This window comes from Methylobacterium frigidaeris (assembly GCF_022179185.1).
In the GTDB taxonomy this organism is placed as follows: domain Bacteria; phylum Pseudomonadota; class Alphaproteobacteria; order Rhizobiales; family Beijerinckiaceae; genus Methylobacterium; species Methylobacterium frigidaeris.
In genome coordinates this window covers 1-57,412 of the sequence record NZ_BPQJ01000021.1, presented here as the reverse complement: position 1 = coordinate 57,412, position 57,412 = coordinate 1, and the positions used below count along the sequence as shown (strand labels likewise).

The following is a 57,412-nucleotide window of genomic DNA, read 5'->3' as shown; positions in this document are numbered from 1 at the left end:
GCTTCCTCGACGAGGTCGCGCAGGCCGGCGGGCACGACCCGTTCGAACTCCGCATGACGCTCCTGAAGGACAAGCCGCGCTCCTTACGGCTCCTGCGCGAGGTCGCGGATCTGTCCGGCGGCTGGCAGCGCGGCCCCTACGCGGCAGGGGACGGGAAGCGGGCCCGCGGCGTCTCGCTCGCCTCGCCCTTCGGGTCGGAGACCGCGACGATCGCGGAAGTCTCGGTTGAGGGGGGCGAGGCGCGGGTGCACAATCTCTGGATCGCCTTCGATCCTGGCTCGGTCGTCAACCCGGCGATCGTGACGGCGCAGGTCGAGTCGGCGGCGGCGCTCGGGACCTCCTCGGTGCTGTTCGAGCAGATCGTCTACCGCGACGGACTGCGGCAGTCGCAGAACTTCGACACCTACCCGATCCTGCGCCGCGAGCACATGCCGGCGGTCCATGTCCGCATCGTCGAGAGCGGCGCCCCGATGGGCGGCGTCGGCGAGCCGGGCCTGCCGGGCGTGCCCCCGGCGATCCTCAACGCCATCGCGGCGCTGACCGGGCAGCGGATCCGGTCGCTGCCGGTCGCCAACACCAAGCTCGCCGGCGCGTGAGCGGCAGCAGGGCCCGACAATTGAGCGATGCGCCGACGGGAGGGATCCCTGTCGTCGGCGTCGCTGTCGATGCTCTCGCGCCGACCATGGCGTGAAGGCGCGGTCCCCCGACCTGCGAGCGCCCGTGAGGCGCGAGAAGCCGTGCAGCGCACCCTCTCACAACGTCTCACGACGCCTCTCACGACCGGAGCCGCCGGACCGCTTAGCCCTGAAGTCACGGACGGGCCGCCGGCTCCGCTTCGGGAGGACAGCGACATGCACATGATGGATTGGAACCTCTACCGCCAGCAGGTCACCGCTGGCGTCGGCGGGTTCGCCAAGCTCAGCCCGGAGACGATCAAGGGTTACGGCGCGCTGAGCGCGGCGGGGCAGAAGACGAACCACCTCGATGCCAAGGTGCGCGAGCTGATCGCGGTCGCCGTCGCGGTGACGCTGCGCTGCGACGGCTGCATCACCGTCCACGCCGACGCGGCCCGCAAGCTCGGCGCGACGCAAGCAGAGCTGGCCGAGGCGCTCGGGGTCGCCGCAAGCCTCGGGGCGGGAGCGGCCATCGTCTACGGCACCCGCGCCCTCGACGCCTTCGCGGCCTCGGCCGAAGCCTGATCCCCAGCGCTGTGAGGACACGACAGAGGGAGGCCATGTCCATGCCTACACCGCTCCAGACGGTCGCGACCCCGTTCGGCGAGCTGGCGTTCCGCGCCGAAGGGCCGCAGACCGGGACGCCGCTCCTGTTGCTCCAGCGCTTCCGCGGCACCCTCGACGACTGGGATCCCGACTTCCTGTCGCGCCTCGCCGAGGGGCGCCGCGTCATCCGGTTCGACAATGCCGGGATCGGCGCCTCCGGGGGTACGGTGCCGACCTCCGTCGAGGGGATGGCCGAGGTCGCCCGCGCCTTCATGGACGCCGCCGGGCTCGCGCGGGCCGACATCCTCGGCTGGTCCCTCGGCGGCTTCGTCGCCCAGCACCTCGCCCACGCGGCCCCGGAGCGGGTGCGCCGGCTGATCATCGCCGGCTCGGGACCGGGCGGCGTCGCGGAGGGGCCGCAATCCCACCCGCGGGTGCCGGAGGTCATGGCCCATCCGCATAACACCGAGGAGGACTTCCTCTTCCTGTTCTTCACCGGCACGGACACGGGCCGCGCGGCGGGCCGTGCCCACCTGCGCCGCCTCGCGGCACTCCCCGAGCGCGTCCCGGCGGTCACGGGCCCGGCCGTCCTGGCGCAGATGCGGGCTATCGGCGGGGCGGCCGGCTTGCGCGAGCGGCTCGGCGGGCTCGCGATGCCGGTGCTCGTCGCCAACGGCGTCGCCGACGTGATGATCCCGGCCTACCGCTCCTACGTCATCGCTCGGGAGGCACCGGACGCCAAGCTCGTCCTCTATCCGGATGCCGGCCACGGCTTCCTGTTCCAGCACATTGCCGACTTCACGGCCGAGATCGGCCGCTTCCTCGCCGACCACTAGAAGCGGATTGATGAGATGACGACCTTGCTCGCGACCGTGCTCGACGCCCATGGCGGCCTCGCACGCTGGAACCGGTTCTCGACGATGACGGCGCATCTCGCGCAGGGCGGCGCGCTCTGGGCCCTGAAGGGGAAGGCGGGGCTGCTCGAAACCGTCGACGTGACGGTCGGCCTGCGCGATGAATGGGCCTCGCACGCGCCCTTCGGGAGCGACGGACGTCGCTCCCGCTTCACGCCCGATCGCGTCTCGATCGAGGATGCGGCCGGCCGGACGATCGAGGACCTCGTCGACCCGCGCGCGTCGTTCCAGGCTCACACCCTGGAGACGCCCTGGAGCGATCCGCAACTCGCCTACTTCGCGGGCTGCGCGATGTGGACCTACCTCAACATGCCGTTCCTGCTCGCCTATCCGGGTGTCGAGACGCAAGAGATCGAGCCCTGGCGCGACGGCGACACGGCCTGGCGTCGGCTGCGCGCGTCCTTCGCGCCCGGCATCGCGACGCACAGCCGGATCCAGACGCTCTACGTCGATGCTGACGGCCTGATCGCCCGGCACGACTACGACGTCGAGATCGCCGGCAACACGCCGGGCGCGCATTTTCTCTCGGATTACGTCGACGTCTCCGGGATCAAGGTCCCGACGCGGCGGCGGATCTTCCCGCGGCGGCCCGACGGACGGCCGATGCCCGAGCCGCTCGTGGTGTCCATCGATCTCTCCGCCATCGCGCTGAGCTGAGGGGCCCGGTTCCGACCAAGACTTCTTCAGCCGAGGCGTTCTTCCCATGATGCCGTCGACAGGTCAGCACTGCAGCCCCGATCATACGATGATACTCCTCCAGGAGATCCATCACCGGATCGCGAACGAGCTTCAGGGCTTGGCCGGAGCCCTTTCACCGTCTCGCGCGAGGCAGATGCTCGACGGCTCCGGTGCCGTCGAGCGGGCCGTGGAGCGCATCCGGCACATCGCTCGCCTCAATCGCCAGATCTACGAAGCGCCCACCTCGCTCGTGTTCTCGCGACACTGCCGCGACCTCTGTGCGGGTGTCCTGTCCGCCTTCGGTCGGTCGGACATCGGCCTGCTCATCGACTTCACGGTCGAACCTGCGAGCCGAGAGCAGAGGCTGACGATCGCGCTGATCTTCGTCGAGTTGTTGACCAATGCGGTGAAGCACAGTCTTGCAGATGAGAGGGAGGCCTGCATCCGGCTCGAGCTCACCACTACGCCGTGCGGATCGCTGCGGCTGATGGCCTCCGACAATGCGACCACCCAAGCACCGACGTCACTCACGTCATCATCAATCGTCCGCCTGCTCGCCGAGAGCGCAGGCGGCTCGGTCACCATCACAGCAGACCCTGGCTACGTTGCGACTATCATCCTGCCGAACCATCGATTTGACGTCTGTCTCTAGGCAATTCCTCCAGATTAGCCTCGGTCCCCCCCTGAAAGCCGGGTTCGGCATGCTGCCGCCATGCCGGCCTTCCCATTCGTCGGACGACGCCTGTCCATCGCGACGCCGGAACCGACGCTGGTCGCCTGCCTTGCCGTCGCCACGACCGTGGCTCCAGGGAACCGCTTCGAGCGGCTCGAAGACAGATTTCAAGCTGTCGCGGAGTGCCCTGCTGTTGAACGCACGACCGATCGCCGCGGAGCGTACTTCTACGTATTGCTTCGGCGACTGTTCATCGCCGTGGATACTGTGTCACACAGCTTAGATATGCCGCGCAGGGGCAGCTTGCGGGACAAGAGCGGCCCTTCCAGAGGCCTTGTTCAAAGGTCCGGAAGTGGCGCGAAGCCGAACAGGGCGGTGACGAACTCCTGGCGCATTGTGGACGGACACGGACTCGCTCGTCGCCTCGACGTACGGGCCTGGGCCGGGATGGCAGCCTGCGGACGACCCATCCGAACCGTGCGAGGGCGGATCTTCGCTCTCGTTGATTGCATCTTGATCTCCAAAACCAGAACTGACATTGTTCGGTTATGGCAGCAAACAGCCTCCTTGCGAGCGCCGTCCAGGCGCTCTGTGTCATCGCCTGGCGCGGCGCCGAGGGTGCGAACGCGGAACTGCTCGCGAGGAGCCTCGACACGAACCCGGTGGTCGTCCGCCGCATCCTCAAGGCCTTGGAGCGAAACGGCCTCGTGCGTCTCAGGCCGGGACGGCACGGTGGCGTCGAACTCTCGCGCTCCCCGGCGGACATCTCGCTGGATGAGGTCTACCGCGCCGTCGAGCCGAAGGGGGCGCTGTTCGTCTTGCGGGAGCGCGGCAATGCGCGCTGCCCCGTGCAACGGGCCATGACCGTGGCGCTCCCTCCCGTGTTCCGGGCAGCCGACGAGGCGGTGGCGGATGTGCTCCGGCAGACCTCCCTGGCGATGCTCGCCCAACAGGCCGCACCCCCCGGTTGAGCATGGTCGGCCGCGTGGCTCAAACAAACCATATCCAGTTACGTATTGGAGGTGTGACGTGACCGCTCAACCGATCGTTCCTCCAGCGCCGGCTCAGAGCTTGCTCGCCGGCGCGCACGCGTCGGCGCAGGAAACGACCGCGCCGCCGGCGCGGCCCGTCCGGCCGAACCAGGTGCTGGCCATCGTCTGCGTCGGCATCGTGCTGGCCAACCTCGACCTGTTCATCGTCAACGTCGCGCTTCCCGACATCGCACGGGACTTCACGGAGGCCGGCCTTGCAGGCCTGTCCTGGATCCTGAACGGCTACGCGATCGCTTACGCGGCGCTCCTGGTCTTCTTCGGCCGGCTCGCCGAGCGTCACCGCCGCGACGCCAGCTTCCTTCTCGGCGTCGCTGTGTTCACGCTCGCCTCGGCGGCCTGTGCGGCGGCGACGAACGTCACGATGCTGGTCGCGTTTCGCGTGGTTCAAGCGGCTGGCGCGGCCCTGATGACCCCGACCTCGCTCGGCCTTCTCCTCGCCGCCTTCCCGCCGGAGCGGCGTGGCCACGCGGTCCGCACCTGGACGGCGATCGGCGGCTTCGCCGCGGCGCTCGGTCCCGTCGTCGGCGGCTTCCTCGTCGCATGGAGCTGGCGCTGGATCTTCCTCGTCAACGTGCCGATCGGCGTGCTGGCCCTCGTTGTCGGCCTTCGGCATCTGCCTCCTGTCCCCGGGCACGAAGTGCGCCGGCCCGACGCCTGGGGGGCAGCCCTCGTGACGATCGGCGTCGGGGTCCTGACCTACGGCATCATGAAGACGGCGGAGTGGGGCTGGGCCTCGGGGCCGACGGCACTCACGCTCGGGGCTGCCCTCCTGCTCCTCGCGCTCTTCGTCGTCGACTGTCTACGTTCCGCCAATCCGTTCATCGACCCCGCGCTCCTGCGCATTCGGCCGTTCACGGGGGCTGCCCTGATTCTGGCGCCCTACTCGATCGCCTTCGGGGCCATGCTCCTGTCGATCGCACTGTGGTTGCAGGATGGTTGGGGCTGGTCGGGGCTGAAGGCGGGGCTTGCCATCGCGCCGGGCCCCTCCCTCGTGCCGGTGACCTCGCTTCTCCTGGCCGGACCCCTCATCGCGCGCATCGGTCCCGCAGCCGTCGTCGCACTCGGGGTCGCTCTGTTCGCGGCGGGGATGGCATGGTGGGCCGTGGTGCCAGGGCTCGAGCCGAGCATGCCGGTCGCCGTGACCGGCATGGTGTTCCTGGGCGTCGGCGTCGGGCTCACATTCCCGACGGTGATGGGAGCCGGGACCGCGGCGCTCCCGGCCTCCTCGTTCGCGACCGGGTCGGGGGTCCTCAACATGGTCCGTCAAACCTCCCTCGCTTTGGGCGTCGCCATCTTCGTGGCCGTCATCGGCGGGCCGGACACGGCACTCGGGCGGTTGGCGGCCTACGAGCGCGCATGGTGGCTGACGGCGGCGATCGCGCTCGCGGCCCTGCTCCCGCTGCCCCTGCTGAGGGCGAGGCCAGCGGAGCGGACGGCGTGAGCGCGCGGCCTCAGGCGCAATCGGACCGCGACATTCAACCCCGAGATCCGACGGAGAAACGTGATGACGGCCACCGACATCGTCCTGTGCCATCCGGTCCGCACCGCCATCGGCGCCTATAACGGCGTGCTGAAGGGCATGCCGGCGACCGAGCTCAGCGCCGCCGCCATACGCGAGACCCTGCGCTGGGATTGGGATTGCCCGGTTTTTGATACTGCTGGCGAATGCAGCAGCTCAGGTCGCTTGGCTGATGAGGCGAGCGAAGGGTGATCGTCGGTTGACGCGACGGTTTCACCTGCCAGCCAATCGGCGATCCGGCCGATGTTGAGGGCGGCCGCGGTCAGCACATGCTGGAGACGGACCTTGGCCCGCCCAAGATAGCGGGCCCATCGAAGATGCAGGGTCCGCACGCCCAGCGACAGCGTCCCTTCGATGCCCGCCCGCCAGCGGTACTGCTCGGCAAAGGCCTCGTCGACCTCTCGCGCTCGCGCGGCCTTCAGCGCGGCGTGCTCCTCGCGCCGACGCGGCGTGGGCCACCGGCGCGGGGAGCGCGTACAGTTCTGCTCGAGCGCGCAGGGCTTGCAGTCCGCACTGGAGAAGCGGATGCGCATCACTGTGCGAGCCAGGTTGTGATCCGGGCTCCAACTCGTCGTCGTGTGACCGGCCGGACAGGTGGCGATCTTGCGATCCCAGTCGATCTGGAAGTCCTGAAGCCCGAAGGCTCCCGACTGACGCGACTGCCACTGCGTATCCTGGGGGCTCGGCCCGAGCAGCGTCACGGCGTGATCGCGTGTCCTGGCGAGCAACAGGTCCGCATCGACGTAGCCGGCATCGACCAGGTGCGTGTCGGGGAGAAGATCGTGGGCTGCCAGGTCGGCATGGATCGATCCGAGTGCGTCGTGGTCGGCAACCGGGGCCAACGTGGTCGCCACGTGAGTGATCAGGCGTGGGCGATTTGCGTCGCAGGTCTCGGGGGGTGGGTTTGGCGTCACGCTCGCTCCAGCTCTCCTCGGCATGGGCACGCAGCCATTCGGGAGCAGTGCCGGCGAGGGCATAGAGCGCGGCACGCAGGGTCTCGGTGACGCAACCGAGGCGGGTGAGGCTGCGCACGGCCCCCAGGACATGCGTGCTGTCGGTGCGCCGACGGCCTCGCGCCACCAGGAACCGGTGCTCGCGGCACAGGGCCGAGGAGCGTGTCGAGCAGGAGCGTCTCGGCGTGGCCGGCCACGAGGCGGGAGCCGAACTACCCGGATCGGTGAGGTCGAGGCTCAGGAGGTACTTCCAGTCGATGCGGCCACGCGCCACCTCGGCCGCGCGGCGATCCGAGAGGTTCTCGGCGAACTGCAGCACGGCGACGCGAGCCAGCTGCCAGGGCGCCTCGGCCGGGCGGCCGCGGGAGGAGAATACCGCCGTGAACTGCGCGTCGGTGAACACGGTGCCGAGTTCATCCCTCAGCCGCATGTAGGCATTGCCCCATGGGAACGCAGCCCGCGCCACGGCGGCAGTCTGGCTGGGAACCTCGGCGGGCGAGCTTGGCTGCAGCGACATGGCGAGCCTCCGCGAGCGTCGGATTGCGCTGCCACATCAACGAGCTGACCGGACAGACGGATTCGCCAGCAGTATCAGAAACGGGGCAATCCCTGAGCCAGATCGCATCCGCTGCATAGCCAACTTCCCATACATCGAACGCGTCAATGCTTAAGCGCGACGGTATGAGAGGTCGCGCCCGATCGGCGACGATGGCGGACTGACGCGCCAGGTCGGCGGCGTTGGGGGTCACACAGACAGTCTGAGCGATGCACGCAGACTTGCACGGCTCACGCCTCTCGTGAATCCTCTAAATGCGTCAATGCACTAGGAGCGCGCTAGATCGCCATCCTAGTGCACTGACGCATTCAAAACGTACATAGCTCAGCGTGATTTCTTACGCTTGCGCAATTAGTTAGCGGATCTGCACGTGGTGCCTTCGTCGGCATCAGTGCACTCGGGATCACAAGAGTGCTCCTGGCCGCCAAGCAGCTGGGTGTACGTGCCTGAGCCCGGCGGTTTCCGTTAAACGGAAGCGCCGATAGTGGAAGATGGAGGCGATGTAATCACCCTCCGTTCTCCTCGCGCGAGTTGTGCGCCATTTTCAGACCTTCAATCAATGTCGCCGGAGGGATCGCTCTACATCTAAAAACGTACATATCGGCAGCAATCGCACACCAGGCACTCCCATATATGCTGGTAATTGCGCGTGGGGACATAACATCATGCGGGACTCGCCGCGGCCTTGATTGGTGCTCAGGCTGAAACCTTCAGCGGACCTAAACAGCCAGAGCGCTCCGCCCGAAACACGTTGGCTTGTAAGCCGACAATCCATTGGCGCCCGCTCACCGTCACCTCTAGGTACTTGAGGGCGCCCTGCAGATGCGAGGACACGCTCTGCCAAAAGAACTCAGGGTAGCGTTCTACCAAATCGGCAGGTGAGGAGTAGCCCAAGGCTGTGTTCGTTCCGGCTTCCTCGAATTCATAAAACAGCGCGTTGGCTTTGCGCAGGTACAAGGCATCTCCCATTTGCCCGATGAGATCCGCCGCCCGCACCAGGGAAATTTCATCCTCTGCCTGGCTGTCAGGCGCATTGGGCTTCGCCGGAAAGCGGGTCTGCTCGATGGAGCGCATGATGCGATCCGCGTTCAGCATGGCAGACTGGCCGATCCGAGCAGCAACGAACATTTTGGAACGGTCGACGTGATAGGCGGTCAGCGCCGCGTCCGAGGCGCCCCGTGATAGAGCAACGCGGTGACCCGCATCGTCGATGATGTACCCCTCCGTCGCACTGTCTCCTTTAAGAACGCCCCGCACGTAGCCGATGTCGTGCATGAGGCAGGCGACCAACAGGTGAGCCCAGTCCTCGGGTGTGACGGGTTCGAGCAGGGTCTTGCCGCGCAGGATATCGAGGCCGACCTGCGTGACGAGGAGCGTGTGCTCCAAGTCATGGTAGAGCGCGTCGGAGTTCGCGAGGCACTCCAGGGCGAGACGCGCCGCGGCTCCGACCTTCTCGGCCAACGGCGTTTGGCTGGAGCCAAACGTGCTCTGGATCTCGGTGGCGAGATGGTCGCCGAGCGCGCGTGACGCGAGATAAGCGGTCGTAATCATGGCTATCGCTTCCGGTGTCGACCGAACCCTCCCCGACGGCGGCAATGCCGAACAGAAATCGACCATCCTCGGCCGACGGGCTATCGCGGTCGGCTCTTGGTCAACCGTGGCGTATTGCGCGAGCCGGAAGCGATCGGAGGTTCGGGGTCTCCGCCGCTCTCCGCCCACGCGGGAGCGTGTCGAGGATAGAGCTTGGCTCGCGCCGGTCGTCTCCCATCCTGGCGGGCGAACGGGTACGGCGCGTCAACCGGAGCGCGTCACCTCAATAGGGACGGCAGACGCCCGCATACGCGTCGAAATAGGCATAGGGTCCGCAATCGCCGCCACTGGCCGCGCCGGTGAGAGCATACCCCGCGGCCGCCCCGACCGCGGCCCCGGCAAGCCCGTAGCCGTAGGGGCGATACCCGTAGCCGTAGCCGTATCGGCCATAGCCGCCGTAGCCCCAGCCGGGACGCCCGGCAATTGGTCTCCCTGCCCCCCATCCGGGCCGTCCGGCGCCCCAACCTGGCCGTCCCGCGATGGGCCTGGCGGCGCCCCAGCCCGGACGTCCGATGCCACCTCGGAAACCGCCCCCGCCCAAGCCAGCTCTGTGGAAGCCACCGCCGCGGAAGCCGCCTCCGCGCATTCCAGCCCCGTGGAAGCCGCCGCCGCGGAAGCCGCCACCGCCGCGGAAGCCTCGCGCCTCCGCGATGACACTGCTGGATATCAATGCAGCGATCGCTGCCGCGGACAGAATCAGACGTTTCATGTTCCAGTCTCCCTGACGCTTGTGCACTGATCATGTGGATTTTTTCTCAAACCGTGGAGCAAAGCCCGACTGGTGTCCACGCTTGAGTGCGAAAGACTATTTTTGCCCATCATAGTTTGTGCCGCTCGCTCGACTTGATCGGACGGGGCGGGTTCATCGGGCGCACAACCGTTCGGCGGCTTTCGCAGACGGCCATGCTCTTATGGCGGGACTCGGTTCCTCGGTTTCACGCTTCAGGCGACGACTACAATCCCGTTGGACGCAGCCAGCCGAAGCCCGACCGTCAGCTTGGCCGACCGAGTGCACGTTGACTTCGCGCCCTGGCACCGCCCGTTCGCGTCGTAACCCGGTCGTGCTCCAGGTGTTCGGTTGTGCTGCATTGTCCTTGGCGAACCAGCGTCAATTTCGTCGGAAAACGCTCTAAGTCATCAGCATGACCAAGACCATTCCCCAGATCGTCAGGAACGTGTTGCTGACCGCATAGGTGACCGTGTAGCCGAGACCGGGAATCTGGCTCTTTGCTCGATCGGTGACCATCCCGAGCGAGGCCGTCGTGGTGCGCGCACCCGACACGGCCCCGAGTACGATGGCGTCGTCGAAACGAAAAAGGTATTTTCCGGTATACAGGGCGAGGATGAGCGGCAGCGTGGTCGCGAAGATGCCCCACAGGAAGATGCCGAAGCCGAGCTGCTGCAATCCGGCGACGAATTTCGGTCCGGAGGAGATGCCGACGATCGCGATGAACACGTTCAGTCCGACCGAGTTCATGAACCACACGGTCGAGGACGGGATCCGTCCGAAGGTCGGGCGGACCGATCGCAGCCAGCCGAAGAACAGGCCCGAGATCAAGGCGCCGCCGGATGTCGAGAGGGTCAGCGGCACCCCGCCGATGGTGTAGACGAACGCACCCACCAGGGCGCCGATCGCGATGGCGCCGCCGATGAACATCACGTCCGCGACGTCGGTCGCCCGGTCGGGGTAGCCGATCGCTTTCGTGGCGGCGCCCACGTCCTGATTGCGGCCGACGAGCGTGAGAATATCCCCGCGATTGACCCTCGTGCTCGGCAGGATGGGGATGTCGATCGCGGTGGCCCCCCGCGTGATCTTCCGCAGGAAGACGCCCCGCGCCCACGGGCTCTGGGCGAGGTCCGCGAGCGACTTCCCGTCGACCTCCTTGCTCGTCACGTAGACGTCGAGGCCCTCGATGGGCACCGCCAGCAGCGCCCTGTCGTCGACCTCCTCGGCCGCGGTGCCGATCAGATCGACGAGGACCTCGCGTCGTCCGGCCACCGCGACCACGTCCCCCGCCTGGATGACGGTCTCGGCGGTGACGTCCATCACGTCCGTGCCCCGGCGAAGCCGCTCGATGTAGACCCGCTGCTCCGGCAGCATCCGCTCGGCCTCCGCGGCGGTCTTGCCGACGATGAGCCCGTCCGGCCGGACGCGATAGGCCCGCAGGTCGAACTGGTGCCAGGCGGTCCCGGGGCCGCCGGCGACCTTCGTGCCGCCCCGCTTCTCCTCGTACCGCTTGCAGGCCGCTTCGAGATCGATGCCCAGCAGGGCCGGGCCGAGGAGGGCGATGATCACGGCGGATCCCAGCGTGCCGAAGATGTAGGTGATGGCGTAGGCGACCGGCATCGCGTCGAGGAAGGCCTTGGCCTGCTCGCCGGGGATCGGCAGCCGGTTGATTGCGTCGGTCGCCAGGCCCATGGAGGCCGAGATCGTCTGCGAGCCGGCATAGAGCCCGGCTGCAGAGCCGACATCGTAGCCACCGAGCCTCGCCGCGAGATAGCCGCCGGCAAGGCAGAACACGCAGACGACGACGGCGAAGAGGGCTTGCGGAAGGCCGTCCTTCGCGATGCCCCGGACGAATTGCGGGCCGACCGCGTAGCCGATCGCAAACAGGAACATCAGGAAGAAGAACGGCTTGAGCGGCCCGGTGACGCTGATGCCGATCTGCCCGATGATCACGGCGGCGATGAGCGTCGCCGTGACGGCGCCGATCCCCAACCCCTTGTAGCTGAACGATCCGAAGTAGTAGCCGAACGCCAAGGAGATGAAGATGGCGATCTCAGGATACTGACGGAGCGTGTCCGCGAACCAATCAAACATGAGGTCATTCTCCTGTCGGGTCCACCTTGTCCAGCTGGTCGCGCTTCGTCTCAGCACCATTCGTCCATCCCGATCGGCCGCTGCCGCAGCAGACACAGATGTGACAAATGATGCAGGAACAAGAGTCTCAGTATTCTGCCCAGGCGGGGTTGCTCAGGCCGCTCGGGACGTCTTTCGCGCTACGTCAGACGATTTCGCCTTGCGCTTTGCCGCGATCGCGTCGGGCTTGAGCAGTTTGAGTCCTCGCGTCTTCTCGTAACCGTGGATCTCCTTCACGTCGAGCTTGCGCATGAAGTCGACCGTCTCCTGCGTCAGCACCTGGCCCGGCACCATGATCGGGAAGCCGGGCGGGTAGGGGATGACGAAGTTGGCCGACACCATCTCGGGCCCCTCGCGCAGCCGCCGGTCGCATTCCGGACCGAACAGCGGCACGTATTCGCACAGCGACGGATCGTAGGCGCTGAAGAAGGCTGAGCGGATATCGCCCTCGGGCGTGCCGTCGCCGGAATCCTCCCGGAAGCTCTGGTGGAAGCGGCTGAAGTTCGGCAGGTCGGGTACGTCGGTCATCAGCGACTTGACCCGCGCGTCGAAAGCGGCGCGCTCCGCGTCGCCGCCGGTGGCCAACCGGTCCTCGATGTCGCGCGCGACCTCCACGAGCACACGGATCAGGTGGGCGACGTCGCTGCGCGTGTTGTTGATGTTCGATTGCAGCAGCACGCTGTTGCGAGACGTCTTGTTGAGCTGGATCCCGTACCGGCTCGCCAGCAATCCCTTGAATTGCGTGCCGTCGAAGCCCGCCGTGCCGCAGACGAGCGTCATGCGCGTCGGATCGAGGTAGAATTCGTCCTCGCGCATCGCGCGCACGACGTCGCCCCAGGTCGCATCGGGATCGAGGTAATCCCTGAAGCCGGACTGGCGGTACTCGGCCGGGATCATGCGCTCGGCGCCGAGGACGGTGAAGTAGCGCGAGACCAGCGGATGCGTGTTGACCGCCTGCCGGATCCGGAGCGCGATCTCGATCGCGTTCATGACCAAGCCGTAGCCCTCGAGCTCCATTTGGCGGCGCGCGACGTCGAGGCTCGCGATGAGCTGCTGGTTGGGGCTGGTGGAGGCATGTGTGAACACCGCCTCCCGGAACTGCGCCTCCACTGTGTGAAAGTCGACATCCTTGACCAGGAGCATCGAGCCCTGCCGGATTGCCGACATCGACTTGTGGGTCGAGTTCGTCTGGTAGACGCGAAGCCGCACCTGGCGCGGATCGGGGATCAGCCGGGTCGCCAGGAGCGCCTTGTCCGAAGGCTGGCCTCCCAGCTCGCGCTGCTGCGCCTCGTAGGCGTCGAGCGAGGCCGGATCCCGCAACCATGCGGCGATCTCGGCCGCCGCTCCCATCGCGGTGCGGGGGCGGAGAAAGGGTGAGAACCGGGCGAAGCCGGACCAGGCCTCGTCCCACAGGAAGATCAGATCCGGCTTGATCGCGAGGCATTCCTTCATCACGCGGCGCACGTTGTACATGTGCCCGTCGAAGGTGCAGTTGGTCAGGTCGAGCAGCTTCAGCCGCGCCAACCGTCCGTCGGCGCGCAGGGCGAGCATCGCCCGCTTGATCGCGGTCAGCGGGACCGCTCCGTACATCGAGTATTCCGTCATCGGGAACGCCTCGACGTAGATCGGCTGCACGCCGGACAGCACCATGCCGTAGTGGTGCGACTTGTGGCAGTTGCGGTCGACGATGGCGATGTCGTCGGGCCCGAGCAGGGCCTGGACGGCCATCTTGTTCGAGGTCGAGGTGCCGTTGGTCACGAAGAATACGTGGTCGGCACCGAAGGCGCGCGCCGCCATGTCCTGCGCCCGCTTGATGGTGCCGGTCGGCTCGAGAAGGCTGTCGAGGCCGCCCGTCGTCGCGCTGCTCTCGGCGAGGAACAGGTTGATGCCGTAGAACGCGCCCATGTCCCGGATCCAGTCGGACTTGAAGACCGACTTGCCGCGCGCGATGGGCAGCGCATGGAAGGTGCCGATCGGCCGTCGTGCGTACCGCTTCAGATTGTCGAAGAACGGCGTCTCATACCGGTCCTGCACGCCCTCCAGGATCGACAGGTGGATCTCGAGCGGCTCCTCGACGGCGTAGAAGACCCGGCGCACGCAATCAGCGCTGCGTTCGCCGGCCAGATCCTCCACCCGGCGCTCCGAGAGGATGAAGACGTCGATCTCCGGCCGGATCCGCTTGAGGGCGGCGGCGAGCCTCAGGGCGGAGGTGGCGCGATCGTCCTCGATGCCGAGCGTTCGCATCACGTCCCGCAGCACCGGCGCATCGTAGCGCGACCGGAACGTGAGACCCTCCGGCACGACCGCCGAGATGATGGCGGGATTGATCGCGGCCGCGCAGAACGCGTCCTCGAACGAGCCGACGAGGACCGGCTCGTAGACGAACGCATCCTCGGGCCGGCGGAGCCGCCGCAACTCCTCGGCGAGCGCCGGCCACCGCGACGCCGGCTGCGCCGTGACGAACAGGACTTCGAAATAGGGCCGATGCTGGCTGGCGTCGCCGAGACCGGGCGGCATCACGTCGCCGACCTCGTCCGACCCCAGTTCGCCCCGCGGGTCCCATTCCGCGGCCCGCTCGCGATAGGACCGCGTGAGCAGGGCATTCGAGATCCGGAGCGCCATGCGGGCCGTACTGCCCGCATCATCGTCCGCGATCAGGTCGCGCAGGGCCGCCAGAAGCTTCGGTCCCGGATAGGCGTGAAATCCTTCGACGGCCTCCATGGCCTGGATGGCGCTTTCGAGATCCTCCCGCCGCTTGGTTCTGGCCTGCCAGGCTTCCGCAATGACAGCAATATCCCGCCACTGATCAAGTCGGGCGGAGTGCATGAGCAAGAACTGATCGATGCGTTGCGGGCGTGAGGTCGCGCCCTCGTCAACCGAGTTTGGGCTCCGCTTCCCCGAGGATCGATCGCTCGTCCGCAAAGTGGATGGCATATGCGGTCGGTCTGTCTTCGACATCGAGGTAACCCTCTGTTTGTCCGATCGGCCTGGGTGATGATCTTGCGGAGAAGCTCCCATCGAGCGATGTATGTTAGAACCGCTCTTTCCGACGACGCTTGATCCAACAGGACGCGTGACGGTTGCTTCAATTCGAAAGCTCGCGCGGCACAATCATCGGGTGCAATGTCGTTCGTCGACAATTTTCGCAATCCGACACACATCAAATCGAGGCAGGATCGATGTCTAATCCGCTGAAATATCTGGCAAACTGGATCGTTACCGGAGGCGGCGGCCGACGGCCATCTCGCGCCCGCGGCTGAGATCCCGTCGGTCAACCGCGCCTGTTCGCGATCGCCTGGATCCTGCACGGGGTGCGGGCATGGATGGCGGATGACGCAGGGCCGACGGAGCCGTGTCGATGCGACGGCCCGGGGCCCCCGTGCCGCATCCGAGGTGCCGACCGGCTGGCGTCCTCCACGTCGAAGGTCCTCGGGGGCGAGACGCGGCCCCGGGGACGCAGCGCTCCCGATCGGCGGAGATGTCACATGGCGGGATTCGCAAGTGGTGGGATCGGACGACCGATGCCGGCCCGGACGACGGGCTTTCGCGCCGACGCGGTGGCGGGCGCCACGGCCGCGGCAGTCGTCCTGCCCAAGGCCATGGCCTATGCGACTGTGGCCGGACTGCCGGTCGCGGTCGGCCTCTACACGGCCTTCGTGCCCGCGATCGTCTACGGCGTGCTGGGCTCGTCCCGGGTTCTCAGCGTGACGTCGACGACCACGCTGGCGATCCTGACGGGTGCCGAACTCAGCATGATGATCCCCGACGGCGATCCCGCGAGGACGGCCGCCGCCTGCGCGACTCTCACGGCTCTCGTCGGGGCGATGCTCGTCGCGGCGCGGCTCCTCAAGCTCGGCGTCGTGGCCGACTTCATCTCGGTGCCGGTCCTCACGGGCTTCAAGGCCGGCATCGGGCTCGTGATCCTGCTCGACCAGATCCCGAAGCTTCTCGGACTCCATATCGGCAAGCAGTCGTTCTTCGCCGACGCGCTGAGCCTCGTCCAACGGCTTCCCGAGACCTCGGTGCCGACCCTGACCGTCGCGGGGATCACGCTGGCCGCGCTCATCGGAATGGAGCGCCTCAAGCCTCACTCGCCGGCGCCCCTCGTGACGGTCGCGGGCGCGATCGCGGCCTCCTGGCTCCTCGACTTCGGGGTCCGGGGCATCCCGACCGTCGGCCCGATCCCGCAGGGCCTTCCCGGATTGACCCTGCCCGATCCGGCCCTCGTCCAGGCGCTTCTTCCGGGCGCCGCCGGTATCGCGCTGATGAGTTTCGCCGAGAGCATCGCGGCCGCTCGGGCCTTCGTGGCCACCAGCGACCCGCCCATCGAGGCCAATCGCGAGCTCGTCGCCACCGGGGCGGCCAATCTGGCAGGAGCGTTCCTCGGCGCCATGCCCGCCGGCGGCGGGACGTCGCAGACGGGCGTCGTCCGGGCCGCCGGGGGCCGGACGCAGACGGCCTCGCTCGTCGTCGCGGCGGCGGCGCTCGCCACGATGCTGGTCCTGGCGCCGATCCTGAGCCTCCTCCCGCATGCGACCCTTGCGGCGGTCGTCGTCGTGTACTCCGTCGGCCTCATCCAGCCGGGGGAGTTCAGGGCCATCGTCAAGGTCCGCCAGATGGAGTTCCGCTGGGCCGTCATAGCCGCCATCGGGGTGCTGGTCTTCGGCACGCTCCAGGGGATCGTCGTCGCGGTCGCCCTGTCGCTGGTCGGCCTTGCAATCCAGACCGCGCGCCCGACGGTCGCGGTGATCGGGCGCAAGCGCGGTGCGGACGTCCTGCGTCCCGTGTCACCTAAGCATCCCGACGATGAGACGCTCGACGGGCTTCTGATCGTCCGTCCCGTCGGGCGCCTCTATTTTGCGAATGCGCAGAACGTCGGCGACAAGATCAGGCTGCTCATCGCGCAGCATCAGCCTCGCGTCATCGTCCTCGATTTCAGCCGCGTTCCGGACATCGAGTACTCGGCCCTGAAAATGCTTCAGGAGGGCATCCGGCGCACCGATGTGGCGGTCTGGCTCGCGGGCTTGAATCCCGGCGTGCTCGACATGGTGAGGCGCTCCGGCCTGGGCGAGGAACTCGGCCCGGATCGCCTGCTTTTCAATGCTCGTGTGGCGATGCAGCGGTATCAGGACATGCAGGACAAACCAGCGCCCGATTGAGCCGGCAGAGCCGGACGCGCAAGCGCGCCGGTCAGGCTCAACCCGTGGGGCGCGGCGACGCCAGCCCCTCCGCTTCCGCCCTTGGCTCTTGGCTCTTGGCTCTCGATCGTGCGACGTCATCTCTCAGACCAGGTTCCATCCTCGCGTGCAGCATTGCGATCCGACACGCGCCCGTCGGCTGAATCGTGTCGGCGCACCGATGATGGCGGCCGCCTTCGTTCGGGAGGTTCTCTCGCTCCGGACTTCCGCGTCGGCCAGCGGCGTGCCGTTCGCGAGCGGCGCCGGTCTTATACGCTCGCGCCTTCGCATCGACGCGTCGATGCGAAGGCGACCGGCGCATCAGCGCCGGCGCCCATTCGGGCTTGCCTGGCACCTTCGAACGCGTCCGTTCGAAGGTGCGGCGGTGTTATCCCTTCAAGTCTAGACCTAACGAGCGTCAAGCTTCCGGCTCCCGCTCCCGTTGCGTCGATGCTCGACCGCCTGGGTACCATGCAGGCAGCCCGCCCCTATTCCCTCCCTCGCGCGCGATCCCGCGCGACGCCTTCGCGGGTGGAAATCTTGCTCTCACGAGGATATCACTCAATTTGCTTCTGCACGGCCCTTATCGCGTTTTTTTTGAATGCTCGGAACCAACGGCGGCTGCGATCGACTGAGCCTATGACGCATGGTCCGATCTGTCCGGTTCGACCCAACATCCAGGCATAGCCGCATGAACGACCCTTCCACGATCGGCGATCTCTACGAGCGCAAGCGCGTCACGGACGAGCAGATCGATGCCGCCGTGACGAACTACTTGAACGACCCGGTGCCCGGCCCGCGCCCGCTCTCGCAGGGCCTTGCGATCGATGTCTGCGCGATCATGGAGGCGAACCCGCACGCCCGCGAGGTGCTGGCTCTGCGTGACGCGACCGAGGCCCAGATGCGCATGGCGGTGCGGACGGCGATCCTGCTGGCGGCACCCATCTGGACCGCGGCTGCGACCGCCGCGCAAGACGCATCCGCGACGGCGAGGCGCCGCCGGGCGCAGCGATCCGCTCCGGAAGATACCGCTGCCCATGAGAAATGATCACTGCCTCTCGCGGTGAGAGCGGGCGCTCCGTCCATCGTCGGCCGTGTCGGGCCCGGATCCGTCCGCAGCGCCACGTCATCCCGCGATCGCCTGGCCGCGCCGTCCCCGCAAAGAAGAAGTTCCTATAATCGTGCACGCGCGGTATCCGCGGCGGAGCATCATTTGCTAAAAATTGCGGCCAATTTCATGGAGCAACGTTCGAATTGTAATGCAATTCCATTGCAAGAAATGGTTTTGCTAAGATTTTCTTCTGTGATATTCACGATTGCTTTAACAGGGAAGCAGGGGGAGGTACAGCGATGCCCTCCTACATGTCGTCGAGTCGCGACAAAATTTTCCAGAGACCACACAACTGTCTTATGAACGGGAGCACGCGATCTCTCTCGATCGGGTCCATGCCGTACAATTTCGTCCACATCCATTCCATCCAGTCCGTATGCGATATCCTTCTGGAAATGGGTATCGACCCGGATTCGATATTTGAGAAAGCCGGCACTCACACGCAGATCTTCGAAACGGCCGAGACCGTCTCTTTTGCGATGTTGGGACGCCTGACCGCCCTGGCCGCCGAACAGGCGGGGTGCGCCCATTTCGGCCTGCTCGTCGGTCAGCGCGCCACCCTGGCCTCGCTCGGGCTCATCGGAACGCTGATGCGCCACTCGGAGACGGTCGGCGATGCCGTGCAGGCCCTCGCGACTCATCACGACCTCCTCAACCGCGGCGCCATGATCGAGCTGATCGTCGACGGTGGCGTCGCGACCGTGAGCTACGCCCCCTACGAGCCGGAGACCGACGGCGTCGCGCTGCACTGCGAGCGAGCCGCCGCGACCCTGACCAACGTCCTCCGCTCGCTGTGCGGCGCGACATGGAACCCCGACGAGGTGCTCTTGCCGCGGCTCCACCCGCCAGACCCGACGCCCTATACGAGCTTCTTCCGGGCCCCGGTCCGCTTCGAGCAGGAATTCGCCGCGCTCGTGTTCCCGGCCCGGCTCCTGAGGCGGTCCATCGACGGCGCCAATCCCCTGATCCGCGCGAGCGTGGAGGGGCGGATCCGGCGGTTCGAGGCCGCCATCCCGTCCGACGTCACGGACGAGGTCCGGCGGCGCGTGCGCTCGAGGCTCGTGCAGAACCGCATCGAGAAGGATCAGGTCGCGCAGATCCTGGCGATCCACCAGCGCACGCTGGGCCGCTGGCTGAAGGCCGAGGGAACGACCTTCCGCTCCATCGCCAACCAGACCCGGCTCGGCATCGCCAAGCAGCTGCTGGCCGACACCGAGATGAGCTTGGCGCAGATCTCGTCCGTGCTGGAATTCTCGGAGCCGGCGGCCTTCACCCACGCCTTCCGGCGCTGGACGGGCACGACGCCGAGCGCGTGGCGCAAGGAGCAACGGGCGAGGTAGCCGCCACGCCGAGATCCAGGCCCGATGGCGCGACGTGTTGGAGATGGCCGCGATGACGCGTGCAGGTTTCGTGGGGGCCGCAGGGCTCGCTCTCGTCCTCGTCGCGTCAGCGGTCGAGGCTGACCTCGCGGACTATCAGGGGGCGTGGCTCCTGAGCGGGCGCGACTGCGCGGAGGTGTACGCATCCGCCGGTCGAGGGTCGGCGTTCAAGAAGCCGCTCGACATCTTCGCCCCGGCTTTCGTGATCTCAGGCAAGCAGCTGAGAACACCGATGGCATCGTGCCGGATCCGATCGATCCGACCGCTCGCCGACCGCCAGCGTCTCCTCCTCGACTGCGCGAACGGGGTCGCGGCCAACGAGGTCACGGTTCTCATCGCGGCCGCGCCGAACGGAGCCTTGCGACGCTACTACGGCGAGCAGGACCCGACCGGGGTCGACTATCAGCGCTGCGCCCGTTGACTCGTCCGGCGCGCCCAGGAAAGGGCGTCCGCCGGCATGCGGCACGGTTCGACCGCAGCAGAGTGTCCCGCACGATTAAGCCTCCGACAGAGGCTCGGGTGATGAAGGGTCACGGCGGAGCGTTCGGCCGACGGCGCTCCCCGTCTCGGCGCCACATGGGCAACACGGCTTCGATGCAGCAGAAATCACTCGCCCGCACGATCCCGGGCGGCGATGACTTTACTCTCTCAAGAATATCTGGGAGCTGGCGATGTCGCAACAGAGTTGATCCGGCCCGGTATTTTGCATGCTGTCCTATTCGATCAAGCAAGCCAGGCTTGCAAACACTATCTTTCAAACTGAGCGGCAGGAGGGCTGACGGCGTCTGGTTCGAGACGCGACCGCCGACGGGTGGACCGCTCGGTGTCCTCCGCCATCATCGTCATCGAGGAAACCTGGAGTCTTCGTCATGCGGATCATGATCGCTGCGCTGGCTGTCCTTGCGGCGGTGCTGGCCTCGCCGGTCGCTCTGGCCCAGTCGGCCGGGGACGCTCCGGCGCCGAGCCTCCTCGTGCACGGCAACTATTGCGGCCTGGGTAACCGGGCGCCGCTCCCGCCGGTCGATGCGCTCGACGCGGCCTGCGCCCGCCACGACGCCTGCACGCCCGCCGGCGGGTTGCCGTCCCGGCGCTGCAACCTGCGCCTGTTCCGCGAGGCGGACCTGATCTCCCGCGATCCGCGCTACCCCGACAGCGTGAGGACCGCGGCGGTCTTCATCGCCTTCAGCGCCTCGACGATGCCCTTCGATCCCGCGCCGCAGTCCGCGGCGATCGAGGCTCCGATCTGGGCCGATCCCCACGCCTACCGGCGTGTGCGGGCGAGCTACGCCTACTAAGCTGGTTTCGCAAAGGCGGCCGCCGGTATTGCGATAAAAACCTGCGGCGAAACAAAAACATAAGCGGACGAAGCGTCGGTCTGCCAACGCAAGTCCGCCGAGGGCAGGACCGGGCACCAGGACGTGCAGGGTCGCAGGAACGCCGGAGCAGGGAGAGGCAACACGCCATGAAGTTCATCCTTCTCGCCATCGGACTGCTCGCAAGCCTGACGGTCTTCATCCCGACCGACGCCGAGGCCGTCGTCTGTGCCCGAGGCGTCTACAGGGCCGGCTGCGTCGGACCGCGCGGAGCGGTCGGCGTCCGCCGTGGTGTCTACGGGGCACGCGCCGTGCGCGTCCGGCGGTACTAAAGGCGGACCGCCTCGGGTGGGCCTGGGCGCGGACGGGACCACCATCGTCGGCGTCGATCATCCTGCGCCAGGTCGGCTGGCTAACGCGACCCCCAGGCACGCCGGAGGTTGACGCCCCGGTGGGGACGCACGCGAAGGTGCGGGACGATGAGCCTGTCGAAGGCGTACGAGACTTGCTCGGTCTCCTCGCCGCACCGCTCGGCCCGCTCCTTCGGCAGATACCCCTTGGCGACGATGTCGCCGTAGCGGTGCGGGTTCGCACCGTAGGCGAGGCAGGCGAGGTTGTAGAACCGCTGCCACGACAGGCCGTGCACGTCGGCGAACCTGCCTTTCTCCATCGGCTCCTGTCGGCCCAGCGTCGCGAAGAAGTATCCGCTCCCGCTCACGACGTCCCGCGCCCGGGCCGGCGCGAGCTGCAGCAGGATGAGGGAGGCGAGCTGGTCGGCCGCGTCCTCCTCGCGCCCGAAGATCGGAACGCGCAGCATGTGGAACAGCGCGTGACTGGTCTCATGCAGCAGGATCTGCGCGACCGGCCCGCGGATCGCCTGATCTCGCGTGACCCCGGCGGCAGACCTCGTGCGCGGCGCAAGGTTCACGATGGCCGCGACCATCTCGTAGCACATCGTGACCGCGCGGCTCCCGGGGTCGTACCAGGCATTCGGCTCGCCGTCGCACCCCTTCATCCGAAAGGTGAGGCGGTGGGGAAGGCGGACGAGGCGGATGATCGCGCCCAGCCGCTCCAGCACGCGCTGCCGCTGCGCGATCCGGTAGATCTCGCGATGGGCGGGGTCGCTCGGCGGCACGTAACTCACGGAGACGCGCGCGCTCACGGGCGTCGCGGGGGAGGCTTGAACGGGGAGGCCCGTCAGCAGGACGACCGCGCCTGCGACGAGCGCGCGGAGCGCCTCGCCATGGATGCGCGCCATCAAGCCGTGCCCATGCCCATGGCTCGCCGCGCGCGAGCCTCGCCGCCATGCCCGACCCACCGTGACCTCCAGAGGGAGCATGCCCTGCAGCGCTCACGAGTATGCTCGATCCGGCCGGCTCGGCTCATCGGCACAACGCGCCCAGGCCAGTTCAAGCCACACGATGTCGCATCGCAATTCGTGCTGGATAGACTCAGTACCGCATATATTCTCGTGTTGTGCAATGTCTATTAAAATATTTTATCGAACAGATTCGGCGGCACATGTCGATCTGTGTCCCGTTCGATCAAGCGCGTCACTCAGCACACCCTAGACGTTTTGGGCAACGCTGTTTTCGCTGTGCCTTTGGACCGCGACGCGATCGGGCGAGCTGTGAGTATGGCTGTCCACGCTCAGTCTTCGTCTTCGAGGGACGCATCCTCGATCGAGCGGCGAGGCAGGGAGAGAAGTTATGGCCGATTGGCTCGTCAGCAGGTCCCACATCGATCCTGAGCCCCTGGACCTCCCGTTCGTCGCAGTCGGGCCGACGCCGTTTTCGCGACCGGGTCTGCCGTCTGAGCAGGCCGGGGCCTCCGTCGACCAGACCGCCTTCGAACCGCGCCCGGTCAGCTCCGCCGCCGCCCGCATTCTCGGCATGATCGGATCGGCGATCGTCGTGATGCAGACCGAATCCGGCACGATGCTGGTGTCGACGGGGCGACCGGGAACCCGGCGTTCGGCGTCGATGCGCCCTCTGCCGTCACCGGAGCCGTGCCCGCCTCCAGCGATCCGATAGTCGTTTCTCAGCTGCCGTAACGGATTCAGCTATTCGGGAGAACGATCATGACTGAGGTGCTGAACCTGAAGAATTTCGAGTCGCTCAGCCCATTCGAGATCAAGGACGAGTTGATCAAGCTCGCCAAGGAGACGTCCCGGCGCACGCAGTCGGCGTTCCTCAATGCCGGGCGCGGCAATCCGAACTGGGTCGCGACGACGCCGCGTGAAGGGTACTTCCTGCTCGGCCAGTTCGCGATGAGCGAGAGCAAGCGCGTGATGAGCCATCCCGCGGGGCTCGGCGGCATGCCGCAGGCGGCCGGGATCGCCGGCCGGCTCGACGGGTGGCTCGAGCGGCAGGCAGACCAGCCCGGCGCCGCCTTCCTCAAGGCCATGGTGCCTTACGCCGTGACGACCTTCGGATTCGATCGCGACGCCTTCGTGCATGAGCTCGTCGACTCGATCGTCGGCGACAACTACCCCGTGCCCGACCGCATGCTCGTCCACAACGAACGCATCGTGCACGAATACCTGATGTGGGCGATGTGCGGGACGCGCAAGCCGGCAGGCCGGTTCGACCTCTACGCGGTCGAGGGCGGTACGGCGGCGATGTGCTACCTGTTCAAGTCGCTCAAGGCCAACCGGCTGCTGCTGCCGGGCGATACCATCGCGCTCGGCACGCCGATCTTCACTCCCTATCTCGAGATGACGCATCTCGAGGATTGCGCGCTCGACGTCGTGCACATCAAGGCGCCGTAGGAGAACAAGTTTCAGTATACCGACGAGGAGATCGACAAGCTGCTCGATCCCAAGGTCAAGGCGTTCTTCGTCGTCAATCCCGGCAATCCGACCGGGATGGGCATGAGCCCGGAGACGATCGCCAAGATCACTGAGCTGGTGAAGAGCAAGCGACCGGATCTGATGATCCTGACCGACGATGTCTACGGGACGTTCGTGCATGATTTCCGGTCGCTGATGGCCGAGCTGCCGAACAATACGATCGGCGTTTATTCATTCTCAAAATATTTTGGCTGCACGGGCTGGCGCCTCGGAACGATCGCGATCCACGAGGACAATATCTTCGACCGGATGATCGCGAGGCTGCCGGCCGACGTGACGGCGGCCCTCGACAAACGCTATGGACCACTGACGCTGGAGCCGCGCAAGCTCAAGTTCATCGACCGCATCGTGGCGGACAGCCGCGACATCGCGCTCAACCACACCGCCGGCCTCTCCCTGCCGCAGCAGGTGATGATGAGCCTGTTCTCGCTCGCCGAGCTGATGGACGACAGGAAGGCCTACCAGGATGCCTGCATGGAGATCGTCAACCGACGCGTCTGGTCGATGATCGAGGGGCTCGGGCTGCAGATCACGCCGAATCCGAACTTCGATGCCTATTACGGTCTGATCGACTTCGAGTTCTGGGCGCGCAAGAACATCGGCGAAGAGGCGGTCGATTACCTGAAGCGCAACGTTCACCCGCTCGATCTCGCGTTCCGGCTCGCCGAGGTGCACGGGATCGTGCTGCTCAATGGCGGGGGGTTCGAGGCGCCCAACTGGTCCCTGAGGGTCTCCCTCGCCAACCTCCCCGACGAGGTTTACGCCGATATCGGCCGGGGCGTTCGTGCCGTCGCCCGCGGCTATCGGGATGCCTACGAGGCGGCGGCGCGGGCCGCCGGCGCGGAGGCGGCAAAGCAGGTCGAGCCGGTCCCGGCCGAGTGACACCGGCTCCAGCGAGGCGTCGCGGATGGGCACCATCGACGATTCCGTCGCCCCGGCGGAACTCCGCCCGGTCCGATGCGCGGGATCCCTCCCGCGCAGGCTCCTGGCCGGGCTGCGTCTCTCGGCGGGGCTCCTCCTCCTGGCGGCGCAGCCTGCGGCGGCGCGCACGATCTACGTCACACCCGAGGGGGGTGGCCCGGGCTACGGCGCGGACGGGCGCGTCGCCGCCCCGCGCACCTTGGCATTCTCGACCGAGGCCGTGCGGGGATTGCAGCCGGGCGATGTCGTGCAACTCCTCGCCGACAGCCCGGCGACGGACGCGGTGACTCGCTATCGCCGGCGTGTCGTGCTGACCGGACCGGACAGGCGGGACGTGCCGCCGATCCTCGTGCGGGGGCTCGGCCCGCGTACACGCATGGTCGGGCGGACGATCGACGAGATCCGCGGCTGCCCGATGCCGGAGGACGACATCGAGCAGCCCTGCGGCGACCTCAGGACGGCGCTCGCCGCACCTCCGCCGATCGCTCCCCCGTCGCCGGATCTCCTCGGTGCGCTGACCGTGGCGACCACGGATCCGGCTGGGGAGCGGACCGAGGACCGGGATCGCAGCCGCCGCTCACGGCTCGCCGTGCCGATCGGGCGGGCGGGACGGCTCGCCGACGCGGCCTGCCTCGACATCGACCGCGCGGACGGCATCACGATCGAGGACATGGCTTTCGAGGGATGCTGGCTCGCGGCCGTGCGGGCGACCGGTAGCCGGCGTGTCACGCTGCGACGCTCGCTGATCATCGGAAGCAGCTACGGTCTCGCGGCACGCGGCAGCCCGGAGCGTCCCTCCGATACGCTCGTCGTCGAGGACGTCACCTGGGTGCAGGACTCGAGCGGCTACGACGAGGCGGCGCTCACGCGCGAAGGGCCGTTTCGCTGCCGCGACGGCCGGATCACTGCGCTCGGCTGCGCGGGCCTGATATGGCGCAGCATTCCCTGGGGGGCGACCCATCACGGCGCGTACGATCACTTCAACGGCGCGCTTCTCGGCGGCGCCGACGTGCGGGGACCGATCGTCTTCCGCCGCAACACCGTCCTGTCGGCCTATAACGGCATCCGGCTGAAGGCCGCCTCCTGCGAGGACCTCAAGGCCTCAGCCCTGTCGGCGGCGAGCTGCCCGTTCAACCAGGATGTCTGGATCACCGACAACCTGTTCGCCTATGTGCGCGACAATCCGGTCGAGCTGGAGACCTGGGCGACCGACGTGCGCATCGCCCGCAACCGGATCGTCAACTCCCACGCATGGTTCTCCTTCGACGACATGGGGGGCGGCCCGGTCTACGTCTACGGCAACCGCGGCTGGTTCGACGACGTGCCGGCGATCGATCGCCCCGGACGCGACACGTCCCTGCCGCCCTGCTCCCGCCAGCCCGTCGAGAAGCCGGCCGCCGCAGGGGCGTTCGATCCCAAGCTCGACCGTCGCTACGATTACGCGCGCTCCCGCTGGCTGCCCGTCGGGGTCGAGAGCGTCGGACGATCCGGTGCCATGACCTGGATGGATCCTGGCGATCAGTCCTGCGAGGCGAGCCTCCAGGGCCGCGTCATCAAGTTCGCGTTGCCGCCGCTCGGCGCCGAGCCCGATTCCTACCGCTACGCGGAGCGCGGTCCGATCTACGTGTTCAACAACAGCTGGTACCTGCGCTCGCCCGTGACCGGAATCGGCGCAGCCGCGAACCTCCGGCACTGGAACAACGCCCTCATGTTCTGCGAACCCGGCGCGCCCGGCGCCGACCCGGACCTGTGCCGCACGCGGCCCGAGACATTCGACGCGAGCGCCTGCGGGCGCGGCCTGGTGCGCGGCGACGACCTCGCGCGCTATCCCGGCGAAATCGGGACGCTGCCGTTCTTCGATTGCTTCCGGTGGCTGCCGGTCGACGAACGGGGGCACGACCGTTCCGACCTCGCGAGCGAGTTCGACCACGATGTCAGCAGCAACGGCTTTCCCCTCCTGCTGATGCGGCAGCGCGGGATCGAGCACCACGGGCGTCGGGGCCATCCAGGCTTCACGGCTCCCGAACGAGGAGATTTCCGGCTCCTACCCGATGCCCTCGCTGCCGTTGCGGCCTGCGCGGTCACAGAGACGTCCGATCATAGCCTCGACTGTTCCGAGGTGCCGAACGGTCGCGCATTCGCCGGCGCGTTCGATCCCGAGAACCGTCTCTATGAGGGACCAGCATCCGCGAGATTTCATCCTCCCGAGTAGACCACCTCGTTCGAGAGCACCACAGCATCGTTGAGACGTGCGTAGTACGCAAATACGGTATCTACGCAGAGCGCTATGGTACGCGCTATGAGCGTTGTTCGGGATCGTGAGGTCCAGTCGTTTCTCATGGCCATCAGCGCATCGCTCCCGTTGCTCGGGATTGAAAGCTGTCCCGCCAGAGCCGAGCTCCCGTGAGCACCGGGGAAGTGGTACCGCCTCGCGCAGATCCTGGTGAAGGGATCGAGCTCCGCCCCAGCGCCTCACCGATGCTTATGACGCCGCTTGCGAGGGGCATGAGCCTTGGATGCGATTGCTGCACGACACTCTGAGCTCAGACTCGCTCTCCTGCTCAGTAGACACGCTCTGACCCGCTCGGGATCCGGGATGAACGTGCCGCAGAAGCTCATCGCGTCGGGCGTGCAGGCTTGTTGCTGCTCCGGGGTCCCCCTGTCCAGAGACATTGCCGGACATGCGAGCGTCAGAACCGTCAGCCCGATGCATGTAGCGATAGACCTAATGATCATCGTCCCTCCTTGCCCGTGCCTTCGACGGTTTGCGACAGTGTAAGAAGCTTGAAACTGCGAGCGCAATATCCGATCGTTATCGTGGCTGTCAGATTTAAACTCAGATTTCCTGAGATCCGGCCTGGAATCTGAGCGGCTGATATTCGTGGACGAGAGCGGAACCGCCACCAAGATGGTGCGCTTACGCCGGCGTTCACCCCGCGGCCCATAGGGTGATTACCATAGCGGCAGTCACGCCTGTCCTATCCAATCAAGCAGAGACGGCGACGCTGACTAGCATGTCTGAATAACACGACGGAGTCTCCTACATCCTCCAGACAGCCGCAGTTTGTCAAATAAAAATTCTGTCTATGATATCTCTAAATCAAGATTTTTCGGAAACCGATTCGGAAATATTTGTAGGCATGCATAAATATTATATGGTAAATTGGTAAATTCCTGTTTTTGAATAATGAAACTCTCCGCCGGCGGCATTTGTTGCGATTCAAATAAGATCTAATATCGCGAAAAATCCACTGAATGCTGATCCCGGACAAACTGTCTAGCGCTAAATTTAATGTACAATATTTCTCAAATAATAATCTAAACTGAGAGCTGCGGTGCATTCTTACGAGAATTCCAGGCTGAGGTGCGACCATGTCGATTGCTAATATTATAGTCTCTGTCGACTTCGGACGCTCAGCTGCAAGCAGGGTCCGCCTCGCGGCCGATCTGGCCGGCCGGTTCGACGCCACCCTCACTGGCGTTGCCGCCCGCAAGATCGTCATGTCCGCTGCCGCCGGAGATCTCGCGGCGGCACAGGACGCCTATGAGGAGGAGAGAGCCAAGCTTGCGGCGGATGTGCGGAAAGCGAGGGATGTCTTCGACCAAAATGCTGGCGAAGCCCCGCGTACGAGCTGGAGGCAAGCCGAGGCGGGGTCCGAGGCCTACCTGATCAGATTAGCACGCAGCAGTGATCTGATCGTGCTCGGCCGCGATCCGCTCCAGGATGGAGCCGGCGCCATGGCCGTTGACCCGGGCGGCGTGTTGATGGAGGCTGGCCGCCCGGTCCTGGTGGTGCCCCCAGGCATTGACCGACTAAAGGCCCGTCAAGTCGTGATCGCCTGGAAGGACTCGCCGGAGGCCCGCCGGGCCGTGACGGCAGCGCTGCCGTTCATCACGCACGCGAAAGAGGTCTTCGTCTTGAGCGCGGGTGGTGAGGCGCGCTTCCAGGGAGCCGAGGAGGTTGCCGAGCATCTGGCCCAGCACCGTGCGCACGTCACCACACACTTGCTCGACGTACCCGGCCACGACGTGGCTGACGAGCTCCTGCGATTCACCGCGCGCCAGACCGCAGACCTGATCGTGATGGGCGGATACGGACACTCTCGACTGCGGGAGTGGCTGTTCGGCGGTGTGACACGGACGATCCTGGAGGTCGCGCCCGTCTGCTGCCTGATGAGTCACTGATGCGTGTCACGTCTGGCATCGCCGAAGCGTCAAAACGGTTCGACAGGGTGCCTGGAACTGGCCGGTTGAACCGGTCGCGCGGATAGGCCGCCGCCGAATCGTGGAAGGTGATGCGGAATGTCTTGCCTCTTATACCCTCGCGCCTTCGCATCGACGCGTCGATGTGAAGGCGACCGGCGCATCAGCGCCGGCGCCCGTTCGGGCTTGCCTAGCACCTTCGAACGCGTCCGTTCGAAGGTGCGGCGGTATTACGGCCCCTGCCCAGCCCCCAACGTCCACACAACCTTCGCTACCGGACAGTCCTGGCACGCGCCGCGAATGTCCGGAAGGGGTCACATCCGGCCGGGCCCACGAGGCACGATCGCCGTGGAGCCGCCGTGGACGGTGGAACGCGCGTCTCAACCGACTGTACGGCGGCGGCTACTGGATCGCCGGGCAGGGGGGCGGGGCGGGACGTGCGCGGTGCTCGACGCGATCGCGCGCAGGTCCGGGCGGCATCCCGAGGGGCCTGTGCCCTCAATCCGGGTTCGTGAACACGCTGCCGCCGATGAAGGCCATCTCGCGGTCCGGCTGCGGCGGATCCTTCTCCGAGCCGTAGGCGAAGAACAGGCGGCGGCTGCGCCCATCGGGGCCGGTCAGGGTGAGCGTGTGCCGGTCGAGGCCGTAGCGCCCGCCCTCCGGCGGGCGCCGGCGACTCATCGCGGAACTCACACCGCTGGTCGCGCCGGAATTCGTCGCCCCGGTCGAGCCGCCGCGGCCGTAGGTGCCGTCGGAGCGAAAATCGTAGCGGTTCGAGACGGCGATCATCACGTCGCCGCCCATGGCGGCGTTGCCGCCGCCCGACATGCGGCGGTAGGAGCGGTCAATCGTCCGCTCGCCGGCCTCCGCCGGGTAGGCCTTGAAGAACGAGCCGTCCTGGAGCTTGTAGTCCTGCGGCTTCCCGCCCGTGCCGGTCAGCACGGTGGTGTCGCCGGCGCGGGTCCAGCGGCCGAAGCGGCGCGGCTTGGCGGCGCGCTCGGCGGCGAGGTCGACGTCCTCGAGGGCGGCATCGTCGATCTCGTAGTAGCTGCCGTCGCGGAACAGGATCAGCGGCTCGAACTCGATCACGACCATGCCGCCGACTCCGACGCCCGTCGTCGAGCGGAAATACACGCCCTCGACCGCGGCCCAGTTCGCGGCATGGCGCGGTTCCGCCGGCGGCTCGGCCGCCACGGGCGGAGCGTGGCCGGGGGCGGCTGGCGCGACCGCGGCGACGGGCGCCTCCAACGCGCCACCCGCCGTGGCCCGGGCCGCCGGAGCCTTCCGGTCGCCCCTGCCCACCAATCCGTCATCGGTGAGAGCGACCGCCCGCAGCTTCGCCGGGGGAATGAAGTCCTTCGACAGGGTGGCGACGAAGCTCGGCACCATGCCGAGGCGCTGTGCCGCCTGCCAGCCGGCATGGTGCAGGACCGTGCGGAGCTTCACCTGCTCGGCGAAGGCGGCGCGGGTGACCGCCTGCGAAAGCGGCGGCTTGTCGGCCATCGGCGCCACCATCTGGCGCCGCACCGCCCGGAGCGCCGCAGCGCTCGGCTCGGCCTTGGTGTCGTTGGCGACCATCCATTGCAGGACGATGAAGGCGGTGAGCACGTCGCCGGCATCGTCCGGCCGCAGGGCGGTTTCGGTTAGGAAACTCCGGAAGATCGCGTCGTAATCGTGCCGGGCCATCTCCCGGGCGACCTCAGCCGCGGCGATCGGGTTGGTGGCACGCAGCTCCCGGACGTGGCGGGCGACCGTGGCGGCCCGCAGCTCCGCGTTCGAGGCGAAGGGCAGGGCGGGGGCGGTATCCCCGCCCTGCGCCCAGGCGACCTCGCCGACCGACCGGACGTCGATCCGCGCGCCGAGGGGCTGGAACTGCTGCTGCTGCATCCCCTGGAGAATGCCCGTGCCGACATCCTGGGCCGGCGCCGCGGCGGCCAGCAGCGGGATCAGGGCGGCGGCGACGGGGACGACAGCGATCTTGCGGGTCATGGTGCGCTCCGCGCTCGGATGAGGATGGGGGACGGCCCGCCGGCGGGCGCCGTCCGGACCCGGGCCCGCCTCACGGCCAGCGGATCCCGAACAGCGCCAGCACGCCGGCGACGGCGGCGCCGATCAGCGTCAGCGCCATGAAGGGCAGGAGCGGGATCACCAGCCAGCCCATCATCATCAGGGTGTAGAGCAGGCCGCCGATGTCGAGGCCGGCGATCCGGCAGGGCTGCGCGCGGGCCTCGTCGACCGTGCACCCCGTCAGGCGGGTGACGACCAGGGAGAGGACGAGCAGCAGGAACGGGGTCCAGATGATCAGCACGCCGAGGAGGAGCATGCGTCGGTTCCTTCCGCGCCCGGTGACGCCCGGCGGCATCGCTCTCATCGCGAGGTCCCGCAGGGGCGCCAGACCCGCTGGTATCCGGCATCGCCGGCCCGGTTATAGCACCGTCCCGCCGCGTCGAGCCGCCGGTCGACGGCGTCGCGCCGGGTGCAGGCGTCGAGCGTGGCGGGATCGTCGCACCCGCCCGGCAGGCGGTGTCGAGGGCGCCTCAATCCCGCACCAGTCGCGGGACGTCGGCGGCCGGACCGGCCCACGCGACGCTTGCCGCCGCGGCGAGGCCGAGGAGCGCGGCGGGACGCAGGATGACGCGACAGGCCACGCGACGCTTCCCTCATCGCATCGCGACCGAGGCGGCCATGCGCTCGGCGCGGGCGAGCGCCTCGGGTCGGGCCGCCGGCGCCAGGCCGAGGACGCGCAGGTAGGTCGACCCGTCGAACCGGATCACCTGCGTGACGGCGACCGGGCGGCCGCTCCTCGCATCCGAGCCGGTGGCGCGCAGGCGCAGCACCACCGCGCCGTCGCGGGTCGCGCGGTCCTCGTCGGTGACCGTGACGTCCTTGATCTCGCGGAAGGTGGCGAGCGCCTTGCGGGCGAAGGCGCCCTCCTGGCCCTCCGGCACGGCAGCCCGCCCCATCGAGGGGGCGACGACGACCAACGGCTGCGCGCCGTCGGGGTCGATGTCCTTGGGGCCGTCTGTGAGCATCAGGGCGTTGCCCATCAGCGCGCGCACGGGGCGGAAGCCCGCGAGGTCGCCGACGGTGTAGGGCAGGGCCGCGATCTGGTCGGCGAGGCTGCCGGGCGCCCGGAACGCGATCGTCGAGAGCGCCGCCTCGACCGCCTCGTCCGGCATCTGGCCCCGCGCCGCCTCGGGCACCTGCACGGTGACGAGGCCGGTACCGGAGGCGCCGCGCACCACCGCGACCCACTTGGCGTAGGTGAGCCCGTTGGCCGCCTGGCTGCCGCGCAGAACCCGGCCCTCTCCGCCGGCAACGCCGAGCACGGTGCCGGAACCCCGAGCCTCGAAGCCGGTCGCGCGCAGGGCCTCGGGGGTGAACCGCTCCACGAGCTGGCCGTAGGCTTCGGCCGGCATCTCCGTGATGAGGATCGAGGCGCCCGAGCGGTGCTCGAACCCGGCGAAGCCCTTCGAAGGCGTCATGCCGGGCGGCGGCACCAGGCCGACCGAGCCGGCGGCCGGGAACACCGCCTCGGCCGCGAGGGCGGGCGAGGCGAGGAGGCCGAGGACGGCCAGGAGCCGGCCGACAGCGAGAATGGGCCGGCCGGGGGCGCGGGACAGGAAGGATGCCATTGCGGAATCTCCGGGAGTTCAGGGCGAGGAGTTCAGCGCGTCGCGACGCGGCTGAGCACGAAGGTGTTGCCGGAGAACTGGACCTGTCCGGGCGCGCTCATGTGCTCGAGCATCAGGCGCAGGTTGCGGCCGAGGCGGGCGGAGTCGGAGCGGGTCTCGTACCAGTACTCGGCGGCGGACGTCCCGGCCCGCACCGGGCGGTGGTGCTCGTAGCAGCGGAACGCCGCCATGTACTCCTCGGCCGCCTGAACCTCCTGGGCCGAGAACCCGTTGAGCCGCACGACGTAGGCCGTGGGCAGGCCGCCACAGGCCTCTCCGGCGGGGCCGGCGGCGACCGGCGCCGCGACGGCACCCGGGACGGAGGCCGCGCCGGCATCGGCCCCGCGGCGGGGCGCCACCACCCCGTCGAGCTTCGCGGTGAGCGCCGCGGCGACGTCGCCGGCGATCACCTTCGCTTCGGTGCCGACCCGCTCGAGCAGGCATTCGCGGTCGCACCCTTGCGGCAGCGGCGGCAGCTGCACGCCCGCGACCTCGAACGAGCCGAGGGACTGGCCGGTGCGCACGTTGAGGAGCCGGCCCGGGATGCGCACCTCCGGCCGCACGATGTCCGAATAGGCCGATTTCGACGCCGAGGCGTAGATCTGGAACACCGCGACCACGTCGAGGGGCGGGCTCGAGACCGAGCGGGCGACCTCGATCAGCTCGGCGTCGCGCCGGCGCACCCGGTTCGGTTGAGTGAAGCCCATCGCCACCGCGGTCTCGTCGTAGACGTTGTAGCCGCGCAGGTTCATCGTCTCGGAGAGTTCCGCGATCACCCGCTGGAAGATGCGGTTGCCGCGCGGCACCGAATCCTCGTCGGCATCCTCGCCCATCACCACGACGGTGGGTTTGGGCTGTGCGAGCGCTGGGCCTTCGAAGAGGAGGCCGAGGGAGAGCGCGGCGAGGGCGGTGCGGCGCGCGGCGGCACGGATGGGCAGCATCGTGTCCTCCTGTTGGTCAGATTGGTCGGTCACTCGGAGCAGGGCAGCGGCGTCGGCGCCGCGTCGAAATCGTCGAGGTCGAGGGCCACGCGCCGGCGCGGGTCGGCCAAGGTCGGACCGGTCAAGGCCGGGACCGGAGCCGCACAGACCGTCTCGGCGGCCGGTCCGGGGAAACGGAGCCCGCCTTGGCGGGCGGGCGCGATCAGGCTGACCTCAACCCGCCGGTTGACCCGCGACAGCGGGGCGGCCGGGTCCTTCGGGCGGCTCGAGCCCCAGCCATGCACGCGCAGCCGCTCCGGCGGGATGCCGTAGGTCTCGACGAGGTGGGCCCGCACCGCCCGGGCCCGGGCGAGGGACAGACGCCGGTTGTGGGCGGGCGCGCCCGCCGCGTCGGTGTGGCCGGCGATGAGGAAGCCGTGGCCGGCGAGGTCGCGCGCGGCGAGCGCCTGGCCGAGCGGCTCGAGCTGGATCCGCGCCTCCGACGTCAGGCGGGCGCTGTCGTAGGCGAAGAACACCGTGAGATCGACCGTCCGGATCGGATCGACGCGGACGGACGGCCCGCCGTCGTCCGGGCTGAGCGCCCGCGCCGGCGCGCCGGGCGGAAGTCCCGGATTCCCGTCGGCGAAGGGGGCGAGGGAGCGGATGATGGCGGTCGCCGACGGATTGCGGGTCTTCGCCTCCGCCGGCCCGGCCTCGTTTAGCCTCTCCCGGGCGCCGGGCGCCTCGGTCAGCGGGTTCGCCCGCGCCGCGCCGCCGAGGGCGACGACGAGGCCCAAGGCCATCGCGAGGCAGGAGCGGCCGAGACGGCGCCTGACCGTGCGCCGCAGGGCGGCGTCCGCGGTGATGGTCGGCCGCGCGGGCGTGTCGTCGATCCGCATGGTTCCGCTCTCCTCCTCCGGGGCCTTGCTTCTTGCCCGTCGCACCCCGTGCCTGGACGAGCCAGAGCGGTTCTCGCCGCGCCGGCGCGCAGATCGTCTCGAGAAAAGATCAGCGTCCGCGCAGGATCGCGTTCATCCGACCCGGATCGAGGGGACCGTCGGGTGCGGGCGGGGCGGCTGCAGGTGAGGCGGAGGGCCTCGTCGCCGGAGTGGCCGGCTGCGGCACTGGATCTGCGGCCGCCGTGGCCGCGGCCGGCCGGCCCTGGTGTGCCGCGATCTCGGACAGGATGCGGCTGCGGCCGAGGATCGCCGAGAGGCGGGTCGCGGCGTTGAAGCTTGACGGGTCCTTCGGGTCGAGGCCGCCCTCCTTGTGCAGCGCGACGCCCGCCACCGAGGCGTCGAACATCAGCGAGCCCGAGGAGCCGCCGAGCGTGTCGCAGCGGTGGCGCAGGTCAGGCCCCTCGCCCTGCTCCTTGAGGGCGAAGCAGCGGAAGCGGCTCATTACCTTCGGCCGCCCGAGGGGGTGGTGGATGACGAGCATCGAGCGGTTGCCGGGCACCGCCTCGCCCGAGAGCCGGGCCGCCCCGTAGGTCGCGGTCGGGTTGCCGGCGGCGCGGGCGAGGGCGTAGTCGAGGCGCGCGTCGAACTCGACCGGCTTCGGGTCGATCTCGAACCGCCGCGAGCCCTGCCCGTCGAGGGTCAGGTAATCCATCAGGATCGAGGCCTTGACCGGGGTCAGGTCGCCCGATTGCGGCAGGCAGTGGTGGTTGGTCAGCACGTAATCGCCCGGCAGCAGCGCGCCGGTGCAGGAGGCGCCGACCGTCTGGCCGGTGCGGGCGTTCTTGAGCACGATGTCGACCCGGCCGATCGGGCGGGCGAGGGCGGCGAGCCCGTCGCGCGGATCGAGCTCGGCGATCGGCTCGAACGCGCCCTTGTTGCGGTCGACATAGGCGGCCGCGTCGCCGGTGGTCTGCCGCAGCGGCAGCTGCGCGCGACCGTAATCGGCAGGATCGAAGCCGACGCTCTGTGCCCGCGCCGGCTCAGCCGCGCCGAGCGCGAGGATCAGACCGAAAAATATCCAAATTTTCCTCTTCGTCGAGCGGCGTGTCCGGTGGCTTGTGGCCATCGCTGTTCTCCTCTCGGCGCCGGCTTTATGCCGTCTGCCGGCCAGCAAGTCAAAACAAGTCGATCCTGGGCCGGGAACAGTCTTTACGGCACGAGGCCGTGGACGAGCCGATCGGCGGTGCCCGACGGGTTCGCGGCGCCCGGGTCCGAATCGGCAGAGCCCGTCATCACCTGGACCGTGTAGACGAGGTTTCGCCGGGCGCCCTCGCGCAGGAAATAGGCCTGCGCCCCGTCGGGCAGCCGGGTCGGCGGCAGCGCGGCGGCGGCGAGTTCCGGGCCCACCGTCACCCGCGCGCCGGATGCTCCGGAGTGGAAGGCGAGACCGCACAGGTCCGGCGCGAGGCGGCTCGCCCGCAGCCGGCCCGGCGCTTCCGCCGGGACCGGGCGCCGCACCGGCGGGTCGGCTCCGAAGGCGACGCGCCGGCACGACGAGCCCGCCGGAGCGGCCAGCTCCTCCACCACGACCGCGCTCGCCACCGCGGGGGCGACCGGGGGCCCGGGCTCGCCCGGGAGGGGCGCCGTCACTGCAACGATCGGCCGATCCGCCTCCGGGAGTGCGCGTAGCAGGGCGAACCCGGCGGCGAGGCCTGTGGCAACCAGGAGTGCGGCAGGCGCGGCGAGGAGGGCGGCGCGCCGCCCGGAGGCCGCCGGAGGCTCTGGCCGCGTCAGCGCCGCGAGGGCGGCCGGCACTCCTGCGGCCGGCAGGATCACCGGCGGGCGCGCCCGCCCGAGGGCGCGAAACGCCCGCGCGGCCTCCGCCGCCTCGGGCCCGTCGGGCAAGAGGACCGCGAGGTCGGCGCGCGCCGCCGCTGCGAGCAGGTCGCGGGAGCGCGCGAGCTTGTCGAGGAGCGCGTAGTCGCCGGGCAGAACCGCGAGGTCGAGGTCGACCGCACCCGTTGCCCACAGGACGAGGTCGGCCGCCTCCGGATCGGCGGTGAGGCTGTAACCTCGCGCCAGAAGGCCGTGGGCGAGGCAGACCGGTACCTCCCACGAGCGCCCGGCATCGAACGACCCGGTGAGCCGCAACTCATAGGTCCCGGCATCCCCGCCCGCGAGGCGCGACAGCGGCCCGCCGGCAGCGGCGAGCCGCGCATAGTCGCCCGACCAGGGCAGGGGCCGGTAGTCGCCGGCCGCGAAGGCGGCGGAGGCCGGCAGGCCGGGGCGGCTCTTGAGGCTACGCAGCACCACCGGACCGCCGGTGGTCGGGACGACGACCAGGACGGAGACCGGATCGATCGAGGCCTGCTTCATGCCGCCGTCACAGCAGGAACACCGCGCAGGCTCGGTCCCGCAGCATCGCGCCGAGCCGGGCTGCCTCCGGCACCGCCGGATCGAGGGCGATGAGGATCGCGCCGTCGATCGCCGACGGCAGGGCCAGCCGTGCCGTCTCGTCGCCGAGCATCGCCTCGATGGCTCGCGGCGGCCGCGTCGCGCTGCCGCGCAGCACCAGGAGCGGTGGCGCCTCCTCGTCCGCGGGCAGGATCTCGAGAGTGAAGGGGCCGACCCGGCGCGATGCGACCGCGCCGTCCGAGGCCGCAGCGGCGAGCGGTGCATGGGCGATCGCCTGGCCTGCGAGCATGGTGCGGTACCGCCGGGCGGTCGCCGGATCGGCGCGGATCGCCCGCACCACCGCGAGGTCGACCGGTCCGTCCACCGCACGGGTGGCGTAGGCCCAGAGCGCTGCCGTGCCGAGGCGGCTGTCGGTGCGGCCGGGTTCGCTCGCCCGCATCAGGGTACGGGCGGCGTGGATCTCGGCGAGCAGGCGCGCCTCGTCGCTCACGCGGTCGCCTCCGCGGCGTAGGCCTCGGCGAAGGCGTTGGCGAAGACGTCCCGGTCCGTCGCGAAGGCCGCGTCGAGCGGCCGCTGCCGGGCGAGGCCGGCGACGGCGCGGGCGAGCCGGCCGGCCTCCTCGGCGAGCCGCAGCAGGGCGGCATCCGCGGCGGCGAACCCCGCCGCGAGCCGGTCGGGGTCGTCGAAGCCGGCGCGCCGGACCCGGCGGATGTCGACGAGCGCCGCCGCGAGGGCAGTGCGTGCCTCTGGGGGAAGGCCCTCGGCCTCCGCCGGGACCCGGAGCGCGGCTGCGATCCGCAGCATCCGGTCGAGATGCGCGGTCAGCGCCGCGATCCGCTCGGCCAGCGCCGGGTAGGTCTCGGCCTCGGCGCAGGCCGTACGCTCGGTGATTCCCGCCCCGCCGCCGCCGCGGCGCAGGCGGTTGGCGAGGCCGGACTGAACCCGCCCGAAGCTCGCGGCCCGCAGGGTCGTGAGCGGGCGGGTGCGGTGGAACGGCTCGAGGCGCAGGAACTCGGCGAGGTCGTCGCGCTCCGCCCCCGTCAGGATCTTCGGCCCATCGGGCAGGGCGGCGAGCAGGGCCGCCAGGGTCTCGGCCGGCTCGGCCGCCGCGAGGTCCGCCAGCGAGGCGTCGAGCCGCTCGTCCCAGCCCTCGACCGCGTCGAGCGAGGCGGGCGCGGCGAGTTCCGCGAGGCCGCCGAGCAGGGCGGAAGCCGCCTCGAAGGTCACGAAATGTTCGGCGATCGTGCGGAAGCCCGGCCGCTCGCCCTCACGCATCTGGCCGCGCCAGAACCCGAGGATGTCGTCGTCGGTGAAGGCGCGGCGCCCGTCGAGGAAGCGGAGGATCGCCCGGAAGCGCCGCTCCAGCGGGGCGAGCGGCAGATGCGCGTGGCGATAGGCGGCGAGATGGCGCGCCAGGCGACGGCTCAAGGCGGCGGCGCCCTCGGCATCCGGCGCCGCTGCGAGGTCGTCGAGCCATCCAGTCACGGCAGCGAACTGCGCCAGCTCCTCCGCCGTCAGCACGAACTCGGCCAGCGCCAGGAGCCGCGCGAGGCCGGCCCAGGTCGTGCGCCAGCCCGTCTCCCCGTCCGGCAGGCTCGGCCCGTGGGCATCGACCGCGTCGCCCGTGCCGGCGAACCGGGCCTCGAGCCGGTCGGCCCGGGCGAGCCACGGATCGAGGGCGAGGGTGACGAGGTCGCGCCCGTCCCGGGCGCCGGTGAGCCGCGCCAGGGCGGCGAGGGCGTGGGCGAGGTCCCAGAGCGGCTTGTCGCGGTTCGGCCGCACCGCGCCGGCAACGACCCGGGCGAGCCAGGCCCGGCTCTCGCGGGAGAGGTCGCGGCCCTCGGCCACGGCGGCGAGGTCGGCGGCGCAGCATTCGTCGTATCCGCCGGTCATGCGTCCGCCCTCAGCTCCGCGCCGGTCCGTCGCCCATCGATACCCCCGGCCTGGACGCCCGTCACCCCCGGGACTCCCGTCACCGGCCGACGATGCGTGGGGCGACCTTGCGCGCCAGGATCTCGACTTGGCGCGCCGCCACCTCGCGGCTGCCCGCGAGCGCCCGAATCGTCAGGAGGTCGCTGTCGCGCAGGACGACCGCCGTCGCGCCCGCGCTCGACCCGATGCTGTAGCTGGTGACCCAGCCGACCGCCGGGGCCACCGACAGGGCGGACAGCCGGCAATCCGGGCTGCGCGCCCGGCACAGCGATTCGAGCTGCGCCATCGAGGTCCGGCCGGCGCGCACCCGCTCCTCGGTCCCGTCGGCCTGGCGGCCGAGCAGCAGGTCGACCATCGGCGCGCCGTCGCAGGTCGTACACATCAGGGTGAGCCGCTCCGGGGCGGCCCGCGCCGCGTAGCCCCGGCCGAGGGCCGCCCCGGCCTCGTCGGCCACTGCGGTGAGGTCGCGCAGCGCGAAGCCCCCGGCGCAGGCCGGCGCGGCCGAGAGGCACAGGAGGGCGGCGAGAAGGCTTCGCATCAGGCATTCTCCTTGGAAGTGAGGGCGGTGGTGCCCATCCGGTCCGTCATCGCACCACGATCCTGGCCGTCGCCTCGGTCACGCCCGGCACCGCCCGGATCCGCTCGACGAGATCGAGCACCTCGGGCGGCTGGAGCAGGCGGGCAGCGCCGTCGGTGCCCGGCGCGGCGGCGAGCCAGCGCTCGGCGAGTTCCGGCGGCAGGCCGCCGGCGACGCCGAAGCAGGAAAACAGGTTCTCGAACGGGTCCCCGGCGACGATCTCGTCGAGACCGTAGCCGCGCGGGTAGCGTCGGACGTCGCCGGCGGCGAGAGGGCTCAGCGAGGCGGCGTTGCCCCGCACCGGCAGCGCCACAAAGGCGGTCTCATCCGGCGCCACCACCCAGCAGTACAGGCTCTGGCGCGCCCGCGCGTCGATGCGCAGCTCCAGCCGCTGACCGCGCGCGAACGGGGTGGCGGTGGTGGCGACCGCGAGCCGGCCGCCATCGGTGCGCGCCGTCGCCGCGAGGTGGTCGAGGAAGGGGCGCGGGGTCGGATCGCAGCCCAAACCCTCGACGGCGATGCGCCGCCGCCCGGTCGGCGCCAGCACCGCGCCGTCGCGCTGGAACTCCACCTCCATCCAGGAGCGGCGCTCGCGGTCGGTGAGGAAGCGCCCGCGCGCCGTCACCGGACCGGTGCAGGTGGTGCCGGGCGGGCGGCGGCGCACCTCGAGGCGTGCGCCCTTGAGGAGGCGGTTGGCCGAGCGCGCCTCGGCGTCGAGAGCAATGAGCAGGCGGTCGGTGAGCGCACCGGCGCAGGTCGAGTGGCCGCCCTCGGCCTCGAACGGGCAGACCTCGACCGCGGCGACGTTCGGTGCCGCCTGCCCGAAGGCCTTCACCGCCCGCTCCATCTCGGCATCGACGTCGGCGACGCCGGCGCCCACGCGGATCGGGACCGTCAGGGGCTCGCTCGTCGCCTTGCAGGAGGCGCTCCGTGTGATCGCCTGGAGCCGGAACGCCGCGGTCTCGCCGGCGCGGCGCGGCTCGACCAGGAACACGCTGGCCTCGCCCGCGAAGGCGGCGCGGATCTGCGCCTCGGCCTCCGGGCCGGACAGTCCGGTCGTTCCCTCGCGCAGGGCCTTGACCCGCACCACGTCGGCGGCGGCGGCGAGGCGGACCCGGCCGGTCCCTTGCAGCCGGCTCTCGACTGCGAGACGCACCTCCTCGGCCTGCTCGCGCGACCACGCGGTCTGGCCGGGCTCGGGCCCGATGACGGCGAGCGACAGATCGGACCGCCCGGCGCAGGAAGCGACCGCGTCGAGGAAGGGCGCGAGGGCGTCGGTGCCGGGATCGGCGCGGGTCGGCAGGCCTGCGGCGAGGAACGCGGCGAGCGATGCGGCGAGGAGGCTCCTCATTCCGCCTCGTTCGCCTTGGCGTACTGATCGAGAGCGCGCACGAAGACCGGGTTGAAGCGTCCGTCGAGCGCCCCCGGATAATAGTCGGCCTGCTTGATCGCGCGCTGCACGGTGCGGATCGTCTCGGGCTTCAGCTTCTGCGCCGCGGTGTCGGTGGCCGACACCGACGCGGCGCCGAGCTCGCCTCGCTTGAGCGCCCGCAGCACCATGTCGGCGGCGCTGACGCCCGGGAAGTAGCGGGCAAAGCCGTTGTCGATCAGGGTGGCCATCGTCGCCATCGCCACCGGATCCCCCTTGTCGGCGGCCTTGCGGAACAGGTCGAAGCCCTGGCGCAGATCCCTCGGGAAGCCGTGGGCGCCGGTGGCGTAGTGCGGCACGAGCTTGCTGATCGAGGGCACGTCGCCGCCCTCCGCGGCGCGCTTGTAGAGCGCCACCGCCTCGGCCTCGTTCTTCGGGACGCCGTTGCCGTATTCGAGCATGCGGGCAGCGTTGGCGAGCGCCACCACGTTGCCGGCCTCGCCGGCCTGCCGGTAGAGGCGCAAAGCCTCGCTTTGCGAACGTTTCACGCCCTGGCCGTTCTCGTAGAGCGTGGCGAGGTTGTTCATCGCCGCCGTGCTGCCGGCCTTGGCCGCCCGGTCGTAGGCCGCGAACGCCTCCTTCGAGCGGTCGACCCGGTCGTAGGCGCGGCCGAGCTGATAGGCGAGGCGGCGTAAGGACGGGTAGGCGGCTGACGCCCCGCGGCAGGCCTCGATCGCGGACGCGGCCTCGATCCGCCCATACTTCACGCCGGGGACGGCTTGCGGCCGGTCGGGATCGTCGGTGCCGGCGGCGAGCGCGTCGCAGGTCTTCACCCGCGGGTCGCCGCTCGGGTCGGAGCCGCCGAGATAGCCTTGCGCCAGGCCGCGATAGGCGCAGGTCTCGGTGCAGGAATCGAGGTAGGCCTGGTACTGCCGCGCCGCACCGAACCTCGCCCAGTTCTCTTGATCGATCGCTGCTGCGTCGCGCTGCCGACCGGCGAGCAGCCGGTCCATCGCCTGGGACCGGTAGGCGCAGACCTCGCCGCAGGTGCCGATATAGGCCTCGACAGCCTCGCGCGTGCCGGCGCCTTCCGCCCGTCGCCACGCCGCCTCGTCGCGCACGGCCGCGACGCCTCTCGCCACCGCGTTCACTGGCAGCGAGGCCTGAAGGACGATCGGCGCGTCGTCGACCTCCGGCACCTGCTCGCGGCCGGAGGCGCGCCGCGCCGCCTCCTCGACCTCGCGCTTCAAGTAGCCCTTCAGCTCCGCCCAGGTGATCCGGCCGTCTCCGCCGCCCGGCCAGTCACCCGCATCGGCGAGGCCCGAGACGCCCATCAGGAAACGGCTGGTGAGAAGGCCGAGACGGTTGGCCTCGTCCCAGTTCGCCGGGGTCGCGCCCGAGGTCGCCACCAGCCGCACGATCCCGCTCTCCGCCTTCGGCCGGGCCGGGGCGAAGCCGGGGGCCGAGACGGCGAGCAGGCTCTCCCCCTTCCGTCCAGTCTCGCCGGTGAAGCAAGCATCGACCATCACGACGAGTTGCCGCTCGGACCCGATCTTGCGCTTCACGAGGTCGAGGTTGCGATAGAGCGTCTCGAGGGCGTAGCCGCTCTCGCCCTGGTTCGGGTTGCCGTCCTCCGGCAGGAGAAAGGGCTGGCGGCTCGCGAGGTCGGGCACGCCGTGGCCCGAATAGTAGACGAAGACGTTCGAGCGTCCCTCGCGTACGCTGCGCCACAGCCGGCCGGATTGCGGATTGCGCTCGGTGCCGAACACCTGGTTGAACTCGTTGAGCGTCGCGTCCTTGAGAACGAAGACGTTGGCGTCGCGGTAGCCGAGGCGCTGGACGAGGTAGGCGCGCATCGCCTCGGCGTCGTTATGTGCGTAGTCGACCGGCACCGTCTGCTTGTAGCTTCGATTGCCGATCACGACAGCGACCGAGTCCCCGTTATCGGTAAAGGCCGAGGTTTCGGGAGCGCGCGCGTCGGGGGCGGCCCGGGCCGCGACCGGGGCAAGGATCGCCGCCGCCTGCACCACGATGACGAGAGCGGCGTGGACGAGGCGCCGCCACGACACCGGAACCTTCGTCATGCGCGTTCTCCTTTCCCGAGGGCGGTGGGCTTCCGGCCGTCGATCCCCGACGAACGGCCTTCCGGCCGGGAGGGCGGAACGGTGGAAACGAAAGCCGGCCGTTGCATGGCGTCGCGATGGTCTAACCTGCGGCGAGGGCGAGACTGAGAAGGGCGAGGTGGAGTGGCGAGAGGGTCTTCAGCATCGCGGGACCTCCTCAGCGCAGGTAGAGGCCGCGCCCGCACCGGCGCACCCGCCGCGGCTCGATGTATCCAGTAGCCCGGTTGAACACCTCGACCGTGCGATAGAGGCAGTAACGCCCAGAATCACGGCCGTTGTAGTAGACCCCGCCGTTGTCGAGATCGATACCGATGAATTCTTTGTTGCCGCGGCTCCCGTGAGACTCGCCATCCTGGGCGATTCCCGAGACCGTGCAGCAGAGCAGGACTGCGGCGGCGAGGATCGTGGTCTTCGTCATGGCGCATCTCCGTTCGGGCGCTGTCCGCCCTCATCGAGGCCATGGGCCGACCAGATCGGTTTTCGTGGGCGGTGAGCCGGCACGGGCAGAAAAATTCTCGTCGAGCGCGCGGCGGCGGGACGCGTGCTCATCGGCTCGGCCCCCGCAGGTAGGCCCGGATCTGCCGGGCATAGTCGCGGGCGCCCCGCGCCTCCGGCCCGGGCCCGCGAGCGATCCGGTCGAGGGCCGCGAGCGCCGCCCGGCCGTGGCGCCGGCTGGCGAAGAGGGCGAGCCCCTGCTCGGCGACGTAGACGTCGAACCCGGTGAGGCCGGCCACGCAGGCGAGATAGGCGGCGGCGTTCTCGACCTGCCCCGGATCGAGGGCGAGCCGCTCGACCGAGGCCTCGCCGACGAGAGCCGGCGGATAGCGCTTCTCGAACGATGCGACGAGCGCGGCGTCGAACAGGGCGGCGGCGCGCACTTCGGCGCAGCCCGGCAGCGGAAGGCCGGCGACCGGTGCGGGCGCAGCCCGGGCGGGGCCGGACAGGAGGGCGAGCGCGAGGAGGGCGGCGGCGCGCATCAGCGTGCGTAGCCCGTCACCCGCAGGCCCCGCTCGGACCGCTCCACGGGAAAACGGCCCAGCGCCGCGGGGCATGCCTCCACGGTGTCGAGATCCTGCACGGTCTCCCGGTCGGAACGGCCGCTCCCGCCCGGACAATGCACCACAGCCGGGACATCCAGCCACTCGATCGCCCGCAACTCCACCGGCCCGAGCACGGCAGTGTCGATCCAAGGACGGGGCGGATGCAGCCAGACGGTCCACGGCGTCCCGAAATCCCTCGGCTCGGCGACGTTCAGGAACTTCACGCGCATCCGGATCCCGGGGACCGCCTCGCGCAGGGCGCCGAACAGCTTGCGCCACTTGGTGTCCGCCATGCGCGCGACGGAGAAGTCCCGCCGCGCCCGAGCAGCGAGCCGGCGCAGGTCCGCATTCTTATGGATGCTCATCGTCGTCGCTCCCGTCACGGCGTACGCCAGTAGACGCAGCGCACCGTGACGTTCATGCCGCCGCAGGCGAGGTTGTCGTCGACGAGCAGCCAGGGGCCGAGCCGTCGCAGCCAGACCTTGCAATCGGAGTCGCCGCCCTTCTGCACCGGCAGCGTGCCGTTCTCGCCCATGGCGAAGCTGACGGCGTCGCCGACGGGCACGACCGTGCCGGATATCTCGCCGATATGGATCCCGCCGCGGCGAACCCGGTCGGGGTCGCTCGCGCCCCAGGTCGCGTAGCCGGCAACAGCGAGCGCGTCGGCCTTGTCCCCGCGTGTCACCCGGATCTGCGCCTCCGCCTGCTTCCAGGTGCCGAGCCATCCCTCGATGGCGACCGGAGCCGCGGGCTCGACCGCCACCGCCTCGGCCGGGATCCAGCCGGTCCGGCCGACATCGTCGTCCTTCGCGCTCCGGTAGGTCGCGCACAGGGAGGCGCCGCGGCGCTCGCCGAGGATCACGGCATCGCGGGTCACCAGATAGGCCCGCTCGCGGCAGGCCGTGCCCGAATCGGGGCAGCCCGCGCGGGCAAGGCCGTCCTTGACGAAGGCGGTGCGGCCCGGGGCGGAGACCCGCTCCAGGGCGAGGACCGGGCCGGCCGAGAGGACGGGAGCGCACTGGCACTCGTTCTCCTCCGCACGCCCGCCCGAGACGCCCGCTGCGGAGGCCAGGACCGCGAGCACGACGGCGCGGCGTGACCGGCGGGCGGTCCTGAGCGTCGGATGGACGGGTCTCATGGCAGGATATCCGCATGCGGGCGTCGGGCTGGCGATGATCGCGGCGGGCGCGGTCGCGATCCTTTTCGCGATGGCGGGCCGGCGGCTTCGCGAGCTCGTCGCCCAGAATGCCTGCCACCATGCGGGCCGGGCGTGGCGGGCAGGGAGTGGCGGGCAGGGAGTGGCGGGAGGGTCGAGCACCGCGGCGGCCTCCGCCGCGGCAAGGCATTCGTGGGGGGCGCAGCACGCGCCGGACGGGCTCGTGCGAAGCGGGGGGTCGGTTGAGGGCTCACCGGCCCTCAGTCCTGCACGGTCACGATGCGCTGGAGCGTGTATTCGCGCTGCCGCCAGACCCGGTAGACGCCGCGCGCGAGAGCGATCGTGCCGTGCTCGTCATGAACGACCCGCGCCTGATCTCCGCCCACGCCGAGGTAGAAGCAGCCGTCTCCGACGAACAGGGAGGCGGGGTCGGCAACCCGGTGGCTGTAACCGGTATGCTCGCCGTGGGCGAGCGCAGTGTGCGGCAGGGGCCGCTCGGCGGCCTCCCGCAGTAGGGCTCGGATCGCCTGGATGAAGATATCGCCCCGTCGCCACTTGGCAGACTCCGCTGGTGCTCGAGATCAGCGGTCGGCTCCACGCCGAGCGCTGCTCCTTATCCGGCTGATGATCGCAGTGTGTGGTCAGTGGCGGCCAAGCCTCGATAAGCGAGGCCATCAGGATTCTCTTTCATTCGTCACGCTAACCCGAGGATCGACTAGGGGTCAACCACGGTTGTGCAACCGCTGCGATCGAGAGGTCACACGCCCGACCAGGCCCGAGAACGGGACCGCAACGCCTGCGTCCCAACGCTCGACGACGGGTCGTGGGTTGCCTCTTCGACTGCCGCCGGAAACATTCGGTTGACCTGCACGCTCATCCCGGTAGAAATCCTGCTACCAGCCGAGACCTCGGACGTGCTGCTCCCGATCTCCCGGCGCTTTTCCGGCACTTCGACCGGCGCACCCTCGACGGCGCCGCCCAATCGTCTTGCGATCATCTGGCGCGCCCGATGCGGCCATAGCATCTGAAGTCCCGCACCGAGGAGGCGGCCATTCCCGAGGCAACGATATCGCACGTGCCCTTGCGGCCGCGCGCTCTCGTCGGTCTGATCGCCGGACCTCGTCACCACCGATCTCGGCCTCGACAGGCTGTGGAACCGGACGATCACCCTTATGTTGGGCATGGTTGCGATCGCGGCCTGCGTCATCGGGGCCCTGCTCTCGCTCATTCGCAATCGACGCACGGCATGATCCCAGCACTGGCGGCTCGCGATAGCGAAAATGGGTCTGCACGGCGCACGCCCTGTTGAGCGCTGAAAGATGCGGCCGCTCGGCTCTCAACGGACGCGTCCAATGAGAAGTTCATCATGAGGAGTTCGAACACATGATCATCTGGTCAGGCTGGGGCATGCTCTCGGCACTCATCGCGGCCGCGGGCCTTGTCGGCAGCGTGCTCCTCGATCCGGCGCTCGCGCGCATCGGCATCCCGACGCCGACCGGGGTCGTCCTCGTCTGGGTCGTCGCCGCAGCCTTCAACTGGTGGCTCGGCGCCCGGCTCAACAATCGCCCAGGTCGCGAACTCGTCGATCCGCGCACGGGACAGATCGTGATCCTGCGCGGGCGCCACACCCTGTTCTGGATCCCGATGCAGTACTACTCCGTGCTTATGGTGCTGCTCGGCGCCCTTTCGGTGCTCGGCGCCATGCATGGCGGCTCTCCCGGGCGCAAAGCCGGCCAAGCCGCACGAGCCCATACCCCCGCTGCTGGCGTTCCGCTCCGCGTCGCTTCGACGGACACGACGCCCCCCAAATGGCCTCACGGGCGCCGTGAGGTCGCATGGACTTTCACGAGCGGCAGAGGCTGAACGGCGTGCGATCCGCATCTCGCCTCCCCGAATGCTGGTTCAACCTCGTTCTCTGGCTCGTCGCCCTCGCGTTCGCGGTCTTCCTGATCGGCCTGGGCTCGCTCGTGGTCGGCGACCGGCGCAGTCGAGCAGCGCTGCACCCTGGAACAGTTCCTCGACCGTGATCCGGCTGCTGCATCGGCCGAGACTCTGAAGCAGCTTCAGCGCGAGCTGGAGGACGTCGGACGCCGGGTCGAGCAAGCCCGCCTCGCCCTTGAGGCGGCGCAGTCAACCTCCCGCGCCGCCCGCGAAAACTTCGGCAATCGGGCGCACCAGGGCCGTGAAACGGCAGGCCAGACCCATGACGGCCCGCGCGGTACCGTCCTGCTCGACGCGGCTCACCACAGCCGCGTCGGCCTCATCCAAGACCGAACTCGGCTGCACGAGCAGCCACGCCAGCTGCCGTGCGGGCGGCAGCGGGGCTTCCGATCCAGGCGGCTCCGAAGCCGAAGCCTTGGCACAGCGGGGCTTGCGGCCTGATCGGACCGGCCTCGTCCGGCGCTCGGCGACGAAGCGATGAACTTGCCGGCTCGTCCCCGGATAGCCCTGCTCCAGGATCTCGCGCCACAGGGCCATCGCGTTCTCGCAGCCCTCGTCGATCCGCCCCGCCAAGTATGCGACGTGCGGATCAAGGAGGCTCGGCCCAGCACCGTGAGGCAGCCGCGCCGGGACCGTCTCGGCGCTCGCATACTTGCGCACCGTTGCACGACCCAGAACCGCCGCACCTGGACGCGTAGCACCGTCCGTGAGGCCGACAGCGGCAGGTCGGCAGGATGGCGGTGACAGCGGCGATGGACGGACCGGCTCGCCTGCCCGCACTCGGGGCAGCGGCCGCTGGCTGCGTCCAGTCGCACCGGGACGACGAGGTAATCCTCGTGTCGTTCGACGAAACGCGCGGCGCGACAGTTGGGAATGGCGAGGGGGATGTTCATGCCACCCACGAGGGGGGAGGGGGGGCCTACCCATCAGCGGCCCGAGTCGATCAACCGCTATCCACGCAAAGAGAGCAAGAACGGTTCATGCTCGTTTTGCGTGGATCGGGCGGCAAGAACCATACGGCGCTTCAGGAGTTCGAGGCCTGCCCGTCCATAACACTGGCGCTTGATAAGCTTGAGCCGGTTGACCTGGCCTTCGGCCTGGCCGCTACTCCAGGGCTCCGTGAGGGCATCCCAGACGGCAGCGATGACCGCGTCCACTCCCGAGGCGAACGTCGCGATGGCAGGAGCGTCGCAGGTCCGTGCCTGCGTGATCCAGGCGGCGATGTCCGCTGCGGGGTCCGCATTCTGATCATCGGCGGCGGTCTTGCCCTTCCCTGCGGCGAGCACCAGTGCCGTGAAGCGGCGAGCCAGATCCATGACCGTCCATGCGGTGTCATCCTGCTCGACGTGGCTCACCACAGCCGCTTCGCCCTCATCCAAGACCGAGGTCGGCTGCACGAGCAGCCACGCAAGCTGCCGTGCGGGCGGCAAAGGAGCTTCCGATACACGCGGCTTCGAGGCGGAGTCCTTGGCGTAGCGGGGCTTGCAGCCTGATCGGACCGGCCTCGTCCGACGCTCGGCGACGAAGCGGTGCACCTGCCGGCTCGTCCCGGGATAGCCCCGTTCCCGGATCTCGCGCCACAAAGCCATTGCATTCTCGCGGCCTTCATCGATCCGTCCCGCCAGGTACACGACGTGCGGATCAAGGAGGCTGGGTCCGGCGCCGTGGGGCAGCCGCGCTGGGAAGGTCTCGGCGGTCGCGTATTTGCGCACCGTGGCACGCGCCAGCCCCATGGCATGGGCGATCCCGAGCAGCGGCTCCCCGCTGGCATGACGGTGCCGCACCTCGTCATAAATGGCCTGCCATCGCATCCGGCTCTGTGTGCCTGCCTCCAATTCCGGCGTAGAGCGGGCAAAAGCGCGGTCGCGCCGGGCGGTACGAGCGGCCGGCCCAGGAAGAGGCGGCAGGCTCCGCAGTCGAGCATGAGCACCATGGAGCCAGCGTTCGACGGCCTGCCGCATGTTGGTGAGCAGGTGCCATCGATCGGCGACCTGCTGCGCCTGAGGCGCGCCGAGGCTCGCGCCGCGCGCGTACTCGGTCGAGCGATCCCGGGTGATGAGGCGCACGTCAGAGTGCCGTTCGAGCCAACCGGACAGCGTAAGCGCTGTACGATCCGGGAGGAGGTCGATCACGCGGTGGCGGTCGAGATCCACGACGATCGTGCCGTAGCGGCTGCCCTTGCGGATCGCTCAATCATCGATGCCGACGTGAATAGGAGCAGGTGCGTCGAGCATCGGCATGCGTGTGACGAGCCGCAGCACGGTCGCGCGGCTCGCCGGCATGTGGAGGTGCGTGAGGAAACGGGCACCGCCGCAAGCGACGCCGACCCTGGCCTGTGCCTCGCCAAGACGCCGCGTGCGCCGGGCGCGCGGCGCGAGGAGGGTCAGGGGCGTCTCCGCGAAGGTCCGGCGTCGGCAGGCCGGATTGAGGCAGTAGAACCGCCTCACCTCGATGCGCAGCGTGGTCCGCGATGCCGACAGCGGCAGGTCGGCGGGATGACGCTGGTAGCGGCTGTGGACCGACCGGCTCGCCTGCCCGTACTCGGGGCAGCAGCCTGTGGCTGCGTCCAGTCGCACCGGAATGACGAGGTGATCGTCGTGTCGTTCGACGCGATGCGCGACGCGGCACTCGGGGATGGCGAAGGGAATGTTCATGCCACCCACGATGGGGAGGGCGGATCAGACCATCCTCGGCCCGAGTCAATCCACCGCCATCCACGCAACGTGAGCAAGAACCGGATCGGTGGACACCGAGAGCGATTTCGCGTGAGGTGTGTTTGCCATGCTGAGAACCCGTCCCCCGTCCCCGGCGGAGTTCCGCCGCCAGATGGTCGAGCTGGTCCGCGACGGGCGGCCCGGTGGATAACACGATCGAGTTCGACGTGCTCTTCCACGGCTGCTGTCGTCAAGACTCCCGCCGAGGATGCAAGAGTCCCTTGCCCTAGCGGCCAGTCACTCTCGGTGGTGTCGTCTGTTTCCCTCCCCATGCTGCCACCGCATTTCACCCGTCGATCCGCGCTTGCTGTGCTTGCCACCAGCAGAGGTCTATCCCCTATGTCGATGATCACCCCTCCGGGGGCGAGCGCCGCCTCCGCGCAGACGCCTGTCCTGACGGTCGCGGCGCAGTCCCGCTGGCCGTGCAACGGCGTCGCAGTCGCACCGGACGGCACCATGTTCCTCGGCTTGCCGCGTTTCCCCGGCCACACAGAGACTCCCTCGCTCGTCAGGGTCGAGCAGGACGGGGCGCTGTCGCCGTTCCCCGGCGGGGCGTGGAACGCCTGGAGGCAGGGCGGCGACGGGCGCGAGGCGTTCGTGATGGTGAACGCCGTCCACGTCTTCAACGACGGGACGCTGTGGGTCGTCGATCAGGGTGCCGTGGGAGAGAGCGCCGTGCCGGGCGGGCACAAGATCGTCCGCCTCGATCCCCGCACCGGAGCCGTGCTCGCTGTGATCCGCTTCGGCGACGACATCCTCCCGGACGGGGCGACGATGAACGACCTGCGGTTGCACGATCACATGCTCTACGTCACCGATTCCGGGCTCGGCGGCCTCATCGTCCACGATCTGGGGGCTAACCGGACCCTGCGCCGTCTCTCCGGCCACCCGCTGCTGCGCAGGCCCGCCGACGCGGCGCAGAAGGGGCATGGCGCTCGTCTCCTGGCTGATGCTGCCGGCCGCCGCCCGGCGGTTGCCAGCGACATGATCGAGCTCGATGCCGACGGGGCCTGGCTCTACTGGGCGACGCCGACGGGACCGCTCCGCCGGATCGCGACGACTCTGCTCACAGACGAGAGCCTGACGGATGCCGAGCTCGCGGCGGCGATCCAGACCATCGCCGAGATCCCGACCATCGGCGGCACCGCAATGGATACGCTGGGCAACCTCTACCTCTCCGACGCTGAGACCCGCCGGATCGCCGTGCTGACGCCGCAGGGACGGATGCTGACGCTCGTGCAGGACGACCGGCTGGCCTCCCCCGACGCGATCTGCATCGACGGGCAGCGGCGCCTCTGCGTTCCTGCCTCCCAACTCGAGAACCTTGCCTCCAACAACGGGGGAGACGACCGGATGCGGGCGCCCTGGCAGGTTCTCTGCCTGCCGCTGCCGGGGGAACTGGCCGGCGTCCGGCTCGGCGATGCGGTGACTGGCCGCTCGCCGCCGCGCGGTCTGTCCGACATCCACGGCATCGAGCACGTCGCCATGACGGTGCCGGACATGGAGGCGGCGATCCGCTTCCTGCAGGACGCCTTCGGCGCGACGCTGCTCTACCGCCACCTCAAGCTGACGGATGAGCCGCTCACCGCGGCCGATGTCGGCCGGATCAACGGCCTGCCGAAAACCGCGACCATGCGCGGCGCGTGCCTGATGCGCCTCGGCAACGGGGCGAATATCGAGCTGTTCCAGCTCACGGGGGTCGACCGCACCCAGGCGGCGGGAATCAACGACGTCGGCCTCAACCATGTCAGCATGGTGGTGGATGACATCACTCTTGCGACGGAGCGGTTCGCAGCCGCGGGCGGGACGCTGCTGGAAGGTCCCCACGACCTCGGTCTCAACGAGACCGGGGCGGGCAACCAGCTATGGTTCGGCCGGATGCCGTGGGGTACCTGGGTCGAGTTCATGACACTCCGCTCGCCATTCCGCTACGACGCCGGCGCGACGCAGGAGCGCCGGCTTCCGGCCCGTGGCTGATCCGGATGTCAGGTGTCGGCCACCGCCGGCACCGACTGCGCGAGATCGCGCCGCAGGATGCGATCAGGTCACGTGACCTCCCAGTCTTCCGGAAATCCGGCGCTGGCCGAGGTGAACCGGCTGCGCGTCGCGTATCGTCGAGGATCTCCAGGATCAGCGGTCATGCTCAACCGCGATCCGTGCCTTCGTGGTGGACGAGGTTGACCCTCACGAGTCCGGCCGGACCGGGATGGCTCAAGGCCGTCGCGACCCGCTGGCCCCACCGGCATCCACGCCGGCGCAGACGTCGTCGTGCCGACGAAGCAGCGGGGATCGTGATCGCATGGATCTCGTTAGGCCTCGTTCGCGTCATGTCTTGGGCGAGGCCAAGCTCAGGGCGTGCTCGTTATCGTGCTTTGAGCCCCCCCGCTCTTCGTCGAACGGGAGCTGATTCTGATCAGCGCCGCGCCGCACCGGCCCGGCGATCCAGCAGGTACGACACGGCCCAGATCGCAAAGCCCGAGAGGGCCAGGCCCATGCCGACCACACCCGTCGACGGCAGGCCGGACCCGGCCGCCAGGGCGAGACCCGCCAGCCACGGCCCGAGGGCGTTGGCGGTGTTGAAGGCCGAGTGGTTCAGGGCCGCTGCCAACGTCTGCGCATCCTCGGCCACGTCCATCAGCCGAGCTTGCAGCAGGCTCGACAGTCCGCCGCCGGAGCCGATCAGAAATACCACCGCCACCATGGTCCAGACGCTCCCGACCGCAAGGGGATAGAAGGCGAGCGCACCAGCGCTCCATAGCAGGGTGAGGCCGATGGCCGGCATCAGAGCCCGATCGCCGGCCCAGGCGCAGACGACGGTCCCGGCTGTCAGGCCGAGGCCGAATACCGCGAGAACGCCGGGGATCGTAGCGGGAGAGGTGTGCGTCACCTCGATCAGGGTCGAGGCGAGATAGGTGTAGACCGAGAATAGGCCGCCGAAACCGATGGCGCCGGTCATCAGGGTGAGCCAAACCTGCCCCCGCTTCAGGGCGCCGAGCTCCCGTCGGGCGCCGCCACCCTGGACGGGCCGGCCGAGGGGCGCGAAGAGCTGCACTAGGACCGCCGTGAGGGTGGCGAGCGCCGCCACGAGGGCGAAGCTCCAGCGCCAGCCGACGACCTGCCCGACTCCGTTGGCGAGCGGCACGCCGACGATGGTGGCCACGGAGAGCCCGAGGATCACCCGCGAGACCGCCTGCGTCCGGCGCTCCCGTGGCACGAGGGCGGCGGCGACCAGGGAGGCCACACCGAAATAGGCGCCGTGCGGCAGACCGGCGATGAAGCGGAAGACCAGCATCCAGCCGTAATCCTGCGCGAGCGCAGAGAGGGCATTGCCAGCAGCAAAGAGCAGCATGAGGCCGACGAGCAAGGTGCGGCGGGCGAAGCGTGCGGCCAGGACGGCGATCAGTGGCGCGCCGACCACCACGCCCAGCGCGTAGGCGCTGATGACATGTCCGGCTGTCGGCGCATCGATGCCGAGCTCGGGGGCGAAGGCCGGCAACAAGCTCATCGCGGCGAATTCCGTCGTGCCGATGGCGAAGCCCCCGACCGCGAGCGCAAGCAGAACGAGAGTCGGGTGGCGCCCCGGCGTGGCGCGCGCCGGAAGCGACGCTTCGGCGGCCTCGGTATTGGCGGGGCGGTTCCCGGTGAATTCAATCAGGGTCATCTTGGATCGCTTGCAAGCACCGGGGCCCGTCGCGACCGGCGGTGCCGGTCCGGGCCAAGTGGGGACGACGACATGAGGGAGGGCTGGAGGGACCGGCGCCGGTCACCCCCGATCCCGTCCGGCCTCGGTTCTGTCGCTGCGGTTGCGGCCAGCCGCGCCGTCAGTTCAGCGGGGACTTGTCCTTGCCCCGGCCGGGGTTGGACACACCGACGAGATCGGGCGGAGCCTGCGCCGGCAGGTGCTGGAGCTGTCCCGAGACGTCGATGCGCTTGGAGCGCGTGAACGGCTCGAGCGGCGCCGAGCCGCCGATCTCTAGCGCCTTCAGGATGCCCTCGATCACGCGCAGGTCGGCGTAGCCCTCCTCAGCGTCAGGCTCGGGGGCGGTGTCGTTCAGGATGCAGTCCGAGAAGTATTTCAGCTCGCCGCCGAAATGGTCGGTATTCCTTAAGCTGTCGCGGAACTTCTCGTCGCCGATGGTCACCGTGCGCGCCAGAGGCTTGCCGTACATGTAGGCCGGGTTGACCTCGACGCTGCCCTTGGTGCCGACGACCGCGTAGGTGTCGAGCACGTTTCCGTAATAGGACAGCACGAACTGCGCGAGGCGGTTACCGGGGAAGCGCAGCGTCACCGCAACGGTGTCGTCGAAGTCGCCGAAACCGGCCTCCGGATGGCGGACACCGACGGCAGAGACCACCTCGGTCGGCTCGTCGCCGAACACGGAGCGGGCGGCGTTGATCGTGTAGGGCCCCATGTCGAAGATCGGGCCGGCCTCGACGCCGCTCTTTGCCCGGTGATTCGCAGGCGAGACCATCTGCGTGAAGGACGACGTGAAAGTGAAGAGGTCGCCGAGCGCACCGGAGCGGATCAAATCGATGGTTGCGAGCGTCGCCGGCTCGAAATGCAGCCGGTAGGCGACCATCAGCTTGGCCGAGGAGCCAGACTGCACCGCCAGGATCTCCCGGCATTTTTCCGCCGAGATCTCGAGCGGCTTCTCCACCAGCACATGAATGCCGGCCTTGAGCGCCGGAATTATGAATTCGGCGTGGCGCCAGTTCGGGGTAGCGAGGTAGATCGCGTCGATCGTGCCCGACGCCAGCAGCTCGCCGAACTGCTCGTAGCCGTAGATGTCGGCGACGCCGTATAGCTCGCCGACCCGACGCGCCTTTTCGGGATTGCCGCTGACGAGGGCGGCGATCTGCGAATTGCCGGTGTGGCGGACCCCGGGCAGCATCGCCTCCTGGGTGATGTCGCCCAGGCCGACGAAGGCGTAGCGGACAGTCTCGGCTTGGCCGAGGCGGGGGAAGGTCGTGCCGGTCATGAAAGTCGTCACCTGCGGGCTGGGCGTGCCGACGGCAGGCCGGCATGAGCCGGGCGGCCGCGATGCAGTCGCGTCATTCGGGACGGGACGGCTTTGGTCAGCGCATGAAGCGACAACGAAACGGGTGGCGGTCCGCTCCTCCCCGATTCGGCAAGGCTGCCTCCGACCGCAGGCAAGAATGGCGGGCGGCGACCGGATTCGTCCATCGCCGGCCGCGGCAGGGCGATGTGGTGGACGATTCAACTGTGGATCTTAGATCTAACTACCTCGGCGATCACTTGATGCCGAGAGAACCGGCGCTCAGATGGGCCGGATGGGGCGGCTCGACAGCATCGACGATCTTCGCGTCTTCGACGCCATCGTGCGCGCGGGTAGCCTGTCCAGGGCCGCGCAGGAACTCGACGTCTCGCTCACCCTGGTGTCCAAGCGGCTCAAGCGCCTGGAGGCGCAGCTCGGCGTCCGCCTGCTCCAGCGAACCACGCGCCAGCTCGGCCTGACCGAGGAGGGACAGGAATTCCTCCTGCGCTGCCGGACGGCCCTGGAGGCCATCCAGGCGGCGGAGGAGGCCTGCGGCGACGGCACCAGCGGCGTCGTCCGCGTGACGGCGACGGCGGCCTTCGCGCAGCGGCAGATCGCGCCACGCCTGCATCGCTTCCTCACCCGTTACCCCGGCATCTCGGTCCAGATCCTGACCAGCGACGACGTTCTCGATCTCGTGGAGCGCCGCGTCGACGTGGCCATGAGGCAGGCGCCCCTGGCCGACAGTCGCCTGATCGCCCGGCCGCTCGTGCCCGACGCACGCGTTCTGTGCGCCTCTCCGGCCTATCTCGCACAGGCCGGCACACCGCGAGATCCCTTCGATCTTGCCAGGCATGCCTGTCTGACGGTGGGCGATCCGCCGCCGACCCAGTGGCAGCTTTGGCGCGGCGAGGAGTCGGTCGAGGTCGCGATACGCTCCGTGGCCGGCGGTAACGATGGCGAGATCTGCCACATCGGCGCGTTGGCCGATCTCGGCATCGCGATGAAGGCCGCCTGGGACGTGGTCGACGACGTGCGCGCAGGACGCCTCGTGCGCATCCTACCGGAATGGTGGGGCGGGACGGACCGATGGGTCCGCCTCGTCTACCCGGCGCGCCTGCATCAGCCCCGCCGCGTCCGTGCCTTCATCGCCTTCATGGAGGACGAGATGACGACAGCGCTGGCCGCGAGCGCGGACCTCGGCTTGTTCGAGGCTGCGGCGCTGGCAGGGCTGCAGCCGCGCCTCGGGGCTGCCCGGCGCCGTCCCGGGACGGGCCTCGCCGAGGCGGAGCCGGGCTGACCTCGGCGCCGTCGGACGAACCCGTCAGAGCGCGGTGATCAGCGCGAGCGTACCAAGGACGATCCCCGGAGCATTGGCGAAGGAGACCGGCCAATCGCGGCGCAACGCGCCGTAGGTCGTCCACAGCGCGCAATTCACCACCGTGGCGAGCGGCTGGATGATTGAGCCCTTCTGTCCGGACAGGTTGAGCTGGATCTGGTCGATGTACGAGATGAACATCAGAACGCCGGTTGCAGTGGCGATCCAGCCGCGCCAGCGCACGACGCTGTCGCTCGTGGCAGGACGGTGGCTCCCGGTGACGATACGGACGTTCGTGCTCACAAGAACCTCCTCATCGACGCGGCGTTACCGGCACCGCCGGCGTTGGTCGCCGTCCTGCGTCGTCGCGCATCAACGTGCGGCACGGACTACCCGACCTGTCCGGAACGGAATGGCACCGTGTCGGGTCCGGCCATGATGATCTGGCGGTCGATGCCCCATCTTGGGCTTGACAGCAGTCTGGCAGGAGGTTCGACGGGACGATGGCGATGAGTCGGCGAGACCTGGGCAAAGCGATGTACGGCGCCGTGCTGGGGAGCGCCTCGGCCGATGCGCCGCCCGGCGACGTGACCCTGATCCGCGGCGGCTACGTCATGACCATGGATGCCGCGCGGGGCGATCTGCCCGAGGCCGACATCCTCGTGCGCGACGGGTGCATCGCTGAGATCGGACGCAGCCTGACCGCGCCGGCCGGAGCCGACATCGTCGAGGCGGTGGGTGCGGTGGTCCTACCAGGCTTCATCGATGCTCACACCCACGGTTCGATCAGCCAGATGCGAGGCCTGTACCGCAACACGCCCGAGACTGCGTTCTTCCCCATCACCAACCGGCTGTCGGCGCATTACACACTAGAGGACACCTATCTCGGCATGTTGCTGAGCGCCATCGAGAGCGCGGCCTCCGGCATCACCACCACAGCGGACTTCTTCGACAACGTCCGCGACCGCGAGCATGCCGAGGCCGGCTTCATGGCGCTGCGAAGATGCGCCGATCCGGGCGAGACTGCTCTACGGGATGAAGAGCAAGATTACCACGGACCCGATCGATCTCGCCCAGGTAGGGGAATGGCAGCGGGGCTGGGCGGAGCGCTTGGTCGGCGGGCGCCTCTCTCTCGGCCTCGCCTGGCGCCTGCCGCAGGCCCTCGACGACGCGCAGGCCTGCATAGCCGCCGTCAATATCGTGTCGCTGGCAGACAATTGGTCCCGTGCCCCGAACGACAGGTCCGAAGTCAGGATCATCACACCCCGTTCATGGTCCTGCCCCGGTTTGTGGTCCGTGGCCTATGCAAGTACTCGGGCTGTGACAGCTTGGTTGGCGAAGGCTCGAGGCGTCAAGCCGCCCAGGGC

The 57,412-nt window shown here is 69.1% G+C and carries 48 protein-coding genes and 4 pseudogenes (1 of these 52 cut by a window edge); 22 read left to right on the top strand and 30 right to left on the bottom strand.

The features are described 5' to 3' along the window. The 7 genes from MFF64_RS21075 to MFF64_RS21045 all read left to right on the top strand — a co-directional run. Positions 1-596, top strand: partial view of a xanthine dehydrogenase family protein molybdopterin-binding subunit gene (locus MFF64_RS21075; protein ID WP_099903520.1) — the final stretch only. 1,663 nt of this gene lie to the left of the window's left edge; 596 of the gene's 2,259 nt are visible here — the last part of the coding sequence; its start codon lies off the left edge, out of view; the stop codon is at positions 594-596. 255 nt (positions 597-851) lie between these two features. After that, positions 852-1,199, top strand: coding sequence for a carboxymuconolactone decarboxylase family protein (locus tag MFF64_RS21070; RefSeq protein WP_238192333.1), 348 nt, complete (start codon positions 852-854; stop codon positions 1,197-1,199). Positions 1,200-1,240: 41 nt separating this feature from the next. After that, on the top strand, positions 1,241-2,056 hold the full coding sequence (locus tag MFF64_RS21065; RefSeq protein WP_099900656.1) for an alpha/beta fold hydrolase: 816 nt from the start codon (positions 1,241-1,243) through the stop codon (positions 2,054-2,056). A gap of 15 nt (positions 2,057-2,071) precedes the next feature. Beyond that, positions 2,072-2,791 carry a hypothetical protein gene (locus MFF64_RS21060; protein ID WP_238192332.1) on the top strand — a complete coding sequence of 240 codons (720 nt, stop codon included), beginning with the start codon at positions 2,072-2,074 and terminating at the stop codon, positions 2,789-2,791. A gap of 88 nt (positions 2,792-2,879) precedes the next feature. Beyond that, complete coding sequence (locus MFF64_RS21055) at positions 2,880-3,464, top strand: histidine kinase dimerization/phosphoacceptor domain -containing protein (RefSeq protein WP_238192331.1); 585 nt, start codon at positions 2,880-2,882, stop codon at positions 3,462-3,464. Positions 3,465-4,033: 569 nt separating this feature from the next. Further along, complete coding sequence (locus MFF64_RS21050; RefSeq protein WP_238192330.1) at positions 4,034-4,456, top strand: Rrf2 family transcriptional regulator; 423 nt, start codon at positions 4,034-4,036, stop codon at positions 4,454-4,456. Positions 4,457-4,514: 58 nt separating this feature from the next. Continuing rightward, a complete protein-coding gene (locus MFF64_RS21045) occupies positions 4,515-5,978 on the top strand; it encodes an MFS transporter (RefSeq protein WP_238192329.1) in 1,464 nt (487 codons plus the stop codon). 275 nt (positions 5,979-6,253) lie between these two features. Here the strand turns inward: MFF64_RS21045 and MFF64_RS21035 are convergent. The 5 genes and pseudogenes from MFF64_RS21035 to MFF64_RS21015 all read right to left on the bottom strand — a co-directional run. Beyond that, positions 6,254-7,526 (bottom strand): annotated as a pseudogene (locus tag MFF64_RS21035) (transposase); the annotation flags it as partial. A 735-nt stretch (positions 7,527-8,261) separates the two neighbouring features. Then, a complete protein-coding gene (locus MFF64_RS21030) occupies positions 8,262-9,116 on the bottom strand; it encodes an HD domain-containing protein (protein ID WP_238192328.1) in 855 nt (284 codons plus the stop codon). Positions 9,117-9,378: 262 nt separating this feature from the next. Continuing rightward, positions 9,379-9,864, bottom strand: a complete 486-nt coding sequence (locus MFF64_RS21025) for a hypothetical protein (RefSeq protein ID WP_238192327.1) — start codon at positions 9,862-9,864, stop codon at positions 9,379-9,381. Between the two features lie 420 nt (positions 9,865-10,284). After that, complete coding sequence (gene aspT / locus MFF64_RS21020) at positions 10,285-11,976, bottom strand: aspartate-alanine antiporter (RefSeq protein ID WP_238192326.1); 1,692 nt, start codon at positions 11,974-11,976, stop codon at positions 10,285-10,287. Positions 11,977-12,129: 153 nt separating this feature from the next. Beyond that, on the bottom strand, positions 12,130-14,736 hold the full coding sequence (locus tag MFF64_RS21015) for an aminotransferase class I/II-fold pyridoxal phosphate-dependent enzyme (RefSeq protein ID WP_238192325.1): 2,607 nt from the start codon (positions 14,734-14,736) through the stop codon (positions 12,130-12,132). On the opposite strand from MFF64_RS21015, the gene MFF64_RS21010 reads away from it, so the two are divergent. The 7 genes from MFF64_RS21010 to MFF64_RS20980 all read left to right on the top strand — a co-directional run bounded on the left by MFF64_RS21010 (position 14,713) and on the right by MFF64_RS20980 (position 21,327). Next, positions 14,713-14,874, top strand: coding sequence for a hypothetical protein (locus MFF64_RS21010; RefSeq protein ID WP_238192324.1), 162 nt, complete (start codon positions 14,713-14,715; stop codon positions 14,872-14,874). The two genes, MFF64_RS21015 and MFF64_RS21010, sit on opposite strands and share 24 nt — an antisense overlap. Positions 14,875-15,536: 662 nt before the next feature. Then, positions 15,537-17,174 carry a SulP family inorganic anion transporter gene (locus tag MFF64_RS21005; protein ID WP_238192323.1) on the top strand — a complete coding sequence of 546 codons (1,638 nt, stop codon included), beginning with the start codon at positions 15,537-15,539 and terminating at the stop codon, positions 17,172-17,174. Positions 17,175-17,883: 709 nt separating this feature from the next. Next, positions 17,884-18,240: a hypothetical protein gene (locus tag MFF64_RS21000; protein ID WP_099903431.1), complete on the top strand. Its 357-nt coding sequence runs from the start codon at positions 17,884-17,886 to the stop codon at positions 18,238-18,240. Positions 18,241-18,542: 302 nt separating this feature from the next. Further along, positions 18,543-19,643 carry an AraC family transcriptional regulator gene (locus tag MFF64_RS20995; RefSeq protein WP_238192322.1) on the top strand — a complete coding sequence of 367 codons (1,101 nt, stop codon included), beginning with the start codon at positions 18,543-18,545 and terminating at the stop codon, positions 19,641-19,643. A gap of 52 nt (positions 19,644-19,695) precedes the next feature. Continuing rightward, a complete protein-coding gene (locus tag MFF64_RS20990; protein ID WP_238192351.1) occupies positions 19,696-20,103 on the top strand; it encodes a hypothetical protein in 408 nt (135 codons plus the stop codon). A gap of 448 nt (positions 20,104-20,551) precedes the next feature. After that, the gene (locus MFF64_RS20985; protein WP_207767960.1) at positions 20,552-20,977 is read left to right on the top strand and encodes a phospholipase A2 family protein; all 426 of its coding nucleotides are present in this window, start codon (positions 20,552-20,554) and stop codon (positions 20,975-20,977) included. A gap of 167 nt (positions 20,978-21,144) precedes the next feature. Next, positions 21,145-21,327: a hypothetical protein gene (locus tag MFF64_RS20980; protein WP_099900865.1), complete on the top strand. Its 183-nt coding sequence runs from the start codon at positions 21,145-21,147 to the stop codon at positions 21,325-21,327. 80 nt (positions 21,328-21,407) lie between these two features. On the opposite strand, the gene MFF64_RS20975 is transcribed toward MFF64_RS20980, so the two are convergent. Then, positions 21,408-22,253: a DUF4344 domain-containing metallopeptidase gene (locus tag MFF64_RS20975; protein WP_238192321.1), complete on the bottom strand. Its 846-nt coding sequence runs from the start codon at positions 22,251-22,253 to the stop codon at positions 21,408-21,410. A 451-nt stretch (positions 22,254-22,704) separates the two neighbouring features. Here MFF64_RS20975 and MFF64_RS20970 point away from each other — a divergent pair, with 451 nt between their 5' ends. The 4 genes and pseudogenes from MFF64_RS20970 to MFF64_RS20955 all read left to right on the top strand — a co-directional run bounded on the left by MFF64_RS20970 (position 22,705) and on the right by MFF64_RS20955 (position 28,952). Further along, complete coding sequence (locus MFF64_RS20970; RefSeq protein ID WP_099901103.1) at positions 22,705-23,028, top strand: hypothetical protein; 324 nt, start codon at positions 22,705-22,707, stop codon at positions 23,026-23,028. 47 nt (positions 23,029-23,075) lie between these two features. Then, positions 23,076-24,728: pseudogene (locus MFF64_RS20965) on the top strand (bifunctional aspartate transaminase/aspartate 4-decarboxylase). Positions 24,729-24,753: 25 nt separating this feature from the next. Further along, entirely contained in the window at positions 24,754-26,979 is a 2,226-nt protein-coding gene (locus tag MFF64_RS20960) for a hypothetical protein (protein WP_238192320.1), read from the top strand. Positions 26,980-28,139: 1,160 nt separating this feature from the next. Further along, positions 28,140-28,952 (top strand): universal stress protein, encoded by an 813-nt coding sequence (locus MFF64_RS20955; protein WP_238192319.1) that lies wholly within the window; start codon positions 28,140-28,142, stop codon positions 28,950-28,952. Positions 28,953-29,468: 516 nt separating this feature from the next. On the opposite strand, the gene MFF64_RS20950 is transcribed toward MFF64_RS20955, so the two are convergent. From MFF64_RS20950 to MFF64_RS20870, 18 genes are all read right to left on the bottom strand, one after another. Then, positions 29,469-30,959, bottom strand: coding sequence for a hypothetical protein (locus MFF64_RS20950; protein WP_238192318.1), 1,491 nt, complete (start codon positions 30,957-30,959; stop codon positions 29,469-29,471). Positions 30,960-31,029: 70 nt separating this feature from the next. Beyond that, the gene (locus MFF64_RS20945; protein ID WP_099900764.1) at positions 31,030-31,293 is read right to left on the bottom strand and encodes a hypothetical protein; all 264 of its coding nucleotides are present in this window, start codon (positions 31,291-31,293) and stop codon (positions 31,030-31,032) included. A gap of 337 nt (positions 31,294-31,630) precedes the next feature. Beyond that, positions 31,631-32,605 carry a hypothetical protein gene (locus MFF64_RS20940; protein ID WP_238192317.1) on the bottom strand — a complete coding sequence of 325 codons (975 nt, stop codon included), beginning with the start codon at positions 32,603-32,605 and terminating at the stop codon, positions 31,631-31,633. A gap of 32 nt (positions 32,606-32,637) precedes the next feature. After that, positions 32,638-33,585, bottom strand: a complete 948-nt coding sequence (locus MFF64_RS20935; protein ID WP_238192316.1) for a hypothetical protein — start codon at positions 33,583-33,585, stop codon at positions 32,638-32,640. A gap of 29 nt (positions 33,586-33,614) precedes the next feature. Next, the gene (locus MFF64_RS20930) at positions 33,615-34,463 is read right to left on the bottom strand and encodes an OmpA family protein (protein ID WP_238192315.1); all 849 of its coding nucleotides are present in this window, start codon (positions 34,461-34,463) and stop codon (positions 33,615-33,617) included. A 109-nt stretch (positions 34,464-34,572) separates the two neighbouring features. Continuing rightward, a complete protein-coding gene (locus MFF64_RS20925; protein ID WP_238192314.1) occupies positions 34,573-35,589 on the bottom strand; it encodes a trypsin-like serine peptidase in 1,017 nt (338 codons plus the stop codon). An 83-nt stretch (positions 35,590-35,672) separates the two neighbouring features. Beyond that, positions 35,673-36,839: a hypothetical protein gene (locus MFF64_RS20920; protein WP_238192313.1), complete on the bottom strand. Its 1,167-nt coding sequence runs from the start codon at positions 36,837-36,839 to the stop codon at positions 35,673-35,675. A gap of 7 nt (positions 36,840-36,846) precedes the next feature. Next, positions 36,847-37,368, bottom strand: a complete 522-nt coding sequence (locus MFF64_RS20915; RefSeq protein WP_099901042.1) for a hypothetical protein — start codon at positions 37,366-37,368, stop codon at positions 36,847-36,849. Continuing rightward, the gene (locus tag MFF64_RS20910; protein WP_238192312.1) at positions 37,365-38,771 is read right to left on the bottom strand and encodes a hypothetical protein; all 1,407 of its coding nucleotides are present in this window, start codon (positions 38,769-38,771) and stop codon (positions 37,365-37,367) included. The genes MFF64_RS20915 and MFF64_RS20910 overlap by 4 nt, the downstream gene beginning before the upstream one ends. A gap of 79 nt (positions 38,772-38,850) precedes the next feature. Continuing rightward, a complete protein-coding gene (locus MFF64_RS20905; protein ID WP_238192311.1) occupies positions 38,851-39,348 on the bottom strand; it encodes a hypothetical protein in 498 nt (165 codons plus the stop codon). A gap of 46 nt (positions 39,349-39,394) precedes the next feature. Then, positions 39,395-40,738, bottom strand: a complete 1,344-nt coding sequence (locus tag MFF64_RS20900; protein ID WP_099901677.1) for a hypothetical protein — start codon at positions 40,736-40,738, stop codon at positions 39,395-39,397. Beyond that, positions 40,735-42,840, bottom strand: coding sequence for a caspase family protein (locus MFF64_RS20895; protein ID WP_238192310.1), 2,106 nt, complete (start codon positions 42,838-42,840; stop codon positions 40,735-40,737). The genes MFF64_RS20900 and MFF64_RS20895 overlap by 4 nt, the downstream gene beginning before the upstream one ends. A gap of 196 nt (positions 42,841-43,036) precedes the next feature. Then, positions 43,037-43,297, bottom strand: a complete 261-nt coding sequence (locus MFF64_RS20890; protein ID WP_238192309.1) for a hypothetical protein — start codon at positions 43,295-43,297, stop codon at positions 43,037-43,039. A gap of 127 nt (positions 43,298-43,424) precedes the next feature. Continuing rightward, complete coding sequence (locus tag MFF64_RS20885; RefSeq protein WP_099901498.1) at positions 43,425-43,856, bottom strand: hypothetical protein; 432 nt, start codon at positions 43,854-43,856, stop codon at positions 43,425-43,427. Then, a complete protein-coding gene (locus tag MFF64_RS20880) occupies positions 43,856-44,284 on the bottom strand; it encodes a DUF6678 family protein (protein WP_099901496.1) in 429 nt (142 codons plus the stop codon). Before MFF64_RS20880 ends, MFF64_RS20885 begins: the two co-directional genes overlap by 1 nt. A gap of 14 nt (positions 44,285-44,298) precedes the next feature. After that, positions 44,299-45,057: a hypothetical protein gene (locus MFF64_RS20875; RefSeq protein ID WP_099901494.1), complete on the bottom strand. Its 759-nt coding sequence runs from the start codon at positions 45,055-45,057 to the stop codon at positions 44,299-44,301. Positions 45,058-45,335: 278 nt separating this feature from the next. Further along, positions 45,336-45,614 (bottom strand): DUF8820 family protein, encoded by a 279-nt coding sequence (locus MFF64_RS39020; protein ID WP_498071625.1) that lies wholly within the window; start codon positions 45,612-45,614, stop codon positions 45,336-45,338. 218 nt (positions 45,615-45,832) lie between these two features. Next, positions 45,833-46,282, bottom strand: a complete 450-nt coding sequence (locus tag MFF64_RS20870; protein WP_238192308.1) for a hypothetical protein — start codon at positions 46,280-46,282, stop codon at positions 45,833-45,835. A 176-nt stretch (positions 46,283-46,458) separates the two neighbouring features. On the opposite strand from MFF64_RS20870, the gene MFF64_RS20865 reads away from it, so the two are divergent. Further along, positions 46,459-46,938 (top strand): hypothetical protein, encoded by a 480-nt coding sequence (locus MFF64_RS20865; RefSeq protein WP_238192307.1) that lies wholly within the window; start codon positions 46,459-46,461, stop codon positions 46,936-46,938. 267 nt (positions 46,939-47,205) lie between these two features. Here the strand turns inward: MFF64_RS20865 and MFF64_RS20860 are convergent, their stop codons facing one another. The 3 genes and pseudogenes from MFF64_RS20860 to MFF64_RS20855 form a co-directional block, all read right to left on the bottom strand. Further along, complete coding sequence (locus MFF64_RS20860; protein ID WP_238192306.1) at positions 47,206-47,553, bottom strand: hypothetical protein; 348 nt, start codon at positions 47,551-47,553, stop codon at positions 47,206-47,208. Positions 47,554-47,702: 149 nt separating this feature from the next. Next, positions 47,703-47,909 (bottom strand): annotated as a pseudogene (locus MFF64_RS38175) (transposase family protein); the annotation flags it as partial. Positions 47,910-47,966: 57 nt separating this feature from the next. Further along, a pseudogene (locus MFF64_RS20855) lies at positions 47,967-49,670 on the bottom strand (ISL3 family transposase). A gap of 399 nt (positions 49,671-50,069) precedes the next feature. Between MFF64_RS20855 and MFF64_RS20850 the strand changes: the two are divergent. After that, positions 50,070-51,707, top strand: coding sequence for an L-dopachrome tautomerase-related protein (locus MFF64_RS20850; RefSeq protein ID WP_238192305.1), 1,638 nt, complete (start codon positions 50,070-50,072; stop codon positions 51,705-51,707). 436 nt (positions 51,708-52,143) lie between these two features. On the opposite strand, the gene MFF64_RS20845 is transcribed toward MFF64_RS20850, so the two are convergent. Together MFF64_RS20845 and MFF64_RS20840 are read right to left on the bottom strand one after the other, a co-directional pair. Beyond that, a complete protein-coding gene (locus MFF64_RS20845) occupies positions 52,144-53,391 on the bottom strand; it encodes an MFS transporter (protein WP_238192304.1) in 1,248 nt (415 codons plus the stop codon). 160 nt (positions 53,392-53,551) lie between these two features. Next, positions 53,552-54,709: a Gfo/Idh/MocA family protein gene (locus MFF64_RS20840; RefSeq protein WP_238192302.1), complete on the bottom strand. Its 1,158-nt coding sequence runs from the start codon at positions 54,707-54,709 to the stop codon at positions 53,552-53,554. Positions 54,710-55,022: 313 nt separating this feature from the next. On the opposite strand from MFF64_RS20840, the gene MFF64_RS20835 reads away from it, so the two are divergent. Continuing rightward, positions 55,023-56,027, top strand: a complete 1,005-nt coding sequence (locus tag MFF64_RS20835; RefSeq protein ID WP_238192300.1) for a LysR family transcriptional regulator — start codon at positions 55,023-55,025, stop codon at positions 56,025-56,027. A gap of 24 nt (positions 56,028-56,051) precedes the next feature. Here MFF64_RS20835 and MFF64_RS20830 read toward each other — a convergent pair whose 3' ends face one another. Further along, positions 56,052-56,348: a SemiSWEET family transporter gene (locus MFF64_RS20830; protein ID WP_238192298.1), complete on the bottom strand. Its 297-nt coding sequence runs from the start codon at positions 56,346-56,348 to the stop codon at positions 56,052-56,054. A gap of 200 nt (positions 56,349-56,548) precedes the next feature. On the opposite strand from MFF64_RS20830, the gene MFF64_RS20825 reads away from it, so the two are divergent. Continuing rightward, a partial coding sequence (locus tag MFF64_RS20825) for an amidohydrolase family protein (RefSeq protein ID WP_238192296.1) occupies positions 56,549-57,412 on the top strand: 864 nt, incomplete at its 3' end.

Coding starts and splice junctions, on each gene's coding strand:
- MFF64_RS20925 (WP_238192314.1), bottom strand. CDS start 35,589: ATGGCCACAAGCCACCGGACACGCCGCTCGACGAAGAGGAAAATTTGG.
- MFF64_RS21050 (WP_238192330.1), top strand. CDS start 4,034: ATGGCAGCAAACAGCCTCCTTGCGAGCGCCGTCCAGGCGCTCTGTGTC.
- MFF64_RS20945 (WP_099900764.1), bottom strand. CDS start 31,293: ATGCTCCTCCTCGGCGTGCTGATCATCTGGACCCCGTTCCTGCTGCTC.
- MFF64_RS20835 (WP_238192300.1), top strand. CDS start 55,023: ATGGGGCGGCTCGACAGCATCGACGATCTTCGCGTCTTCGACGCCATC.
- MFF64_RS20990 (WP_238192351.1), top strand. CDS start 19,696: ATGACGCGTGCAGGTTTCGTGGGGGCCGCAGGGCTCGCTCTCGTCCTC.
- MFF64_RS20885 (WP_099901498.1), bottom strand. CDS start 43,856: ATGCGCGCCGCCGCCCTCCTCGCGCTCGCCCTCCTGTCCGGCCCCGCC.
- MFF64_RS20995 (WP_238192322.1), top strand. CDS start 18,543: ATGCCCTCCTACATGTCGTCGAGTCGCGACAAAATTTTCCAGAGACCA.
- MFF64_RS21005 (WP_238192323.1), top strand. CDS start 15,537: ATGCCGGCCCGGACGACGGGCTTTCGCGCCGACGCGGTGGCGGGCGCC.
- MFF64_RS20910 (WP_238192312.1), bottom strand. CDS start 38,771: ATGACCGGCGGATACGACGAATGCTGCGCCGCCGACCTCGCCGCCGTG.
- MFF64_RS21060 (WP_238192332.1), top strand. CDS start 2,072: ATGACGACCTTGCTCGCGACCGTGCTCGACGCCCATGGCGGCCTCGCA.
- aspT (WP_238192326.1), bottom strand. CDS start 11,976: ATGTTTGATTGGTTCGCGGACACGCTCCGTCAGTATCCTGAGATCGCC.
- MFF64_RS20890 (WP_238192309.1), bottom strand. CDS start 43,297: ATGACGAAGACCACGATCCTCGCCGCCGCAGTCCTGCTCTGCTGCACG.
- MFF64_RS21015 (WP_238192325.1), bottom strand. CDS start 14,736: ATGGAGGCCGTCGAAGGATTTCACGCCTATCCGGGACCGAAGCTTCTG.
- MFF64_RS20860 (WP_238192306.1), bottom strand. CDS start 47,553: ATGGCCCTGTGGCGCGAGATCCTGGAGCAGGGCTATCCGGGGACGAGC.
- MFF64_RS21065 (WP_099900656.1), top strand. CDS start 1,241: ATGCCTACACCGCTCCAGACGGTCGCGACCCCGTTCGGCGAGCTGGCG.
- MFF64_RS21025 (WP_238192327.1), bottom strand. CDS start 9,864: ATGAAACGTCTGATTCTGTCCGCGGCAGCGATCGCTGCATTGATATCC.
- MFF64_RS20940 (WP_238192317.1), bottom strand. CDS start 32,605: ATGGCATCCTTCCTGTCCCGCGCCCCCGGCCGGCCCATTCTCGCTGTC.
- MFF64_RS20900 (WP_099901677.1), bottom strand. CDS start 40,738: ATGAGGAGCCTCCTCGCCGCATCGCTCGCCGCGTTCCTCGCCGCAGGC.
- MFF64_RS20920 (WP_238192313.1), bottom strand. CDS start 36,839: ATGAAGCAGGCCTCGATCGATCCGGTCTCCGTCCTGGTCGTCGTCCCG.
- MFF64_RS20970 (WP_099901103.1), top strand. CDS start 22,705: ATGGCCGATTGGCTCGTCAGCAGGTCCCACATCGATCCTGAGCCCCTG.
- MFF64_RS20905 (WP_238192311.1), bottom strand. CDS start 39,348: ATGCGAAGCCTTCTCGCCGCCCTCCTGTGCCTCTCGGCCGCGCCGGCC.
- MFF64_RS21070 (WP_238192333.1), top strand. CDS start 852: ATGCACATGATGGATTGGAACCTCTACCGCCAGCAGGTCACCGCTGGC.
- MFF64_RS20840 (WP_238192302.1), bottom strand. CDS start 54,709: ATGACCGGCACGACCTTCCCCCGCCTCGGCCAAGCCGAGACTGTCCGC.
- MFF64_RS20975 (WP_238192321.1), bottom strand. CDS start 22,253: ATGGCGCGCATCCATGGCGAGGCGCTCCGCGCGCTCGTCGCAGGCGCG.
- MFF64_RS21030 (WP_238192328.1), bottom strand. CDS start 9,116: ATGATTACGACCGCTTATCTCGCGTCACGCGCGCTCGGCGACCATCTC.
- MFF64_RS21055 (WP_238192331.1), top strand. CDS start 2,880: ATGATACTCCTCCAGGAGATCCATCACCGGATCGCGAACGAGCTTCAG.
- MFF64_RS20960 (WP_238192320.1), top strand. CDS start 24,754: ATGGGCACCATCGACGATTCCGTCGCCCCGGCGGAACTCCGCCCGGTC.
- MFF64_RS20875 (WP_099901494.1), bottom strand. CDS start 45,057: ATGAGACCCGTCCATCCGACGCTCAGGACCGCCCGCCGGTCACGCCGC.
- MFF64_RS20985 (WP_207767960.1), top strand. CDS start 20,552: ATGCGGATCATGATCGCTGCGCTGGCTGTCCTTGCGGCGGTGCTGGCC.
- MFF64_RS20880 (WP_099901496.1), bottom strand. CDS start 44,284: ATGAGCATCCATAAGAATGCGGACCTGCGCCGGCTCGCTGCTCGGGCG.
- MFF64_RS20930 (WP_238192315.1), bottom strand. CDS start 34,463: ATGCGGATCGACGACACGCCCGCGCGGCCGACCATCACCGCGGACGCC.
- MFF64_RS20870 (WP_238192308.1), bottom strand. CDS start 46,282: ATGACGCAGGCCGCGATCGCAACCATGCCCAACATAAGGGTGATCGTC.
- MFF64_RS20845 (WP_238192304.1), bottom strand. CDS start 53,391: ATGACCCTGATTGAATTCACCGGGAACCGCCCCGCCAATACCGAGGCC.
- MFF64_RS20850 (WP_238192305.1), top strand. CDS start 50,070: ATGTCGATGATCACCCCTCCGGGGGCGAGCGCCGCCTCCGCGCAGACG.
- MFF64_RS20895 (WP_238192310.1), bottom strand. CDS start 42,840: ATGACGAAGGTTCCGGTGTCGTGGCGGCGCCTCGTCCACGCCGCTCTC.
- MFF64_RS20935 (WP_238192316.1), bottom strand. CDS start 33,585: ATGCTGCCCATCCGTGCCGCCGCGCGCCGCACCGCCCTCGCCGCGCTC.
- MFF64_RS20955 (WP_238192319.1), top strand. CDS start 28,140: ATGTCGATTGCTAATATTATAGTCTCTGTCGACTTCGGACGCTCAGCT.
- MFF64_RS20865 (WP_238192307.1), top strand. CDS start 46,459: ATGATCATCTGGTCAGGCTGGGGCATGCTCTCGGCACTCATCGCGGCC.
- MFF64_RS21000 (WP_099903431.1), top strand. CDS start 17,884: ATGAACGACCCTTCCACGATCGGCGATCTCTACGAGCGCAAGCGCGTC.
- MFF64_RS20980 (WP_099900865.1), top strand. CDS start 21,145: ATGAAGTTCATCCTTCTCGCCATCGGACTGCTCGCAAGCCTGACGGTC.
- MFF64_RS20950 (WP_238192318.1), bottom strand. CDS start 30,959: ATGACCCGCAAGATCGCTGTCGTCCCCGTCGCCGCCGCCCTGATCCCG.